The organism is Arthrobacter sp. U41, from assembly GCF_007679325.1.
GTDB lineage: Bacteria > Actinomycetota > Actinomycetes > Actinomycetales > Micrococcaceae > Arthrobacter.
Genome location: NZ_VEGI01000001.1, coordinates 56,713 through 112,320, shown reverse-complemented (window position 1 = coordinate 112,320; position 55,608 = coordinate 56,713). Strand labels below are relative to the sequence as shown.

At 66.1% G+C, this 55,608-nt stretch carries 57 protein-coding genes (2 of these 57 cut by a window edge); 31 read left to right on the top strand and 26 right to left on the bottom strand.

What is annotated here, in order from left to right; genetic code table 11:
* Both FS787_RS00550 and FS787_RS00545 read left to right on the top strand, forming a co-directional pair.
* A protein-coding gene (locus FS787_RS00550; protein ID WP_144670112.1) for an XdhC family protein crosses the window boundary here: on the top strand, positions 1-297 show its final stretch. The gene continues 831 nt to the left of window position 1, outside the view; only the last 297 of its 1,128 coding nucleotides appear in the window; its start codon lies beyond the left edge, outside the window; the stop codon is at positions 295-297.
* A 77-nt stretch (positions 298-374) separates the two neighbouring features.
* On the top strand, positions 375-995 hold the full coding sequence (locus tag FS787_RS00545; protein ID WP_144670110.1) for an L-threonylcarbamoyladenylate synthase: 621 nt from the start codon (positions 375-377) through the stop codon (positions 993-995).
* Positions 996-1,010: 15 nt separating this feature from the next.
* Here FS787_RS00545 and FS787_RS00540 read toward each other — a convergent pair whose 3' ends face one another.
* The gene (locus FS787_RS00540) at positions 1,011-1,310 is read right to left on the bottom strand and encodes a hypothetical protein (protein WP_260982330.1); all 300 of its coding nucleotides are present in this window, start codon (positions 1,308-1,310) and stop codon (positions 1,011-1,013) included.
* Positions 1,311-1,483: 173 nt separating this feature from the next.
* Between FS787_RS00540 and FS787_RS00535 the strand changes: the two genes are divergently transcribed.
* The 3 genes from FS787_RS00535 (at position 1,484) to FS787_RS00525 (ending at position 3,468) form a co-directional block, all read left to right on the top strand.
* Complete coding sequence (locus FS787_RS00535; protein WP_144670108.1) at positions 1,484-2,074, top strand: dihydrofolate reductase family protein; 591 nt, start codon at positions 1,484-1,486, stop codon at positions 2,072-2,074.
* Between the two features lie 93 nt (positions 2,075-2,167).
* On the top strand, positions 2,168-2,686 hold the full coding sequence (locus FS787_RS00530; RefSeq protein WP_144670106.1) for a GNAT family N-acetyltransferase: 519 nt from the start codon (positions 2,168-2,170) through the stop codon (positions 2,684-2,686).
* A 128-nt stretch (positions 2,687-2,814) separates the two neighbouring features.
* Entirely contained in the window at positions 2,815-3,468 is a 654-nt protein-coding gene (locus tag FS787_RS00525) for a hypothetical protein (protein ID WP_144670104.1), read from the top strand.
* 466 nt (positions 3,469-3,934) lie between these two features.
* Here the strand turns inward: FS787_RS00525 and FS787_RS00520 are convergent, their stop codons facing one another.
* Complete coding sequence (locus FS787_RS00520) at positions 3,935-4,516, bottom strand: dihydrofolate reductase family protein (RefSeq protein ID WP_144670102.1); 582 nt, start codon at positions 4,514-4,516, stop codon at positions 3,935-3,937.
* Positions 4,517-5,106: 590 nt separating this feature from the next.
* Between FS787_RS00520 and FS787_RS00515 the strand changes: the two genes are divergently transcribed.
* Together FS787_RS00515 and FS787_RS00510 are read left to right on the top strand one after the other, a co-directional pair.
* Positions 5,107-5,538: a LexA family transcriptional regulator gene (locus tag FS787_RS00515; protein WP_144670100.1), complete on the top strand. Its 432-nt coding sequence runs from the start codon at positions 5,107-5,109 to the stop codon at positions 5,536-5,538.
* Positions 5,539-5,542: 4 nt separating this feature from the next.
* Positions 5,543-6,823 carry a Y-family DNA polymerase gene (locus FS787_RS00510; protein ID WP_144670098.1) on the top strand — a complete coding sequence of 427 codons (1,281 nt, stop codon included), beginning with the start codon at positions 5,543-5,545 and terminating at the stop codon, positions 6,821-6,823.
* 55 nt (positions 6,824-6,878) lie between these two features.
* Here FS787_RS00510 and FS787_RS00505 read toward each other — a convergent pair whose 3' ends face one another.
* Positions 6,879-7,742 carry a BTAD domain-containing putative transcriptional regulator gene (locus FS787_RS00505; RefSeq protein WP_260982328.1) on the bottom strand — a complete coding sequence of 288 codons (864 nt, stop codon included), beginning with the start codon at positions 7,740-7,742 and terminating at the stop codon, positions 6,879-6,881.
* Between the two features lie 784 nt (positions 7,743-8,526).
* Between FS787_RS00505 and FS787_RS17925 the strand changes: the two genes are divergently transcribed.
* Together FS787_RS17925 and FS787_RS00495 are read left to right on the top strand one after the other, a co-directional pair.
* On the top strand, positions 8,527-9,030 hold the full coding sequence (locus tag FS787_RS17925) for an HtaA domain-containing protein (protein ID WP_186329057.1): 504 nt from the start codon (positions 8,527-8,529) through the stop codon (positions 9,028-9,030).
* Between the two features lie 18 nt (positions 9,031-9,048).
* The gene (locus FS787_RS00495) at positions 9,049-10,962 is read left to right on the top strand and encodes an alpha-amylase family protein (RefSeq protein ID WP_144670094.1); all 1,914 of its coding nucleotides are present in this window, start codon (positions 9,049-9,051) and stop codon (positions 10,960-10,962) included.
* On the opposite strand, the gene FS787_RS00490 is transcribed toward FS787_RS00495, so the two are convergent.
* Complete coding sequence (locus FS787_RS00490; RefSeq protein WP_260982327.1) at positions 10,959-11,228, bottom strand: hypothetical protein; 270 nt, start codon at positions 11,226-11,228, stop codon at positions 10,959-10,961. The genes FS787_RS00495 and FS787_RS00490 overlap by 4 nt on opposite strands.
* Positions 11,229-11,477: 249 nt before the next feature.
* Between FS787_RS00490 and FS787_RS00485 the strand changes: the two genes are divergently transcribed.
* Together FS787_RS00485 and FS787_RS00480 are read left to right on the top strand one after the other, a co-directional pair.
* On the top strand, positions 11,478-11,780 hold the full coding sequence (locus FS787_RS00485; protein WP_024367177.1) for a DUF4193 domain-containing protein: 303 nt from the start codon (positions 11,478-11,480) through the stop codon (positions 11,778-11,780).
* 119 nt (positions 11,781-11,899) lie between these two features.
* The gene (locus tag FS787_RS00480) at positions 11,900-14,155 is read left to right on the top strand and encodes a bifunctional diguanylate cyclase/phosphodiesterase (RefSeq protein ID WP_260982326.1); all 2,256 of its coding nucleotides are present in this window, start codon (positions 11,900-11,902) and stop codon (positions 14,153-14,155) included.
* A 40-nt stretch (positions 14,156-14,195) separates the two neighbouring features.
* On the opposite strand, the gene FS787_RS00475 is transcribed toward FS787_RS00480, so the two are convergent.
* Both FS787_RS00475 and FS787_RS00470 read right to left on the bottom strand, forming a co-directional pair.
* Complete coding sequence (locus FS787_RS00475) at positions 14,196-14,540, bottom strand: GNAT family N-acetyltransferase (protein WP_144670090.1); 345 nt, start codon at positions 14,538-14,540, stop codon at positions 14,196-14,198.
* A 55-nt stretch (positions 14,541-14,595) separates the two neighbouring features.
* Entirely contained in the window at positions 14,596-15,603 is a 1,008-nt protein-coding gene (locus tag FS787_RS00470; RefSeq protein ID WP_144670088.1) for a pirin family protein, read from the bottom strand.
* 40 nt (positions 15,604-15,643) lie between these two features.
* On the opposite strand from FS787_RS00470, the gene FS787_RS00465 reads away from it, so the two are divergent.
* On the top strand, positions 15,644-16,315 hold the full coding sequence (locus FS787_RS00465; protein ID WP_144670086.1) for an alpha/beta family hydrolase: 672 nt from the start codon (positions 15,644-15,646) through the stop codon (positions 16,313-16,315).
* A 13-nt stretch (positions 16,316-16,328) separates the two neighbouring features.
* Here FS787_RS00465 and FS787_RS00460 read toward each other — a convergent pair whose 3' ends face one another.
* Complete coding sequence (locus FS787_RS00460; RefSeq protein WP_144670084.1) at positions 16,329-17,612, bottom strand: class I SAM-dependent methyltransferase; 1,284 nt, start codon at positions 17,610-17,612, stop codon at positions 16,329-16,331.
* A gap of 180 nt (positions 17,613-17,792) precedes the next feature.
* Here FS787_RS00460 and FS787_RS00455 point away from each other — a divergent pair, with 180 nt between their 5' ends.
* The gene (locus tag FS787_RS00455; protein WP_144670082.1) at positions 17,793-18,149 is read left to right on the top strand and encodes a hypothetical protein; all 357 of its coding nucleotides are present in this window, start codon (positions 17,793-17,795) and stop codon (positions 18,147-18,149) included.
* Between the two features lie 94 nt (positions 18,150-18,243).
* On the top strand, positions 18,244-19,131 hold the full coding sequence (locus tag FS787_RS00450; RefSeq protein ID WP_144671776.1) for an amidohydrolase family protein: 888 nt from the start codon (positions 18,244-18,246) through the stop codon (positions 19,129-19,131).
* A gap of 12 nt (positions 19,132-19,143) precedes the next feature.
* Here the strand turns inward: FS787_RS00450 and ligD are convergent, their stop codons facing one another.
* On the bottom strand, positions 19,144-20,166 hold the full coding sequence (gene ligD, locus FS787_RS00445) for a non-homologous end-joining DNA ligase (protein ID WP_144670080.1): 1,023 nt from the start codon (positions 20,164-20,166) through the stop codon (positions 19,144-19,146).
* Between the two features lie 75 nt (positions 20,167-20,241).
* On the opposite strand from ligD, the gene FS787_RS00440 reads away from it, so the two are divergent.
* Positions 20,242-21,564 (top strand): nicotinate phosphoribosyltransferase, encoded by a 1,323-nt coding sequence (locus FS787_RS00440; RefSeq protein ID WP_144670078.1) that lies wholly within the window; start codon positions 20,242-20,244, stop codon positions 21,562-21,564.
* Here FS787_RS00440 and FS787_RS00435 read toward each other — a convergent pair.
* Both FS787_RS00435 and hrpB read right to left on the bottom strand, forming a co-directional pair.
* Entirely contained in the window at positions 21,555-21,797 is a 243-nt protein-coding gene (locus FS787_RS00435; protein WP_144670076.1) for a hypothetical protein, read from the bottom strand. The two genes, FS787_RS00440 and FS787_RS00435, sit on opposite strands and share 10 nt — an antisense overlap.
* A 274-nt stretch (positions 21,798-22,071) precedes the next feature.
* Positions 22,072-24,738, bottom strand: a complete 2,667-nt coding sequence (gene hrpB / locus FS787_RS00430; RefSeq protein WP_144670074.1) for an ATP-dependent helicase HrpB — start codon at positions 24,736-24,738, stop codon at positions 22,072-22,074.
* A gap of 147 nt (positions 24,739-24,885) precedes the next feature.
* Here hrpB and FS787_RS00425 point away from each other — a divergent pair, with 147 nt between their 5' ends.
* On the top strand, positions 24,886-26,400 hold the full coding sequence (locus FS787_RS00425) for a CYTH and CHAD domain-containing protein (RefSeq protein WP_144670072.1): 1,515 nt from the start codon (positions 24,886-24,888) through the stop codon (positions 26,398-26,400).
* Positions 26,401-26,421: 21 nt separating this feature from the next.
* On the opposite strand, the gene FS787_RS00420 is transcribed toward FS787_RS00425, so the two are convergent.
* Entirely contained in the window at positions 26,422-26,928 is a 507-nt protein-coding gene (locus FS787_RS00420) for a universal stress protein (protein ID WP_144670070.1), read from the bottom strand.
* A 198-nt stretch (positions 26,929-27,126) separates the two neighbouring features.
* Between FS787_RS00420 and FS787_RS00415 the strand changes: the two genes are divergently transcribed.
* Both FS787_RS00415 and FS787_RS00410 read left to right on the top strand, forming a co-directional pair.
* A complete protein-coding gene (locus FS787_RS00415) occupies positions 27,127-27,513 on the top strand; it encodes a hypothetical protein (protein ID WP_260982325.1) in 387 nt (128 codons plus the stop codon).
* Positions 27,514-27,797: 284 nt separating this feature from the next.
* The gene (locus FS787_RS00410; protein WP_144670068.1) at positions 27,798-28,151 is read left to right on the top strand and encodes a hypothetical protein; all 354 of its coding nucleotides are present in this window, start codon (positions 27,798-27,800) and stop codon (positions 28,149-28,151) included.
* 77 nt (positions 28,152-28,228) lie between these two features.
* Here the strand turns inward: FS787_RS00410 and FS787_RS00405 are convergent, their stop codons facing one another.
* The 3 genes from FS787_RS00405 to FS787_RS00395 all read right to left on the bottom strand — a co-directional run bounded on the left by FS787_RS00405 (position 28,229) and on the right by FS787_RS00395 (position 31,900).
* Entirely contained in the window at positions 28,229-29,779 is a 1,551-nt protein-coding gene (locus FS787_RS00405; protein WP_144670066.1) for an HNH endonuclease signature motif containing protein, read from the bottom strand.
* Positions 29,780-30,055: 276 nt separating this feature from the next.
* Positions 30,056-31,069, bottom strand: coding sequence for an isopenicillin N synthase family oxygenase (locus FS787_RS00400; RefSeq protein WP_144670064.1), 1,014 nt, complete (start codon positions 31,067-31,069; stop codon positions 30,056-30,058).
* 126 nt (positions 31,070-31,195) lie between these two features.
* Positions 31,196-31,900 (bottom strand): DUF2306 domain-containing protein, encoded by a 705-nt coding sequence (locus FS787_RS00395; protein ID WP_144670062.1) that lies wholly within the window; start codon positions 31,898-31,900, stop codon positions 31,196-31,198.
* A gap of 107 nt (positions 31,901-32,007) precedes the next feature.
* Between FS787_RS00395 and FS787_RS00390 the strand changes: the two genes are divergently transcribed.
* On the top strand, positions 32,008-32,739 hold the full coding sequence (locus FS787_RS00390) for a TetR/AcrR family transcriptional regulator (RefSeq protein WP_144670060.1): 732 nt from the start codon (positions 32,008-32,010) through the stop codon (positions 32,737-32,739).
* Positions 32,740-32,840: 101 nt separating this feature from the next.
* Positions 32,841-33,812, top strand: coding sequence for a dienelactone hydrolase family protein (locus FS787_RS00385; protein WP_144670058.1), 972 nt, complete (start codon positions 32,841-32,843; stop codon positions 33,810-33,812).
* Between the two features lie 84 nt (positions 33,813-33,896).
* On the opposite strand, the gene FS787_RS00380 is transcribed toward FS787_RS00385, so the two are convergent.
* Both FS787_RS00380 and FS787_RS00375 read right to left on the bottom strand, forming a co-directional pair.
* A complete protein-coding gene (locus FS787_RS00380; protein ID WP_144670056.1) occupies positions 33,897-34,916 on the bottom strand; it encodes a hypothetical protein in 1,020 nt (339 codons plus the stop codon).
* A 53-nt stretch (positions 34,917-34,969) separates the two neighbouring features.
* Positions 34,970-35,272, bottom strand: a complete 303-nt coding sequence (locus FS787_RS00375; RefSeq protein WP_056432134.1) for a DUF4193 domain-containing protein — start codon at positions 35,270-35,272, stop codon at positions 34,970-34,972.
* 430 nt (positions 35,273-35,702) lie between these two features.
* On the opposite strand from FS787_RS00375, the gene FS787_RS00370 reads away from it, so the two are divergent.
* Entirely contained in the window at positions 35,703-36,041 is a 339-nt protein-coding gene (locus FS787_RS00370; protein ID WP_144670054.1) for a YnfA family protein, read from the top strand.
* 94 nt (positions 36,042-36,135) lie between these two features.
* Complete coding sequence (locus tag FS787_RS00365) at positions 36,136-36,831, top strand: thioredoxin domain-containing protein (protein WP_144670052.1); 696 nt, start codon at positions 36,136-36,138, stop codon at positions 36,829-36,831.
* 7 nt (positions 36,832-36,838) lie between these two features.
* On the opposite strand, the gene cls is transcribed toward FS787_RS00365, so the two are convergent.
* The 4 genes from cls to FS787_RS00345 form a co-directional block, all read right to left on the bottom strand.
* On the bottom strand, positions 36,839-38,311 hold the full coding sequence (cls, locus tag FS787_RS00360) for a cardiolipin synthase (RefSeq protein ID WP_144670050.1): 1,473 nt from the start codon (positions 38,309-38,311) through the stop codon (positions 36,839-36,841).
* 67 nt (positions 38,312-38,378) lie between these two features.
* Positions 38,379-38,765 (bottom strand): SHOCT domain-containing protein, encoded by a 387-nt coding sequence (locus FS787_RS00355; protein WP_144670048.1) that lies wholly within the window; start codon positions 38,763-38,765, stop codon positions 38,379-38,381.
* Between the two features lie 92 nt (positions 38,766-38,857).
* Positions 38,858-39,283, bottom strand: coding sequence for a hypothetical protein (locus FS787_RS00350; RefSeq protein ID WP_144670046.1), 426 nt, complete (start codon positions 39,281-39,283; stop codon positions 38,858-38,860).
* Between the two features lie 140 nt (positions 39,284-39,423).
* The gene (locus FS787_RS00345) at positions 39,424-41,922 is read right to left on the bottom strand and encodes a LuxR C-terminal-related transcriptional regulator (protein WP_222124034.1); all 2,499 of its coding nucleotides are present in this window, start codon (positions 41,920-41,922) and stop codon (positions 39,424-39,426) included.
* Between the two features lie 365 nt (positions 41,923-42,287).
* Between FS787_RS00345 and FS787_RS00340 the strand changes: the two genes are divergently transcribed.
* The 4 genes from FS787_RS00340 (at position 42,288) to FS787_RS00325 (ending at position 45,394) form a co-directional block, all read left to right on the top strand.
* A complete protein-coding gene (locus FS787_RS00340; protein WP_260982324.1) occupies positions 42,288-42,761 on the top strand; it encodes a potassium channel family protein in 474 nt (157 codons plus the stop codon).
* Positions 42,762-43,142: 381 nt separating this feature from the next.
* Positions 43,143-43,571: a DUF6325 family protein gene (locus tag FS787_RS00335; protein ID WP_144670040.1), complete on the top strand. Its 429-nt coding sequence runs from the start codon at positions 43,143-43,145 to the stop codon at positions 43,569-43,571.
* Positions 43,572-43,600: 29 nt separating this feature from the next.
* Positions 43,601-43,819, top strand: coding sequence for an SHOCT domain-containing protein (locus tag FS787_RS00330; protein WP_144670038.1), 219 nt, complete (start codon positions 43,601-43,603; stop codon positions 43,817-43,819).
* A gap of 174 nt (positions 43,820-43,993) precedes the next feature.
* On the top strand, positions 43,994-45,394 hold the full coding sequence (locus FS787_RS00325) for a hypothetical protein (RefSeq protein WP_144670036.1): 1,401 nt from the start codon (positions 43,994-43,996) through the stop codon (positions 45,392-45,394).
* Positions 45,395-45,459: 65 nt separating this feature from the next.
* Here the strand turns inward: FS787_RS00325 and FS787_RS00320 are convergent, their stop codons facing one another.
* Positions 45,460-46,290 (bottom strand): class II glutamine amidotransferase, encoded by an 831-nt coding sequence (locus FS787_RS00320; RefSeq protein ID WP_144670034.1) that lies wholly within the window; start codon positions 46,288-46,290, stop codon positions 45,460-45,462.
* Between the two features lie 108 nt (positions 46,291-46,398).
* Entirely contained in the window at positions 46,399-46,779 is a 381-nt protein-coding gene (locus FS787_RS00315; protein WP_186329056.1) for a PLDc N-terminal domain-containing protein, read from the bottom strand.
* 256 nt (positions 46,780-47,035) lie between these two features.
* Here FS787_RS00315 and FS787_RS00310 point away from each other — a divergent pair, with 256 nt between their 5' ends.
* From FS787_RS00310 to FS787_RS00295, 4 genes are all read left to right on the top strand, one after another.
* Complete coding sequence (locus FS787_RS00310) at positions 47,036-47,458, top strand: hypothetical protein (RefSeq protein WP_260982323.1); 423 nt, start codon at positions 47,036-47,038, stop codon at positions 47,456-47,458.
* A 97-nt stretch (positions 47,459-47,555) separates the two neighbouring features.
* A complete protein-coding gene (locus FS787_RS00305; protein ID WP_144670031.1) occupies positions 47,556-47,942 on the top strand; it encodes an SHOCT domain-containing protein in 387 nt (128 codons plus the stop codon).
* Between the two features lie 29 nt (positions 47,943-47,971).
* Complete coding sequence (locus tag FS787_RS00300; protein WP_144670029.1) at positions 47,972-49,126, top strand: AI-2E family transporter; 1,155 nt, start codon at positions 47,972-47,974, stop codon at positions 49,124-49,126.
* 39 nt (positions 49,127-49,165) lie between these two features.
* Entirely contained in the window at positions 49,166-49,831 is a 666-nt protein-coding gene (locus FS787_RS00295; RefSeq protein ID WP_144670027.1) for a GAP family protein, read from the top strand.
* 60 nt (positions 49,832-49,891) lie between these two features.
* Here FS787_RS00295 and FS787_RS00290 read toward each other — a convergent pair whose 3' ends face one another.
* The 4 genes from FS787_RS00290 to FS787_RS00275 form a co-directional block, all read right to left on the bottom strand.
* A complete protein-coding gene (locus FS787_RS00290; protein WP_144670025.1) occupies positions 49,892-50,278 on the bottom strand; it encodes an SHOCT domain-containing protein in 387 nt (128 codons plus the stop codon).
* 191 nt (positions 50,279-50,469) lie between these two features.
* Positions 50,470-52,065, bottom strand: coding sequence for an MFS transporter (locus tag FS787_RS00285; protein ID WP_144670023.1), 1,596 nt, complete (start codon positions 52,063-52,065; stop codon positions 50,470-50,472).
* Positions 52,066-52,181: 116 nt separating this feature from the next.
* The gene (locus FS787_RS00280) at positions 52,182-53,918 is read right to left on the bottom strand and encodes a SulP family inorganic anion transporter (RefSeq protein WP_144670021.1); all 1,737 of its coding nucleotides are present in this window, start codon (positions 53,916-53,918) and stop codon (positions 52,182-52,184) included.
* A gap of 14 nt (positions 53,919-53,932) precedes the next feature.
* On the bottom strand, positions 53,933-55,063 hold the full coding sequence (locus tag FS787_RS00275; protein ID WP_144670019.1) for a hypothetical protein: 1,131 nt from the start codon (positions 55,061-55,063) through the stop codon (positions 53,933-53,935).
* Between the two features lie 514 nt (positions 55,064-55,577).
* Here FS787_RS00275 and FS787_RS00270 point away from each other — a divergent pair.
* Positions 55,578-55,608 carry the start of an MBL fold metallo-hydrolase gene (locus tag FS787_RS00270; RefSeq protein ID WP_144670017.1) on the top strand. Its footprint extends 866 nt past the window's final position, so the window shows 31 of its 897 coding nt (coding positions 1-31); the start codon lies at positions 55,578-55,580; its stop codon lies off the right edge, out of view.

The following is a 55,608-nucleotide window of genomic DNA, read 5'->3' as shown; positions in this document are numbered from 1 at the left end:
CCGAAGTTCGATATTCCGCTGCTGGAAGTTGCCCTGCGGGGCCGGCCGGTCGCCTTTATCGGCGCCATGGGTTCACGCCGGACCCATGCGGACCGGATCGCCAGGCTGCGCGAGGCGGGCCTGGGTGACGAGGAGCTGGCCCGGCTGCACAGCCCGGTGGGCCTGGACCTCGGCGCCCGGACCCCGGAAGAGACAGCGGTGTCCATCGCGGCGGAGTTCATTGCGAAGCAGTGGAGCGGAAGCGGGGAACCACTCCGGCAGCTCGGCGAGCGCATCCACCACGACGAGCAGCATTGACCGGGACTTGATCCGAAACGACGCCCTGCGCTGGGCGCGTTAGGCGCCTGGGCCGCCGTCGGGCGTAAGCTCGTGCCATGGCGAGATACTTTGATGTTCACCCGGACAACCCCCAGGCGCGTTCCATCAGCCAGGCAGTGGACATCGTCCGTTCCGGCGGACTGATCGCCTATCCCACTGACTCCTGCTACGCGCTCGGCGCACAGCTGGGGAACAAGGATGCCCTGGATCGCATCCGGAGCATCCGCCACCTCGATAGCAAGCACCACTTCACGCTGGTCTGCAAGGACTTCGCGCAGCTGGGCCAGTTCGTGCAGATCGACAATGACGTGTTCCGCAGCATCAAGGCCGTCACACCCGGGAGCTACACCTTCATCCTGCCCGCCACCAAGGAAGTCCCCAAGCGGCTGCTGCACCCGAAGAAGAAGACGGTGGGCGTGCGGATCCCGGACAACAAGGTGGTCCAGGCTTTGCTGGCTGAACTGGGCGAGCCGCTGCTCTCCAGCACACTGTTGCTGCCGGATGAGGAAGAACCGCTGACGCAGGGCTGGGAAATCAAGGAACGGCTGGAGCACGTGGTGGACGCCGTCGTCGATTCCGGCGACTGCGGCGCGGAGCCGACCACTGTCATTGACTATTCCGGCGGCACGGCGGAAGTCGTCCGGCGCGGCATGGGCGACCCCTCGCGCTTCGAATAACCCCGCCCGGGGGACCTACGCGGAAGCGGGCCCGGCCGAATCGGCGTCGCCCGACGCCCGGTTTCGGAGCCAGCGGCGCGACAGATCCACCACGGCGATAAGTCCGGCGAGGGGCGTGAGCACGGCCGCGGCGTAGACGAAGAGCAACCAGCTGAGCGTCGTCAGAAGCGTCTGGTGGTTGCTCAGCAGGGAGAGTCCGCCGAAGAGCCCGATGCCCCAAAACAAAACCACTCCGGCCAATACCGCTGCGGCGGGGAAGTACTCGCTCGAGACAGTGGTCTTCACGGTGCTCTGCAAAATCATCAAGGTTTTCATGGACCCTCCTCATGCCTGGCGGTGGAGAGAATCCGCCGGGGTCATTCCAAGTATGGGGCCCGCCGCAACCGGATTTTCGACGAAAACCCGCGACGTGACCAAGCTAACGAAGGTCACTCCGAAAACCTTTGCTGAGCCTGACCCGCACCGTCTGGCGGTGGCATGATGGGCCCATGAGCCGAGTCACGAGCGATCTGACCATCTCCCTCGACGGATTCGTCGCCGGCCCGAACCAAAGCCTCGCGGAACCCCTGGGCGAGGGCGGTGAGCGGCTGCACAGGTGGATGTTCGAAGAACCCGGGCCCAACGCCGCCGCGCTCGAAGGCATCCTCGAGGCCGGCGCCTACATCATGGGACGGAACATGTTCGCAGGTCCCGGGGTATGGGAGGAGGAATGGCGGGGGTGGTGGGGTGAGGAGCCGCCTTATCACGCACCCGTGTTTGTGCTCACCCATCATCCACGCGAGCCCCTGGCGATGCAGGGCGGCACCACGTTCAACTTCGTGACCGAGGGGATCGAATCGGCGATGGCCCAGGCACAGACGGCCGCCGGCAACAAGGACGTGGCCATTGCCGGAGGCGCGCAGACCGTCCGCCAGTACCTTTGGGCGGGTCTGATCGACGAGCTGCGACTCCACATCGCGCCCATCGTCCTGGGAGCGGGCGAGCGGCTGCTGGACGGCGTCGCGAACCTCCAGCTTGAACCGACGGAAGTAAGCGGTACCGGACTGGTCACCCACGTGCGGTACCGGGTACTCCGCTGAAAGTCTGACTCGCACTCGCCGGGCGGAGCCGGACGGCGTGGAATGCCGGGGTGGCACCATGGGAAACGCGGACCCTGCGCTTACGATCTTTTGATGCCCCGCCTTATCGCTCCGGACGTCCGATACCACTCCTCCTGGTTGGAAGGATCAGCCGAATTTGCCGGAACCCACAGGGACGGCGGGGGCGCCGAGGACTGGCCGCTGGAAGAACTCAAGGATGCCCTGACATTCCACCGGTTCGTGGAGGCGCTTCTCAAGGATGCATTGCCGGAGAGCCCGCGGAAGCCGGGATACGTGCCCTGCACCTACCTGTGGGTCGTGGAGGGTGCCACGTTCCTTGGCTCACTGGCCATCAGACACGAGCTGAACGAATTCCTCCTCAACGAGGGTGGGCACATCGGCTACAGCATCAGGCCTTCCGCGAGGCGCCGCGGCCACGCGGGTGCCGCGCTCGCCGACGCCCTGCCGGTAGCGCGAAACTTGGGAATCCCCCGGGTTCTGCTCACCTGCGATGACAACAACACCGGCTCCCGGGCCACCATCGAAAAGAACGGCGGCATCTACGAGGACACTCGCAACGGCAAACGACGCTACTGGATCGATACCGCCTAACCGGTCACCCCCACCTGAACTGCCGGTACAGGAGTGTACGCCCGTCCGGTTCGCACTCCAGGTTTACCGCGTCAGTGCCGCACTGGGCTTGTTGCAGCGGGAGGCGACTTCCGCCTAGTGTTCGGATCATGGCCGCGCTCGGGGGACCCGCTCGTTATGGAAAACGCACGACGCCGACACTGCTGTCCCTGGGGTGGCTCGCCGTCGTCGCCCTCACCGCCGCGTGCGGGGCTGCTCCGTCCCCGGTTGCCGCGGCCCACGAACAATCAGTGATCAAGCCGCCCGCTGCCACGGGCGCCGGACTGTCGCCGGGCATGACCCACGCGCCGCGCCCGCCGGTGCCGCCCGCCCCCGCCGGGCAGGGTGCAGATGGCTGTTCGTCACCGCGTGCAGAGGACGCCGCGGCCGCCGGCGGGCTGGAGTGTCAGTACTTCACGTCAGGTTCCATGATGCCGGCTGCTGTGCCCCGCGGTCCGGGCATGAGCTCCGGCGACTACGCCGTGAGGTTCGGCAGCGTTGGCGGCCACCCCTTGATGACTGTGCGGATCCCGTGTGCTTCGTACGCGGTCAGGGTCAGCTTTGAGGGCGAAACGATCACGCCGGATCCGGCGACACTGGAGAGTTTTCAGGGCACGTGCGACTTCCCGTGGGGCCAGGAACAGGCACGGATGCACCGGTACCTTCAGGCGCCGCTCCAGTTCGCGCGGAGGGAAAGTGGAATCGTGCTGCATAACCCGGAATGGGGAGTCACCCTCTTCAGCACTCCGTATGAGGCCACCTGATTCCGCCAAACGCGGCAGTGCCGGCGGTTTAGCGGAGCTGAGGCTACCCATGGCGGAGCTATCTCTAGATATGGCCGAGCCGCCGTGACGCCTCGACGCCAGGATCCATGGCGCCTGGAGCGGTCCGCGGTTAAGCTGTCGCCATGTCAGGACATCGGTCTTTGCGCCCACCCTCTTGGGTCTTCCCCGTCGCCACGGTGCTTTCCGGTATCGCCGGTTGGTTCTTGATGTCCAAAGTGCTGCATGGAGAAGGCCCGCTCGACCTTGGTTTCTATTGGGTGACGCTTGGCCTGGGCCTGCTTGCTTATGCAGTCTGCGGGATGTCTGCATTGGTCTCGCTTCGAAGTGCACTGACAGCGCGGAATGACTCGAAGGACTGAACCGCACGGGTGCCAGACCAGCGAGCGGAGGCACGATCTTTTGTCACCGTTCGCAGTGGGCTTCTCCGCTTACGCGCTCAGTTCGCTCAACGGCGCACCTGATAACGGAGGTGAAGCACCCGGTTACCCTGAATCGCCACGTCAGGATCCTCCAACAGGTGCTGTGCGTGGACCGACCCGAAGTAGCGCTTGCCGGACCCGAACACGACCGGTGCGACGTCCATGCGTACCTCGTCCACCAGGCCCGCGGCAAGCACTTGGCCACCGACGTCGCCAGCGGCGACCTCGACGATGCGGTCACCCGCAAGCTCCTGCGCTTTGGCCATGGCTGCCTCGACGCCGTTGACGAAGTGAAACGGCACCTCGGGGTCCCAGCCCTCAGGCTCCGGCCGGTGCGTCACGACGACCACGTGGTCAATCCCGCTCGGAGGCTTCCCGTCCCAGCCGTCCGTCAGGTCGAAAACGTGGCGGCCGACGACGGTTGTCCCGATCTGGTCCCAGTACGGCCGAATGTAGTCATAGGACGCCTGCGACACCTTCAACTCGCCGCTCCCGTCCAACGGCACGTCACCGCTGGACAACCAGTCGAACAGGGGTCCTGGCTGGTCGTTCTCGTCCGCGATGAAGCCGTCCACCGACACGGAGCTGTACATGACCACCTTGCCCATGGGGCTCTCCTTTTGCTCTGCGGTGTCCCCAGATTAGCGGCTCTTCACGGTTCGTGGCGGGCTGGCCTGCAACATCGTGGAGAGTAACGGAAACTTGCGGAGTAGCTTTTGAACGAATAGCTCTCGCCAAAGCTTCCATGTTGTGGGGGCCGGGCTAATCTACATTGCTGCCTTGTCCCTGCGGGCTCTAACTGCCTGCACGAGGCGCCGCGCGAAGTAGACGACGGCGACCACGCTCACCGTCACCAAAATCCACGTGCCATCCATGCTCAGCGCGGGGCCACTAGTACACAGGCTCGTAGCGCCAGACTCGATAGTGTAGTCAACGCACTCGCCCCGTTTATACCCCAGAAGCGTTGTGTTCACCGTGATCAAGAGGAGGATCGCGACGGCCCAGGGCCACCATCGCGGTGAACGGAATCGCGGCGTTTCATCCATGCAGTCATCCTACTGATCGGGCCATCAATTTCCTTCAGTGATCCGGATGCGGACCCTTGCCGTCATCCCCTGCTATTCATCCACGTCTGCCCAATGTCAGCGCCCCGGGCTACACTGAATGTATCGAACATATATTCGAATAAAGGTGTGTTGTGGGCGTAATCATCGGGCCCCGTGTGATAGACGCGGGCACTTCTCTTCTGTCGGTCCTTATCTCGCCGGTACCGGTTGCTGCCGGCTACCCTTCTCCCGCGCAGGACTACTTTGACGGCCGCATCGACCTCAACGAACACCTCATCAAGGACATCACCAGCACCTACGTCGTCAGGGTGTCCGGGGACTCCATGGAGCGTGCCGGGATCAGCGACGGCGACGAGCTGATTGTGAACCGCGCCCTCGAGCCCCGCGACGGCTGCGTCGTCGTCGCGGTCCTCGATGGCGAGCTCACTGTCAAGAGGCTGCGCATCACGACGTCGGGGGTCGTCCTGCAGGCCGACAACCCGCGGTACCCGGACATCAGGGTTCCCGCCCTGTCGGACCTGGTCATCTGGGGCGTCGCGACGCGCTGCCTGCACCATGTCTAGGGCCATGGCGGGCCGGGGCAGTGTGGCCCTTGTTGACGTGAACTGCTTCTACGCCAGCGCCGAACGCGCCTTCGACCCCTCCCTGGAAGGCCGTCCGCTGGTGGTGCTCTCCAACAACGACGGCTGCGCGGTCACCCGCTCCCCCGAAGCGAAAGCACTCGGGATCAGCCTCGGCGAACCGTGGTTCAAGCTCGCACCGCGGGCGAAGGAATGGGGGCTGGTGGCACGGTCCAGCAACTACGAACTCTACGGCGACATTAGCGCCCGGGTGATGGAACTCCTCGGCCGCTACTCGGCCTGGCTGGAGGTCTACAGCATCGACGAGGCCTTCCTCGGCGTCAACGGCACCCCGGAGGAGCTGCAGCGTCTGGGCCACAACATAAAAACCGCGGTGCGCCGCAACGTCGGCGTCCCCGTCTGCGTCGGCATCGCCGGCACCAAAACCCTGGCGAAACTGGCCAACAAGTGGGCCAAGCACAATCCGGCGTTCGACGGCGTCTGCCACTGGGACGCTGTCCCCGCCGCCCAGCGGGAGAAACTCATGGCGGGCCTGTCCGTGATCGAGCTCTGGGGAGTGGCCGCTCGCCTGACCAAACGGCTGAACGCGCAGAATATCCACACCGTACTGGACCTGGCCCGCGCAGACCCCATCAAGATCAGGGACCGCTTCTCGGTGGTGCTGATGCGGACGGTCCTGGAGCTCAATGGGACACCGTGCATCCCCCTGGAAGAAGAACGGATCGGCCGCGACCAGCTCATCTTCAGCCGTTCCTTTGCCACGCCGATCACCACCGGCGCCGGGCTGCGCCAGGTGCTGGGCATCTACGCCCAGCAGGCCAGCGCCCGGCTGGCGAGGCACCGGCTCCAGGCCAAGCTCCTGACGGCGTTCGCCGCCACGTCTTACTACAACCCGCAGGAGAGCTCGAACCCCACCGTGTGCGTGCCCTTGCCGATGCCCACCGCCGACCCGGTCCTCCTGGCGAGGGCGGCGTACGCCCTCCTCCCCCGGATTGACGACGGCGTCAAGTACGTCCGCGCGGGGATCATGGTCACCGATCTGCGCCCCACCGGCAACCAGGCGCCGCTGGCAGTCTTCGAAAATCCGCACGAGGAACGGGGCATCGGCCCGCTGCTGGAGGACGTCAGCCGGAGGTACGGGCGGGGTTCTATCGGCCTCGGCTTCGCCGGCATCCGGGGCGGGCCGGATTGGAGCATGAAACGGGACATGCTGTCCCCGCGGTACACGACGCACTGGGCCGAACTCCCCGTGGTCAAAGCCGCGTAACCATCCTCAGGAAAGCGCCGCAACGCGTCCAGCGGAAGGGCTGCCTCCGGTCCGGTCAGACGGCGACGGCCAGCGCCTGCTGCAGGAACGAGTCGAGGACCCTGCCGGCGTTCTCCTGCATGCGCCGGGATTCCTCGGCGGCATGCTTGGTGCACTTGGGCCCGTGCAGCCGCTCCCCCAGGTACAGCAGCGCCGCAAGGACTTCCGAGAGTTCGGTGTTTCCCTCGGCGCGCTGCCGCAGCAGCCTCAGGTGAGCGGCCTGCAGGGCCGGCCCCGGGGCGCAGCCCAGGTCGCGGTCAAACAGACGGCGGCAGCGCTCGTAAGCTGACAGCCCCTCCACGGGAAGGCCGGCCTGTTCGTATCCCCCAACAAGAATGGTCCACGCACGTTCGTTGAGCGGTTCGGACCGGACGGCGGACTGCGCCAACGAAATGGTCAGGTCCGGTTTGTCCAAAAAGGCCGCGGTCTCGGCCGCGAGGACCTGCGCGGCGACCTTCTCGGCAGCATGCCGCAGCCGGGCCTCTTCAGCCCAGTCAGCCACCAGTTCAAAACCCAGCAGCGGCTCGGCGGCCATTTCCAGGGCCTGCATGGACAACGTATGGGCCTCGGCCGGAGCGGCATGCCGGGCCTCATTGAGCAACTGCTGGAACGTCGAGAGATCCAGTTCCACCAGCTGAGGGTCCAGTACGTAGCCGCTGTTCGCGGTGCGAAGCGGCCCCGTCTTGGTGTTGCCCGGCTGGATTGCCCTGCGGATGCCGCTGACGTAGCTCTCCAGGGTGGCGACGGCGCCGTTGCTGGCGCGGGGTCCCCACAGGATCTCCACGAGGCGCGCTTTGGAAACAGGTGTACCCAGGTTCAGCAAAAGAATTTCCAGAATGTGCCGGGGCTTGCAGCCGCCCAGGTCCGCAGCGGTGAGCACTGCGCCATTTCGTCGGATCTCAAAAGTTCCGAATAGCCGTACCGAAATTTCGGGCGTTGCACCGCGCAAGTTATTCACATCGATCTCCGATTTCCCCATATAGAACTCAATCACTATTCGGAGAGCCGGAAAGAATTGGTGGAACGACGTGCTGAGACTCACTTCCATCCGGCTTTCTAGGAAAACCGTGACATGTCAAAGAAGGCACAACAAGCAATGTAGCTACCCGTTCCTTTACCGTGCGTAAAGTCGAGTACACCCGGGGAACGCTACCAAGTAACTGCCGAAATTAATGTGAGTACTCCGATGGTTAGGCAAGTATCACCGCTGCCGCCGGTCGGTACGGCGCCGAGTAGGCAATCCCGGGACGTGGCCACCGTTGCCGCAGGCCAGACGCAGGACGTGAACGGCCGCCGGATCGGCCGCGCGTGTGCCGCCTGCCGTTGCCGGCACCCAGGACTGCCTGCGGCAGGAGATCGATCCGAAGCACCTGCGCATGTTACTCGGCCCGGCAGATTCATCATTATCCTTGCCATTTCCGGCAAATACCCGGACGAAGGAGTTCATTGTTTTGCTCGTAAAGGCAAATTCACAAAGGCATTTCCGCATCAATTTCCCCCAATATTCCAGCGACGGTGCGGAACCGAAACTCCCCTGCCGCCGCCGCGGGAACAGCAGGTTCGGAACCCCCTCCATGCCACGCCGCCCGGTGGGCAGTTCATCCGGCAGCCGATCCGACGCTAGGCTCAGAGGAGACCAGCCTTTGAGCCACAGGAGAACCCGCGTGAACCCAGCGTCCGCTTCACCCGCCCCGCTGCCGCCGTTGGGCCTGAGCTGGGGCATCAAGCGCAGCTTCGTCGACTACATCGCCAGCCTGCCGGACGGGTCCGTTTCAGCGACCGACGGGGCAACCGTGTCCGAAACTTCGCTGTTCTGCTTCAGCCCCGAGCTGTCCGATTACGACGTCGAACGCGGCACCGGCGTGCTGCGCTTCCGCGGCGATGTCCGGCTCGCCGGGCACCACGGCATGCTGCTGGTGCGGCTGCTGGACCCCTGGGTCACCTTTTCCAGCGGCAGCGGCGTGCTGTCCATCAGCACCGGGGCCGACGGCGGCCAGGACCGCACCGCCGTCGGCTTCCTCAGCCCCTCAACACCCCGCGCCACCGGCGGGTTCCTGGTCTGGGATCACGTCGAAGTGGTGGTTTCTCCGGACGGGTCCGAACTCTTCGACGGCCAGTACGCGGCCGGACAACCGATGGATCCGCTTGTCATCCGGGTTCCGGGCTAGCCGAAAAGGAGAACATTCATGGTGGAATTCGTGGACGATGTCGAAACAGCCCTGCAGCACGTGATTGCCGGGCTGGCCGCGGGATCACTGCCTGAGGACAAGGACGGGGCGGACTTCCGGCGCCGCGTGGAGGCCCACCTCCCGGACCTCGCCCTGCTGTTCCACCGTCTCTACGGGAGCCGCACGGACTGGCTGGACCAGCTGACGGCCCTGGTGCAGCAGACCGCCCGTTCGTGGGCGGAACGGCCGGCGGAACTCAAGGCCCTCGACGCCGCCCGCGAGCAGAACAGCGGATGGTTCCTGTCCAACAAGATGCTCGGCGGGGTCTGCTACGTGGACCGCTATGCGGGGAACCTGGACGGCGTCCGCCGCCGGATTCCATACTTCAAGGAGCTTGGCCTCACATACCTGCACCTAATGCCCCTATTCCTGGCGCCGGAGCCGCACTCCGACGGCGGCTACGCCGTCTCCAGCTACCGCGAAGTCAACCCCGCGCTGGGCACCATGGACGAGCTGCGCGCCCTTACCGCCGAACTCCGGGCCAACGGCATCAGCCTCGTCGTCGACTTCATTTTCAACCACACCTCCGATGAACACGCCTGGGCCCGGAAGGCCGCCGCCGGCGATCCCGGCTACAGCGACTACTACTGGATCTATCCCGACCGGACCATGCCGGACGCCTTTGAGGAACAGGTCCGCGAGATCTTCCCGGACGATCATCCGGGCTCGTTTGTGCCGATGCCGGACGGGCGCTGGGTCTGGGCGACGTTCCACACCTTCCAGTGGGACCTGACCTACGCCAACCCTGAGGTATTCCGGGCCATGGCGGGCGAGATGCTCTTTCTGGCTAACCAGGGCGTGGACATCCTCCGGATGGACGCTGTCGCCTTCATCTGGAAGCAGCTCGGAACGCCCTGCGAAAACCTCCCGGAAGCACACCTGCTGCTGCGCGCGTTCAACGCCGTCTGCCGGTTGGCGGCACCGTCGCTCCTGTTCAAGTCCGAGGCAATTGTGCACCCCGACGAAGTGGCGCAGTACATCGACCCAGCGGAATGCCAGCTCTCCTATAACCCGCTGCAGATGGCGCTCATTTGGGAAGCCATGGCCACACGGGACGTTTCCCTGCTGGCGCAGGCATTGGAACGGCGGCATAACATCCCCGCGGCAACGTCGTGGGTCAACTACGTCCGGAGCCACGACGACATCGGCTGGACGTTTGCCGACGAGGACGCCGCCGAGCTTGGCATTAACGGTTTCGACCACCGGAGGTTCCTGAACTCCTTTTACGTCAACCGCTTCCCGGGCAGCTTCGCCCGGGGCGTGCCGTTCCAGGACAACCCGCGGACGGGCGACTGCCGCATTTCCGGCACGACGGCGTCACTCTGCGGGCTGGAGGACGGTGCCGGTCAGGCCGTGGACCGCATCCTGCTGGCACACTCGGTCGCGTTCAGCACCGGCGGCATTCCGCTGCTTTACCTGGGCGACGAGGTGGGGCAGCTCAACGACTACGGCTACGCCCTTGAGGACGGCCACGGCGCCGACAGCCGCTGGGTCCACCGCCCGCACTATCCCGCCGACCGGTACGCCCAGCGCCATGACGCCTCCACTCCGGAAGGCGCGGTGTTCGCCGGGCTCCGGAACATGATCGCCGTCCGGTCCCGAACGCCGGAGCTGGCCGGGACCAGGCTGCTGGATTTCGACACGCGGAACGTCGGCGTCCTCGGCTACCAGCGGCCCGGCGACGGGACCACGATCCTGGCGCTGGCCAACTTCAGCGACGTAGCCCAAACAGTGGCAGCCGTGACGCTCTCCGGATTCGCCGAAGACGCCCTCGAGCTCCTGACCGGGACCCGCATGGGGCTTGGGCAGGGAATTCTGCTCCAACCGCAGCAGTTCCACTGGCTGAGGGTTACGCCGCGGCCCACACTCTAGGCGTCCCTCCGGGCCTGCGGGACCTGGGAGGACGGCCCGAACAGCCAGCCGGACACATCGCTCCGCAGGACAAAGTGAGGTCCGCCGGTAGCACTCACGCTGCCGGTGGGAACGTAGTAGCCGCGCCCGGCGCCCGGACCACCGGCTGCGCGGTCCAGGGCATCCGTGAGGTCTCTGGGCAGGTGACCCGCCGGGCCGAGGGCCCGGAGGCCGTCGAATTCCTCCGGCGTGAGCCGTCCGAGCACTGCAGCGATATCGGCCATCATGATTCCCTTCTGGCGGGCGGTGCCTAAGGAACCAGCCTAGGTGCGCGCCATGAACGGCACATTAACTCCGGACGACGATCATCGAACACCGCCCGCGCCTGGCCGCGGCCCCGGGATTGTCTACCCGAGCGCATGCACGTGTCATGAGCGTCACTGCACGGAGTCCCCGTACACCCAGCTAATTAACGGGTGGATGCTGTACGGTTCAATCCCGGGAAACCCAGAACAACGGAATCGAGAATCAACCAGGTGGCAACCGATTATGACGAAGTCCGATCAGACGTTGCGGAATCACGCAACGCCTCACTAGAGGCCCTTCGCTCCGCGAACGCGCCGGACGCCCGCAGCGTCACCCGTGAGCTTGACGAGGCCGACACCTCCGAGGGCGTGGAACTGCCGGGCGCCGACCTGTCCGGAGAGGAACTGACGGTCACCGTCATTCCGCAGAAGGACGACGAATTTACGTGCTACTCCTGCTTCCTGGTCCGGCACCGCTCACAGCTCGCACGCGAAAAGGCGGGCCACTCCTACTGCGCTGACTGCATGAGCTAGCAGGCGCTCAGCTTCACATTTCCGCAACAACGCCGCCGGGCATGCCCTGCACGACATGTTGCTATACGCTCCTCAATGACGATGCGGGGCGTGCCGGCACGTAGCCGGAGGCGGAAATCATGCGGGACTGGATCACTATGCCGGAGGGCCCTCCTCCGGCGGCGGCTGACGCCGCTGCTGATGGCCAGCTCCTCATCGACAGCCCCGGTACCGGTCCTGCCGGTACCGGGGCTGTCGCCGTTGGCAGCGAAGGCTGGCGCCCCGGGCGGACGTGGAGCCTGAAAGCCGAATGGTCCAGGGCCTTCGCCCTCATGCTGGTGGCGCTTCTCCTTGGGGCCTTGGCCACGGTTGTCGGAGTCCGGGCCGTAGCGGACCAGATTGAGGAAACAGCCGCCCGCCTGCATCGTGAATCAGCAACCGTCGCGGACCTGCGCTCCGCTCTTGATGCCCATGAACTGGCCGGCCACCGCTTGTTGTCCAGTGCGCAGGCCGACCCCTCGGGGTACCTCCAACAGCAGCAGGACATCGCCCGCCGCTTCGAGGACGCCATCCTCCTGCTGCCCAATGAACGGGACATGCGCGCCTCCGCGCGCCAGGCCCGCGACGAGTGGCAGGACGGCCTTGCGGAGCACGGGCTGTGGGGCAGCCAGGTGGAAGCCCTCACCGGAAACCGCGTGGCCGATTCACCCGGCCTCGCCGCGTCCGGCGCGGGCGTCCGCGCACTCCTGGACCGCATCCAGCTCTCGGCCCTTGAATCGTTGGACTCCGGCCTGGCCTACGGCGCCGAACTCCAGCAGATCGTGATCGCAGCCCGCAGCGCACTGTTCGGGCTGGCGGCGGCAGGCGTCGTCTACTTCCGCGCCAGGATCGTCAAATTCCTGATCCGGCCCGTGGAAGCCCTGCGGCGTGGTGTCCTCAAGCTGCAGTCGGGTGACTACAGCCACCGCATCGACGTCGTCCGGCGGGATGAGCTGGGCGAGCTGGCCGACGCCTTCAACTCCATGGCCGCCGCCGTCCACGACAGCCACCTGGCCCTGACCTACCGCGCCACCCATGATCCGCTGACCGGCCTGGCCAACCGTGCGGCCTTGACCGAGCGTCTCGCCGCGACGTTCAAACCCGGGACGGACCGCCGCTCCCGCCATGAGGGCCTGTTGATCATTGACGTCGACGACTTCAAGGACGTCAACGATTCACTCGGACACGAGGGCGGCGACGCCCTGTTGATCCAACTCGCCGGCCGGCTGCAGGGCTGCGTGCGGTCCCACGACCTCGCCGCCCGGCTCGGCGGCGACGAGTTTGCGATTGTGGTCAGCGACGACGCCGACGGATCCGTCACCGCCGGGATCGCGGAGCGGATCCATGACACACTACGGGCCCCCTTCTCTGTCGGTGAAGTCCGGTTGAAGGTGTCAGTGAGCATGGGAGCCGCCCAGCGCCGCCCGGAAACCGGTGATCCCGCCGAGCTGCTGCGGCAGGCCGATTTCGCGATGTATACGGCCAAACAAAACGGCAAGGGGCGCTACCAGCGCTTCGACGCCGAAGGCTATGACAGGATGACACACCGCGCCGCCCTTCGGGCCGACCTGGCCGCCGCAGTGGCCCAGCGGCAGCTTCGACTCGAATACCAGCCGGTGGCCGATCTGCGCACCGGGGAAATTCTGGGCGTGGAGGCGCTGGTCCGGTGGAATCATCCAACGTTGGGGCTTCTGGAACCCGGCGAATTCATCCCGCTCGCCGAAGAAACCGGCGACATCGAAGCCATCGGCTGCTGGGTGCTGAACACTGCCAGCCGGCAGGCCGCCCGGTGGCGGAACTCGATGGCCCACTGCCACGACCTCTGGGTCTCCATCAATCTCTCCACCCTGCAACTGCCCAGCCCCAGGAACCTCGCGGCGATCGAGGACATCCTGCGGGATCCCGGCGCCCAGGCGGACAAAGTGGTGCTGGAAGTCACCGAGACGGCGTTGGCCAGCAGCGTCGACGGTGGCATCACCGCCCTCAACCGGCTGAAGGGCCTCGGCGTCCGCATCGCCATCGACGACTTCGGGACCGGTTACTCCTCGCTCAGCGCCCTGGCCGAGCTGCCCGCGGACATCCTCAAGATCGACCGTTCATTCCTCTCCGGCAGTTCCGCCGACGCCCCGTCTGCTGCCATGCTGGAAGGCATTCTCGGCCTGGCGCGCCGGCTCAACCTCGACTCGATTGCCGAAGGCATCGAGGACCCGGCGCAGCTGGCCCTGGTCCGCGGCCTGGGCTGCCGCCTGGGGCAGGGATACCTGCTGTCCCGTCCTGTGCCGGCACCGCTCATCGAGGCCCTCCTTGCCGCTCGCGCCCGCCTGCAGCCCCCTGGAGCGGACGCCCCGGACTGCTGAGCCGGCCCGCGGCCCCGAACTCCTCGTTCCGTGCTCCGGGTCAGCGGCGGACGTGCTGCTCCAAGGCTTCCTTGAGCACCGCCAGCAGCGCAGGCGTGGGCTTCTGAATCATGGCCTCGTACCGGGCGTGCTTTCCCAAGTACTTCTTGATGTAGGGGCACACCGGAACGATCTTCAGGCCGGCGGCGACCGTCTCGTCGAGCGCGTGCGCCGCGAGCCGTCCGGCCAGACCCTGGCCGCCGTATCCGTCCTCGATGACCGTGTGGTAGAAAATGCGGTGGGTTGCACCGTCGTCGACGTAAGCGGCTTGGCCGACTGCGGTGCCGCCGTCGAGCACTTCGAAGCGCAGGCGTGCAGGATTGTTGCGGATGGTGATGTCGCTCAACGCGTTCTCGTTTCTGGCGCGCGGGGTGCGCAGCGCACGGTGTCCGGTCCGGGCATCAGTCGCGGGGACGGAGGCGGGCGTTGGGGAGGGCGGGGGCCGGCAGCGGCGCCGGTTCTCCCGGTGGGAACGTGCCGAAGCTCGGGCCGCCATCACCGCCACCGGATTCCGGATGGGCTGACGGAGGGGCCTCGACGCCGATTTCCGCCTGCCATTGAGCCCGGAACCCGACGATTTCCTCATGGTTCCGTCCCACGAAGTTCCACCACATCACGATCTTCTCGCCCAGCGGCTCGCCACCGATCAGCAGCAGTCGAAGGGGCTCGACGCCGGCCTCCAGGGTCAGGGACGGGCGCCCGACGGGCAGGTAAGCGAGGTGGTCCTTGGCCACCGGACGGCCATCCACCAGGGGAGCTCCGGCGTCAACCAGCAGGCCGTGCTCAAAGGACGGGTCCGTATCCAGGGTCAGCGTGGCTCCCGGGTCCAGGCGGATCTCGGCGCCGAGCAGGGGTGTGTGGGTGGTGACCGGCGAGCTGGCGCCGGCGATTGATCCCAGAAAGACCCGGATGGACCAGCCGGGGCCGGAGAGCGGCTCGGGCCGGAAATGCTCGAACGTGGGCTCCATCCCGCGTGCCCGGTCCGGCAGCGCCACCCACAGCTGCGCACCATGCAGCACCTCGGTGGCCGGCGTGGAAAACTCCGAGTGGCTGATGCCGCGTCCTGCGGTCATCAGGTTGACCTCACCGGGCCGCACCGCGGCGTGGAACCCGGCCGAGTCGCGGTGCTCGATTTCTCCCGTGAACAGCCAACTGACTGTCTGCAGCCCGGTGTGCGGGTGGCGCGGCACGCGCATGCCCCCGGACTCGCCCACCCGGTCCGGGCCGTAGTGGTCCAGGAAGCACCAGGCGCCGATGAGGCTCCGCTGGCGCTGCGGCAGGGTGCGTCGTACGTCCATGGCCCGCGGTCCGCCCAGGGGGACCTGACGGGGAACCAGGATTTCCACGCCGACGCCGTCGTCACCCGTCCCGCAAAGTATCTCCTGAGGGGCCACCTCGGTGTTGCTCATGCCACCAGCCTAGCCGTCTTGCAGGCGGCATGATGGAGTCATGACCATCCCCGAGTCCCCCGTAACGATCGCCGTGGGCGAGTCCACCGTATCGGGCGTCTATGCCCGCCCTGAGCAGCCATCTGCCACGTTGGTGGTCGCGCACGGCGCCGGAGCCGGCATGGAACACCCCTTCCTGGCCGGTTTCACCCGCGCCGTCAATCAACTGGGCATCGCCACGCTCCGCTTCAACTTCCCCTACCGGGAAGCGGGACGGAAGTTCCCCGACAGGCCTCCCGTTGCCGTCGCCACCTGGCAGGCGGCCATGGCCGAGGCTGCCGACCGGTCAGCGGGCGAGCCGCTGTGGGCCGCGGGCAAGTCCTTCGGTGGTCGGATGGCCTCCATGGCGGTTGCCGAGGGGATGCCGGCGGCCGGACTGGTCTATTTGGGCTACCCGCTTCATCCCCCGGGCAAGCCGGAGAAGATCCGGGACGAACACCTCTACGGGCTGACGCTTCCCATGCTCTTCCTGCAGGGCACGCGCGACCCGTTCGCCACGCCCGAACTGCTGGAGGCGGTGGTGGCCCGGATCGGCCCGTCGGCAACGCTGGAGTGGCGCGAGGGCGGCGGCCATACCTTCGAGGTTGCCGGAACGAAACGCAGTGCGGACGAAGTCGGGGCCTCGCTGGCGGCGTCTGCCGCAGCTTTCATCACCGCGCACGGCCCGGGCTGAGGCATCCGGCCCCTCACAGCCAGGCGGTCCGGCGCAGCGGCGGCTCGGCGCCGCCGGGCCGCTGGACGAGGATCTGGTTGACGCCGGTGATGCCCGACTCGAAGCCCAGGGCGCTGGCGGCCATGTAGAGCCGCCAGACCCTGGCCCGCCCTTCTCCAACCGCCTGCACGGCGTCGCTCCAGTGGTCCTCCAGGTTCTGCACCCAGGCCCGGAGGGTAAGCGCATAGTGCCGGCGCAGGGCTTCGACGTCGAGCACTTCCAGTCCGCCGGCCTCCAGCGCTCCGACCATCTCCGCGAGGCCCAGCATCTCTCCGTCCGGGAACACGTAGCGCGGGATGAACGAGTCCGGATCCGGCGCTGTGGGACCCGCGTTCCAGGAAATGGCGTGGTTGAGCAGCCGGCCGCCCGGCCGGAGCAGCCCGTGCAGCCTGGCGACGTACGCGGGCATCTGCTCGCGGCCCACATGCTCGGACATGCCGATGGAACTGATCGCATCGAACGGCCCGTCGTCGACGTCGCGGTAGTCCTGGACGCGGATGGCCACCCGGTCCGTCAGGCCGGCCTCTGCCACCCGCTTGCCGGCCATGGTGGCCTGTTCGCCGGACAGCGTCACGCCTACGACGTCGGCTCCGTAGTTCCGGGCGGCCTGCAGGGCAAAGCTCCCCCACCCGCACCCGACATCGAGCACCCGCATGCCCGGTTGCAGTCCGAGCTTCCGGCAGACCAGGTCGATTTTGGCGTCCTGCGCCGCTTCGAGCCCGGTGCTCTCGTCCTCCCACACCGCGCAGGAATAGACCATGGACGGGCCAAGGACAAGAGCGTAAAAATCGTTCCCGACGTCGTAGTGGTGGGAAATGGCGGCCGCATCACGCTTCCGCGTGTGCCGCCGGCCGGCGCGGACCAGCTTTGCTTCCTCCGGCGGGGGTGCCGGGTTGGGTCCTATGGCGCCGAGCAGGGCGGCGTTCTTCAGGATTGCCGCGAGTTCGCGGACGGTGGGACGACGGAACGGTCCGGGCTCGGCGAACTTGCCGGTGGAGCTGAGGGCGGCAAAACTGGCGAAGACGTCGCCCGGGGCGTCGACATCCCCGGCAACGTAGGCGCGGCTGAGGCCCAGCTGACCGGGAGACCACAGCATCCGCCGCAAAGCCCGCCGGGACCGGAACTCGAGGACCGGCGCGCCGGCCGGTCCGGCCTCCGAGCCGTCCCAGGCTTTCAGTCGCAGCGGGATTTCCTCAGTGCCCAGGACGATGGCGAGCACGTCCGCCAGCCGCGGCGCCACCCCAGTCTGTTTCGTCATGGTCATGGCCTTTCTTCCGTGCGATAGTCCGGTCCCAATCTATTTCGACGTCAGCCGGGAAAATAGGGGTCGGAAGGCCCTGCCGGGCCAACCGCTCCAGGACATAGGCGTTCCAGGACGTAGGCGTTCCAGGGCAAACTGCTCTGGCGCTCCCCGGGGTGCACGCCTATCGTCGGTGCCATGACTGAAGCACTTTCGTCCCTTGCGGAGACGTTCAAAAATGTGGGTGTGGCCCGGGCGTACGGCCCGGCCGTCACGGTGGACGGGGAGGAACTGGTCCCTGTCGCGTTGGTGTCCTTTGGGTTTGGCGGCGGCGGAGCCTCCGAGGCCGGAAGCAACATCATCGACGGCGGCCAGGAAAATGCGGCCGGAGGAGGCGGCGGCGGCTTCGTGCTCCCGCTCGGCGTCTACAGCCGCAACGCGGCCGGGCAGGTGGCGTTCCGGCCCAACACCATCGCCTTGCTGGCCTGTCTGGCACCACTTGTCTGCGCCGTCGGATACACCGTGCGGGGGATCCTCCGGGCGCAACGTCGGTAGTTTCCCGCCGCAAGTCTCTAATGGCAGACTGGTCTGGGCCGTGCGGCCGGGATTTGGCGGACGACGACGTCGATGAGGAGACCAGGTGGAAACGATGCGGGACACAGACGTGCCGCAGTGGTGGGGCGGACTCGGGCTCCCGGGCCTGATCGACATCCACACGCATTTCCTCCCGGAACGGATGCTGCAGCGCGTGTGGGCGCACTTCGATGAGGCCGGTCCACTCATCGGCCGCCCTTGGCCCATTACCTACCGCTCGGACGAGGCCAGCCGGCTGGCCCAACTGCGACGGCTGGGACTGCGGCATTTCACGGCCCTGACGTACGCCCACCGCCCGGCCATGGCGGCGGACCTCACCGACTTCGCGCTGGAGTTGGCCGCCACAGAGCCGGACTGTGTCCCCAGCGCCACGTTCTACCCGGAAGAGGGCGTCCTGGAGCAGGTACAGTCGGCCCTGGAACGCGGCGCACGGGTGTTCAAGATCCACGCGCAGGTGGGCGGATTCGATCTGCGCGAGCCGATACTCGACCCCGTGTGGGGTGTCCTGGCCGAGGCCGGCATTCCGGTGGTGGTGCACGTCGGCAGCGGCCCCGTCCCGCGGCCGGGCTTCACCGGGCCCGACAAGCTCGAGGGTGTGATGCGCCGCCATCCCCGGCTGACCGCCGTCGTCGCCCATCTGGGGGCACCTGAGTACGGCGAGTTCCTGGACCTCGCGGAGCGGTATCCGCGCGTCCATTTGGACACCACCATGGTGTTCACGGACTTCTTCGAGGCGGCCGCCCCCTTCCCGCCTGCGCTCCTGGCGCGGCTGGCCGGGATGCCCGAGCGGATCGTGCTTGGCAGCGACTTCCCGAACATCCCGTACCCGTACGCCCACCAGTTGGAGGCGCTGGAACGGCTCCGGGACAAGGAACCCCGCCTGGACGACCACTGGCTGCGGGCGGTCTGCTGGTTCAACGGCCAGCGGCTGCTGGGCGTTTAGTGCGCCTGGGAACTAGTCCTTGGTCCTGGCCCGGCTGGGCTGCACCCGCATGGGCTCACCCGGCATCTTGGGGAAGTCCGGCGGGAAGGGCAGCTCCCCCAGCCCGTCCGCCAGGTCACGTTCCCACCACTCGAGCAGAACGTCGATCGTGCCGGGGTTCGCATGCATGGCCGCCCACGGGTCCCCCGTCGCCTTGAGCCGCTGCGGCACGGTGACGATGGTGAAGTCCTTGGTGTTGACGTGCTCCAGCTCCTCCCAACGGATCGGGCAGGACACCGTGGCACCGGGCAGGGCGCGCGGGCTGTAGGCCCCGGCCATGGTGCGGTCGCGGTTCGCCTGGTTGTAGTCGACGAAAATCCGTGTGCCCCGTTCCTCTTTCCACCAGGCGGTGGTGACCTTCTCCGGCATCCGCCGCTCCAGTTCGCGGGCGGCGGCGACTACCGCGTGCCGCACGTCGAGGAACTCACGGACGGGCTCGATAGGGGCGAACACATGGAGCCCCCGGTTGCCGGAGGTCTTGATGAAGGATTCCAGCCCCGCCTCGGCCAGCACGGACCGCAGTGCCTGCGCGGCCGGGACCGCTTCCTCGAACCCGGTGCCGGGCTGCGGATCGAGGTCGATCCTGAGCTGGTCGGGATTGTCCGGGTTGCCGGCCCGCGATGCCCAGGGATGAAAGACCACGGTGTTCATCTGCACGGCCCAGACCGCGGCAGCAACCTCGTCGATCACCAGTTGCGGATGCGAGCGGCCGCTGGGGTAGACCACCGGGACCGAGCGCACGAAGTCAGGGGCTCCCTTGGGCGGGTTCTTAGAGAAGAACTGCTCGCCGTCGATGTCGCCGCCGAACCGCTGGAGCGTCACGGGACGGCCGCCGTTCGCCGCCAGGAAAGCATCGCCGACGTCGACGATGTACCGGGCGAGATCCAGCTTGGTGAGCCCGAGTTGCGGCCAGAGCACCCTGCCGGGGCTGGAAATCCGCAGTTCGCGCTCTCCGCTGGGGCTGCTGACAGTGACCGTGGCTTCTTCCCTGACCATGGGGACAAAGGTACCCCTGACCAGCAGCAACTGAATAGCCGCTGACGGCGGGCACACGGAGGACTACGGTGAATCATGGACACCACGCCGTTCCGGGACGGCCCCGTTACGTCCCTCTGCACCGACCACTACGAACTGACAATGCTGCAGGCGGCCCTTCATTCCGGGGCGTCCGGGCGAAGGACCGTGTTCGAGGCGTTCGCCCGCGCACTGCCGGAGGGACGCCGGTACGGGATTGTCGCCGGAACGGGCCGGCTGCTGGAGGGCATTGCCCGTTTCCGCTTTGGCCCGCCGGAGCTGGAGTTCCTGGACCGGACCGGCGTCGTCAACGGCGACACCCTGGACCGCCTCGCGGACTTCCGGTTTTCCGGCGACGTCTGGGGCTACCCGGAAGGCGAGGCCTACTTCCCCTACTCCCCCGTCCTGATGGTGGAATCCACGTTCGCCGAGGCCTGCATCCTGGAAACGCTTGTGCTGTCCGTCCTCAACCACGACACCGCCATTGCCTCGGCGGCTTCCCGGATGGTCAGCGCGGCGGGTGGCAGGCCCTGCTTTGAAATGGGTTCCCGCCGGGCGCACGAGGAAGCCGCCGCCGCGGCCGCCCGCGCCGCCGTGATCGCGGGCTTCGCCGCAACCTCGAACCTGGAAGCCGGCCGGCGCTTCGGCCTCCGGACAGTCGGCACGGCGGCACATTCCTTCACCCTCCTGCACGACACCGAACGTGACGCGTTCCGGGCGCAGCTGGAGTCGCTGGGACCCGGAACCACGCTGCTGGTGGACACGTACGACGTCGAGGCGGCCGTCCGTACCGCCGTCGAACTCGCCGGGGACAAACTGGGCGCGGTCCGGCTCGATTCCGGCGACCTGGTGGCACAGGCCACGTGGGTCCGCGAGCTGCTGGACCGGCTGGGCAACGTGCGCACGAAAATTGTGGTCACGTCCGATCTGGACGAATACTCCGTCGCCGCGCTCCGGGCTGCCCCGGCCGACGCGTACGGCATCGGCACGGCGCTGGTCACGGGCTCCGGCGCCCCCACTGCCGGCATGGTCTACAAACTGGTCAGCCGCACCAACGACGCCGGGGAGTTCGTTGCGGTCGCCAAGAGCTCCAAGAACAAGGTCAATGTTGGCGGGCGGAAGTACGCGGTGCGCCGGCTCGACGGCCAGGGCACGGCCACCCACGAAGTTCTAGGGGTCGGCCACCCGCCGGCGGAGGAACCCCGCAGCAGGCCCCTGCTGCGGCAGTTCATCCGGGCTGGAGAGCTTCTGCCCGGATGGACCGGGGCGGAAGCTGTGGCGCGGGCCCGGGAACGACACACCGCGACCATGGCCGAACTGCCCGACGTCGTCAACCGGCTCCAGCGCGGCGAACCGGCCATCCCCACTGTTTATGCGTAGGGTCGCCGCCGCGCCGCCCGCCGAAACCTTGCCGGGAAGACTGCGGGCCGGGCCGACGGGTCATTGCGGCGCTCCAGCTCATCGGTGACCAGCTGCAGCAGTCTTCCGGCAGACTCGGAGAGGTCCCTGCCGGTGTCCGGTGAGGCCAGTTCGACGCACTGCAGCAGCGCCGAGCGGAGCCGCACCAACTGCGCGGAGGGCACCAGAGGCCAGCGGCGGAAGGAATCGAACATCAACTCCGCTCCGTGGCTATGGGCAAGGGAACCGTAACCGAGAGCCGCTGCGGGCCTCATGCGGCGCCTGCCCGGGGGGCCTTGCCTGTTCCGGGCAGATGGCCCCCCGGTGACACGAGTGCAGGTTTCGGGCCGAGATCGACAGCGACGTTGATGTCGAGATTGCTGGTCATAATAAATATCCCCTGTGAAGCATGAACGGCCGACTTCCTGACCGCTATCAGGATACCCAACACGCCGTGAGGCACGTCACAATGGCGTAACAGCCCCGGAATCAGCCCCTGCTCTTGGTCCGGGCGGTCGCCGGAGCCGTCCACGGGTCCTCCGGCCAGGGATGCCGGGGGTACCGGCCGCGCATCTCGGCACGGACCTGCGCATAAGGCCCGGACCAGAACGACGCCAGGTCATCCGTCACGGCCAGCGGCCGCCGGGCGGGCGACAGCAGGTGGAACAGCACCGGCACCCTGCCGCCCACCAGCCGCGGCGTCCGGTCCCAGCCGAAGCATTCCTGCAGCTTGACCGCCACTACCGGGCGGCCGGCGTCGTCACCCACCTCCGGGTAGTCGATCCTCACCCAGGACCCGCTCGGCACTTCCAGCCGTTCCGGCACCAGCTCCCCCAGCCGGCCGGCGTCGGGCCAGGGCAGGAGCCGCCGCAACGGCTCCGCCAGGTCGATGCTGCTCGTGGCGGCGCCGCCCGCCAGCGCCTGAAGTTCCGGCGCCAGCCACTCCCCCAGCCGGCCCAGCAGCGCCTGCTCCGACACGTCCGGCCACGGGTCCCCAAGTTCCCGCCGCACGAGGGCAAGCCGGCGGCGCAGCGCGTCCGCTGCCGTCGACCATCCGAGGCCTCCCAACCCGTCCTTCTCCAGCGCCCTGGCAACCGCGGCCCGGCCTTCCTCGGCTGAGGGCCGCACCGGGGTGGAGGAGAGGACGATCGCGCCCAGCCGGCGTTCCTTCCGGGCTGTGACCCGGCCCTGGCTGAACCGGGCTTCCACGGTCTCGCCCAGGAGATGCCGGGCGGCGGCCGCGGCCGTCTCCGCCGCCAGGGGTGCCGCGGACCGGATGACGGCGCCGGTGCCCGCCGCGTCGCGTCCCTGGGCCCGGGAGACCTCGGCGACGGCGAGCCATTCATGCCCCGACAGCGAACTTCCGGCCGGAAGACCTGCCCGCGTGCCGGAGCTGAGCAGGTACCGTTCCGGCCCGTCGCCGGGGACCCTGCGTGCCACACGGTCCGGGAATGCGAGGGCGACCACGAAACCGACCGCTTCCGCCGTGGTCACCTCCGCAGGCATGGCGGGAGCGGCGGCACCGTTTCCCTCCTGGCGCGCGATCGTCTGCATCCGCCTGACGTCCTCCGCCCAGCGCCGGGACGCCGGGTCCTTGCCGGAGCGCAGGTCGGCCAAGAGGCGCGGGAGATCGGCGCCCGGGGCGCGTTGGTCCCCGGCGACCAGCGCCACTGCTTCCGCCGCCGTGCGGTCACCCACGACGGCGGCCCCGTCCAGCAGGGCCCTGGCCAGCCGGGGGTCGGCGGGAACCCGGGCCAGCGCCTTGCCCAGATCGCTGGCGAGGCCGTCCGCACCGACAGCGCCGAGCTCCCGCAGCACCTCGACGGCGTCGTCCATTGCAGCCTGCGGCGGCATGTCGGGCAGCGACAATCCACGGCCGCCGGGAGACCCCCAGCAGGCAAGGACCAGGGCAGCCCCGGTCAGGTCCGCGACGGCGATCTCCGGCGTCGGGTGGGCCGGGGCGGCGCCGTAGGTCTTCTGGTCGTAGCAGCGCACCACCCGTCCAGGTCCCTGGCGGGCTGACCGCCCGGCGCGCTGTTCGGCGGAGGCCCGGGAGCAGGACACGGTGACGAGGCCGGACATACCCCGGCCGGCGTCCCGCCGGGGCTCCCGCGACAGCCCCGAGTCGATAACCAGCCGGACTCCAGGGACGGTCAGGGAGGACTCGGCAAGGGACGTGGCCACGATGATCCGCGGGCGTCCGCCGGGTTCCCGCCCGGAAACGGCGCGGTCCTGCTCCGCGGGGCCCACCTGCCCGTGAAGCTCCAGGATCTCCGCGCCCGCCCGCCCGCGCAGCCGGCCGGCGACGTAGGACACTTCCCGTGCCCCAGGGACGAACACCAGGGCGTCGAGGTCCGTGCCGGAGGCGAGTGCCCGGGCGTGGGACGAGGCGGCCGTGTCCGCCACGTGGTCCAGGAAGGCGCGCGTCACCCCCCGCTCATCCAGCCGCGGCGCCGCGGCCGGCACCCACTCCACCTCCAGCGGGTACAGCGCGGACGGACAATCGACGACGGGTGCCAGCCCGCCGGCGTCGTGGTTTCCGGCGTCTTCCGGCTCCCCGGCGTCTCCGATCAATGCGGCAAAGCGCGGCGCGTCCAGGGTGGCGGACATGGCGACGAGCGTGAGGTCGCCGCGTAACTGGCGGACCTCGTGGAGCATGCCCAGCAGCAGGTCGGATTCGAGTCCGCGTTCGTGCACTTCATCGAGGATGACGGCGCTGACGGTTTCCAGTCCCGGATCGGCGAGGAGGCGGTTCAACAGGATGCCCGGGGTGACATATTCAATGATCGTGCCGGGGCCGGTCTGGCGTTCCCCGCGGACGGTGTACCCCACGCGGTCCCCCAACCGGCTGCCGTCCAATGCCGCGAGGCGCCGGGCCGCCGAGCGGGCTGCAACCCGGCGCGGCTGGGTGACAATGATGCGCGGACGGTTCTCTTGTCCCGGGCCACTCCCGGCGTCGAAGGCGAGGTTGGCCAGCAGGGGCGGAACCAGAGTCGTCTTGCCCGTTCCCGGAGGTGCCTGCACCACGGCGGTCGCGTTGGGGATCCTGGCCTGGAGCACGTCGGCCAGCTCGCCAAGGGCGCGGCCGAACGCCAGGCCGGCACCGATAACGCCCAGATCGAAGGGCAAGCGAACAAGGGGCTGCGGGGAAGTCACGCTTCCATTGTGCCTACAAAGCCGGCGGCGCCGGTTCCGCCCCGAACCGGTGCACGGCCCCTGGACGTTGCAGCACCGGGTCCGCGGGGCTCAGGTCCGGGACCTTTGACCCATGCCGCTGGATCACCCGGGGGCCTATTCTGTGCCATGACCGACTCCGAGAAGCTCGAAGTGGAGCGAAAGTACGACGTCGGCGAGGGCGACGAGTTGCCGGTTCTGGAGTCGTTGCCGGGGGTGGACCGGGTGGAGGCGCCCGAGGACGAATCACTTGACGCCGTCTACTTCGATACTGCCGGCCTGGCGCTGGCGTCCCGCGGGATCACGCTCCGCCGGCGGACCGGTGGACACGACGACGGGTGGCACCTGAAGCTCCCTGTCGCGGTTGGGGAACGTCAGGAATTCACCGTGCGGCTGGGCAAGAACCCCGAATCGGTTCCGAGGCGGCTGCGACGACTCGTCCAGGTCCACACAAGGGATCAGGACGTGATCCCGGTAGCGAAGCTGAAGACCAGGCGCACCATCCGGCGCCTTGTGGCAGTCGACGGGACCGCCTTGGCTGACTTCAGCGATGACCGGGTGGACTCGCGCACCCTGTTGGAGCCGAAGGAACAGGCCACCTGGCGGGAATGGGAAGTGGAGCTCATCGACGGATCCGAGCGGCTGCTCAAGGACGCCGACGCGCTGTTCGCGGAGACAGGCCATCATCCGTCGGCGCTGCCTTCCAAGCTCGCCCGGGGCTTGGGCAGGCAGTACCCCGCGCGCGAGGAACCAGCCCCGCCGCCGGACCCGACGGGACCGGCGTCAGCAGTGCTCCTTTCCTACCTGAAGCAACAGGTCGAGGCACTCAAGAAGCATGACCCCGGGGTCCGGGAGAACGCGGCGGATGCGGTCCATCAACTCAGGGTGGCAGCGCGCCGGATGCGATCCGTACTCGCCACTTTCCGGAAACTTGCCGACCCGGACGTGACCGGATCGCTGCGCTCAGAACTTCAATGGCTGGCCGGCACCGTGGGCGAAGCCAGGGACAACGAGGTGATGCGGGCGCGGCTGCTGGACCTGATCGGCGCCGAACCGCCGGAGCTGCTGCTGGGACCGGTGGCAAAGAACGTCGAGGAGCATTTTGATACTGCGGCCCGCAGGGCCCGGGCGAAGGGTCTCGCTGCGTTGAAAAGCGCCCGCTACTTCCGCCTCCTCGATTCGCTGGACGCGTTCCTGGCGGACCCTCCGCTGACCGAAAAGGCAGGGAAGGACGCCATCCCGACGGTGGGCCGGCTCGTCTCGAAGCAGCGCAAGCGGCTGAAAAAGGAAGTGCGCGCACTCGACGCCGAGTCCTCCAGCCCGGCCGAAGACGCGGCCCTCCATGAGGTCCGGAAGAGCGCCAAGCGGCTGCGCTATGCGGCGGAAGCGGCCGCCCCGGTGTTCGGCAAACAGGCCGCCGCCCTGGCACGCGCCGCGGAGGAGATCCAAGAGATCCTCGGCGATCACCATGACAGCGCCGTCACCCGGAACCTGCTGCGCGAACTGGCCGCCAGCGCCCCCGGCACCGATGCCTTCACCTACGGCCGGCTCCACGCGCTGGAACAGCAGGCTGGTGAGGACTCCCGCGGGAAATTCTTCCGCACCTGGAGCTCGTCGCCGCCCGGACCCCTCCGCTGGGAATAGGCGCCTGCGGGCACCCGGGCGTTAGCGACCAGGCCGTGGAATGACCAGCACGGGCGTGCGTTGGTGACCCGCCAGGTCCGTTCCGACAGATCCCTCCAGCATCCGCTCCACGGCAGCGAACCGCCCGGGCCGTGGCCCGCCGACGATCAGCAACGAGGCGTCCGTGCTGGCCGCAAGCCGGCCAAGGGCCAGGGCGACGGCTCCGTTGAGCACCCGGAACGACCATTCCTCGCCAGGCGGCCCCAAGAGAACCTGGAGAATCTCGCGAACGTGGTTCGGGGGGAAATCCGTCTCACTGTTGGCGGCCGGATCCAGCGATGCGCTTTCCCTGAGGTCTGCGGGTTCCCACTCCGTGAGGTAACTGGCCGGATCCACGAACGCGCAGATCAGATGGGTGCCGAGCGCAGCCGCCAGGTCCGCGGCTGCGCGGATCAACTGCCCGGACGGTTCCCAAGCCACTCCCAGCACCACCGGGCCGTCCGGCCACTGCTCGGCGGGCGTCGCCTGGTTGTCTTCGGACGAACCCATTACAGGATGCCTGCACCGGGCGCCATCAGTACGTCCATACCGTCAGGATAACCATCGACCGGAAACGTGCACAGCCGGTTCGAAGTCTAGGCACCTGCCACTGCAGTATTGTCCCGGGATTCGCCAATGGTCCTGCTACTTTTGCCGAAACGGCTGCACCGAAGCAGCCCCGCCAGCTCCATGAAAGATGAGCTCCTGATGGCTATAGACCAACTTTCCGCGCTACTGGCCAGCGCGATCCTGGCCGGCCTGGCCGTCTTCCAGTCCGCGCTGATCGCCGGGGCGCCAATGGGAAGAATGGCTTGGGGCGGTGCCCACACGGTCCTTCCGAAGAAATTGAGAATTGCCAGCGCCGTGTCCATCGCCTTGTACGCACTCTTCGCCTATACGGCCTTGGCCAAAGCCGAACTGGCGCCGGCACTCATCAACGGCACTGTCACGAGCGTGTCCAGCTGGGTCCTCACAGCGTACTTCGCACTCGGCATCGTGATGAACAGCATCTCCCGCAGCAAACCGGAACGGCTCATCATGACGCCCACCGCCACGGTTCTTACCGCCCTCTTCCTCGTTCTCTCGCTCAATTGACGGATGTCCACGCGTCTACCCCGGCGGGGGCCCGCTAGTGGTAGCTTTCCCCTATGTTTCACAGGGGAAGTGTTGCCAAGCGACGGGCGGTTCTTACCGCGGGACTGGATTCCTCCGTGCATAAAGCTATGGCCGCCCGTACCGGAGATCCGGTCCGCCGCATCGGCCGCTGGCGCCGGGCATTTCTGCCGGCGGGTGCCCTGCTCGTGGCTGCCGGGGCCTCAAGTTGCGCGTCCTCCTTCCCCGGGAGCGGGGAGCCGGCCTGTTTCCCGCCGGCGTTTACCGTGGCTCCCTCGAGTGCTAAACCGGGCGACACTGTTACCGTCACAGCGCCGGACGCCGACTGCGATCCGCGCTACGGCGGCAATGCCCGCATCCAGGTGACCATGACCGACGTCGCCGGCGTGGAGGTCTTGGCTGCGACCGCCCCGATGAACGACGCCGGCGGCTTCAGCTACGCCTTCAAAGTGCCGGCAGGGACCGCAGCCGGGGAGGCATTCATCACGGCGATGCCCTTCAACATCGACTGGTGCGACGACACGGGCAGGAACAACCGGGTCACCGGTGCAGGAGCGGCGCTCACTCTTGAACGGGTTTCGTGCGTGATACCGATGAAGCCGCTGACCATAACGCGGTAGGCCCCGCTGATGCTCGGGGCGACGTGTAGCTGTCCAAGCACTGGCCCCGACACAGTCCCGGAAGCCGCCTCTGACCTCTACGCGGCCGAGGATAGTCGTCTGCCGGCGCGTTTGAGGGTCTTCACCTGGTGTCGGAGTTTGCGGCGGTGGTGGTTGGTGTCGGTGGCCGGTCCGGCAATTCCCAGCGGTGGCGGCCCGGTCAGTTGGGTGCCGGGTAGAGGGGTGCCGGGTAGTGGGGGTGCGGTGGAGTGGTAGGTGTGGCCGGTGGGGGTTTGGACCTCGATGCTGTGTCTGGGGCCTGGCCGGGGTGAGACGGTCCAGCCGGGGGTTTCTTTGGTGTGGTTGCAGGCTTCGCAGAGTCCGGTGCCGTTGGCCTGGGTGGTGGGTCCGCCGCGGTGCCAGGGGATGATGTGGTCGAAGTGGCGGATCGGGGCGTCGCAGTATGGGGTGCGGCAGGTGTCGTCGCGGGCTTGGATGAGGCGGCGGAGTCCGGGCGGGAAGAGCCGGGCGCGGGAGTCCAGGGCGGTGAGTTCGCCGGTGCCGGGAGCGGTGTAGAGCCGGCGGAGCCAGACGTTGAAGGCTTCATCCTTGTCCCTTGCCGTGTCCGTGTCCGTGTCCGCAGTTCGCGCGCCGCCCACGCCTGTTCGTGTGTAGTTTTCTGGTCCTTGGGGTGCGCCGTGGGCTTGTCCTCCATGTTGGAGGAGGTCCCGGGCCCAGGTGGCGGGGACGATGCCGTAGCCGGGGAGCCGGGCGGGTTCGCTGTCGCCTTGGACGAGGGTGCGGTCGGTCATGACGAGCTGGAGTTCGATGCCGGTGATCCCGCCGGGGGTGCCGGTGGTGCGTTCGACGAGGGCGTCGGCCATGAGTTGGCCGCGGGTGCGGGGGTCCCCGGCGGACCGCAGGGAGTCCGCATGCCGGGTCAGGGCGGCGTACATCGCGATGCCCTGGTCGGCGGGGAGCAGGGCGGTGAGGTAGCACATGGTGTCCGGTGCCGGGCGGATGCTGACGTGCCGGTCGGTGGCGGCGTGGCTGGCCCGCTGGGTGACGGTGCGCGGGTCCCTGCGGTACGCGGCGGCCCGCGCCGCGGCAATGATCTGCCGGTCCCCGGCGCCGTCGAACGTCCCCGTGTCGGCGGCGAGTTCGGCGTCGACGGCGGTGCGGTCCTCCGCGGTCAGGCCCGCGGTTTCCTTCACCAATTGGGTGGCGCGCCATTCGTTGAGCTGCCCGGTCTCCAGCGCAGCCAGGGCGTGGGGCATTTCGGTGACGAGGGCTTTGGCCAGGCCAAGGAGCCGGCCGCCCTTGGCGGGCGATTCACGCCGGGCCAAGGCGACTTGCGCGCCGACCCCGGCCCCGAGCTCGGCCGCGGGCACCCCGGCGTCGGCCTGTTCACGGCGCTGGAGCAGGTCGAACGCGAAGGTCAGCCGCGCCTGACGGGCAGCCAGGGCGGATTTCGCGTCTTCCAGCTCACGGATCTCGCTGATCAGTCCGGCACTGTCCCGGGCGGGCCGGACAGCCGCCAGCGCCCGGGCCACCTCCGCTGCAACCGACACGCCTGCCGGCTCAACTGCATCGGCTGGATGAAGTGATCCAGCCGGCTGAAATGCGTCGGGCCCCTGCTTGCCGTCCATGAATACACGCTATCGGGCACCTGCGACACTTTATCGCGGACGTCACTGGCCAGTTTCCCGCCGCTCGCATCGTGATGAGTCCCGCAGGAGGATCCTCTTTCTGCCGTAAATTGTGCCGTGAATCCCGCCACCCAAAGGAACTAACGGCTGCGGTTGAACAACCTTCCCCCAAGAGTCGTTGACCTGCTCTGGCAACCGCAGTCTAACCGTCACCGGCGCAGCGGCCGCCTACGTGGCTGGTGAAGTGTCCAGCTGCGCAGCGGCACGTGGGCCGGGTCAGGCCTTCTGCAGATCCGAGTGGTGCTCGGCGACGACGTTGGGGTGGGCCCGGAGCCGGTAGCGGAGGGCGTTGTCTCCATAGGTTTCCAGGATTGGGCTGTTCGTCGGATCGACAGACAGGCCGCGCGCCTTCGCCTGGAACTCCGGGCTAACCGCGAGCTGCGGCATCGTCGCATCCAGGGCGGGGTTGAAGAAGAATGGAAGCGAAATCCGGTCCGTACCCCGCAGAGGAGAGATCACACGGTGCAGGGTTGCCTTGAGGTATCCGTTCGTGGCCAGTTCGAGCATCTCGCCGATATTCACGACGAACGTCCCCGGAACCTGCGGGGCATCGATCCATTGCCCCTGGTACTCCACCTGTAGTCCTCCCTTCCCGGGCTCCACAAGCAGCAGTGTCAGGACCCCGCCGTCGCGGTGGGAACCCACACCCTGCTTGGGCTCCGGATTGGACTCCCCCGGGTACCGGACAATCTTGAGCACCGGGAAAGCACGCGAAGCGAAGGCCTCGTCGAAGGTGTCCGCGGGTGCCCCGAGCGACACTGCCAGCTCGCGCAGGAGGGTCAGCGAGATGGCGCTCAGCCGCTCGGTCCACTCAGTGACAATCGCCCGCATTTCGGGCAGTGCGTCCGGCCACAGATTGGGTCCTTCAAGACGCCAGTAGTCGGCGACGCCGGGCCCCGGCTCCACGGCAGCACGCTCGACGCCGATGTCGATCTGCTCGCGCCAGTCCACCGCACCGTCCGTGAGCTCGCCGCCGACCCTCGTGTAGCCACGGAACTGCGGGCTGTGGACGTTCTCGACGGCGAGCTTCTGCTCGTCGGGCAGCTCGAAGAAGCGCCGGGACACGTCCAGCATGGAATCCGTCAGTTCCTGCGGGATCCCGTGTCCAGCCAGGTAGAGGAAGCCCACTTCGTGCATGGCGTCGCGCAGCTCATCACGGAACCCCGCTGCCTCCTCCGGACCTGCGCTCAAACGGGAGAAGTCCAGGACGGGCAATGATTCGAGTGACATCCAATAGTCCTTTTCAGTGAACATAGCAAGTTGCAGACCGTCTTAGCTCCAATGTTACGGAGCAAGCCGCTCCGGAGGGCATTCAGATGTCGAAATAAGACATTCGGAAGGCGTCGCTTGCCTTCATCAGGCTCCCGCGCCGGACCGGACCGGGCGGCCGTCACTTCGCACCAGCCGCACGGACGGCCTGGCGCGCCGCCGTATGACGTATTCCGCGACGGCGAGGTTGATGACCCAGGCCGCCGCCATCAACAGCGCCTTGGTCCCCACGTCGGGTGTGCCCACGAGCAGCAGCCAGGCGGAAATCACCACGGCCTGCGTTCCCGCGGCCACGCCGATGGCATAACCGCGCGTCATCCAGGCGCCGTGCCGCACGAAATCCCGGCGCCGGATCGCATCGATGCCCAGGATGAGACTGACCAGCATGGCCGAACCGAAGAAGATCCGAATCGGCACGTCGGTGGTGCCGTCCGGGAGCGGGTAGAAAGCCGACATCCACACGCCGGAGAGCGCGGCGAGCAAGCCGGCCGGAATGAGGATAGCGCCGGCGACACGGTGCCAGCCGCGTCTGCCCCGCAGGGTCGGGACGAACTGGAACGCCCCCAGAAGGCTGTAGATAATGACGCTCACGATGTGGATGACCACCGGGACGGGCGAGGCAAAGAACCGGGCGTTCTGCGGTGTGACGGCAGCGCCGCCGGTCAGTTCCGTTAGCCTTGCCGCCCCGGCGATCACCGGGATGAGGCTCAGGAGAATCAGCGCCGCCGGTACAGGCCACTGCGGCCCGCGGCGCCTGACGGACGGGAGGGAGGTACTGGGTCTTGGTGTCATTGACTGGTCTCCGGGATTCGCGGTGTACGGCGTACACCTGACGGGCCTAACGCTAGGTGTACGCGGTACACTTGTCAAGAGGTAACTGCTAGGGAAAGGTTGTGCGGATGACTCAGCAGCTGGAGGCCACCCGCCGCACGCCCCTGAACAGGGAGCGGGTACTGCGGGCCGCCGTCGCACTCGCTGACGATGTGGGGTTCGAGTCGCTCAGCATGCGCCGGCTCGCCGAAGAGCTTGGTGTGGTTCCGATGGCGCTCTACAAGCACGTTGCCAACAAAGCGGAACTCCTCGACGGGATGGTCGCGAGCCTCATCGGCGAGATTGATCCCCCGGTCCCCGATGCGGACTGGAAGAGTACCGTCCGGTTGCGGGTGCTGTCCGCGCGACGCGCGCTGCAGCTTCACCCGTGGGCCCGCCAGGCGATTGAGTCGCGCACCACCAAGACAGCCGCCGTGCTGGATTACATGGAGTCATTCGCTGGCATGTTCCTGGCCGGCGGATTCTCGGCCGACCTCACGCACCACGTGATGCATGCCATCGGCGGCCGGATGTGGGGCTTCACCCAGGAACTGTTCGATGACCAGTCCAGGCCGACGGCGGAGTCCACGGCGGAGGCGCCTCCCGAAGCCCAAGCCGCCATGATGCAGCAGATGGCGGAGCGGTATCCCAACATCGTGGCGATCGCCACGGCGACGGCGCACGACGAAAGTTCCGTCGTCGGACACGGCTGCGACGACCAGTTCGAGTTCGAGTTCGCCCTCGATCTGCTCCTCGACGGCTTTGAGCGGCTGCACGAGCAGGGGTGGTCCTCACAGCAGGCAAAGCTGGACCGTCGCTAAACTCTGCTGGCAGGACAGCCAGGCGCCGGACGCGACACGACGCGCTCTTGCCTGACCAGGGACTTCGGAGGAGGATATGCCCACACTCCGGGAGGCCACCTATGACCAAGCTGGGCAAGTTTGAAAAGTACCTGATCGAGGAATTCTTCGACGATTACCGCGCCGGCGCCATGAGCCAGCGCACGTTCACGCGTCGCGTGGCCTTTATTACCGGCAGTATGGCAGCGGCGTCGGCCGCCATGCTGCTGGTGGGTTGCACACCGGAAGAAGTACCGCGCAGCACCGATCCCATGCCCACCCCCAGCCCTTCGGGCACCGGAGCCGTTACCGCTTCCGCGGGTCCAGTGCCGGGCGCCAAGAGCCCTCTCTCTGTTCCTGAGGGCGCTCCGGGCCTCGTCACGGAAACCGTACGGTTCCCCGCCGACGGAACAGACATCAGCGCCTATCTCGCCCGGCCGGAAGCGGGCACACCCGGCCCGGCCGTGCTGATCTGCCACGAGAACCGCGGGCTGACCCCGCACATCCAGGATGTGGCCCGCCGCTTCGCCACGGCCGGCTACGCTGCCCTGGCCCTGGACCTGCTGAGCCGGGAGGGCGGCACAGCGGCCATGGACCGCGACGCCGTCCCCGGAGCGCTGACAGCAGCCGGCTCCCAACGCCATGTCTCCGATTTCGCCGCGGCTTTCGATTACCTGCAGTCACAGGACTTCGTCGACGAGGGCCGGATCGCCATGACCGGATACTGCTTCGGCGGTGGCATCACCTGGCAGGCCGCCACGGAGCTTCCGGGACTGAAGGCTACGGCAGCGTTTTACGGGCCCTCCCCCGATCTGGAAAAGGTTCCGGCGATCAAGCCGGCCGTCTTCGGCGTCTACGCCGAACTCGATCAGCGGATCACCGGCGCCTTGCCGGCGCTGCGGGCTGCCCTGGCGGCAACGGACGTACGCCACCAGCTCACCGTCTATCCCGGCGTCGACCATGCCTTTCACAATGACACCGGGCAGCGCTACGACGAGGCGCAGGCCACCGCCGCCTGGAACGACACGCTCGCCTGGTTTACCCGCTACGTCTGAGCACGGCGGTGCACAGCTTTTACCCAGGGTTTACCGGCCTTGTCTTGTGACGCCCTGTCGTTTTTCCAGCGGACGGCACATTTGCTAGCTGCCGCCTTGGCCGTCCCCGTACCAGTGCAGTACCCGTAACGCCCGCAGGGTATTCCACCGGCTGGGGCGGCCGTCGCCGTCCTCCAACTCGAAGTGGATCCGGCCGGGATGCGTGTTTTCCAGCAGCCAGGTGCCGTCAGGCTGCTGTTTGGACCGGACCAGGGCGATGGCTTCAGCCATCCGCGGGTCAGGCCGATCGCCGGCTGCCCTGAAGTACTCCAGGGCACGGAGCACGTCGTAGTGCCAGCGGGTGGGGTATGAGAACTCCAGCCAGGCCGGGTCAATGACTTCGCCGGTGCTCTTGCGCCGGAATAAACGCCGTTCGAGCAGGTACTCCCCGCCCCGCCGTCGCGCTTCAATGGATTCCGGCGAACCGCCCGTGGCCTGTTCGTGGGCCAGCAGTCCTTCGAGCACGTTGATGGTTGTCGCTACCGACGAAACAACTGCGCCGTGTTCTGCCCAGCAGTTCCACCCGCCGTCGTCGAGCTGCTCGCTGACCAGCCGGGCGACCACGGCGTCGACATCCTGACCGAAGTAAGCTCCAAGCCCAACGGTCATGCCGTTGATGCAGGGCTCCACTTCGCCGCTGAAATAGGGCTGCCCGCCTTCCTCCCACCGGCAATGGTCCCGCACCAGCGTCACGGTCCGGCGCATCTGCTCAATCGCCGGATCGACGCCGAAATCACGCAACTGCAGGAGGCTGTACGTGGTGGCCGTCCACGGCTGGCTCCCGTTATCGGACCCGTCATCCGCGGCAGGTTCTCCCTGTGGGTCCGGAGCCTCAGCACCCGCGGAAGTTCCGACGTCGGGATCGCCGCCTTGCGCCGGGAAGTACGCTCCCCCGGCCCACTGGCCGTCCTCGCCGCGCAACGCCAGCAGCCGGGCGCCCCACCCCTCGGCGGCCACCCGTGCGCGCTCGGCAGCAACGGCGTCGTCGGGGGCGCCGGCCAGATCCTGCAGCGCCTGCCAGCGGATGGAAGGATCAGAATCCAGCAGCCAGTCCAGTACCGTCATGCGCCGATTGTAGTGCCCGCTGTCGTTGCGTCAACGGGCTTTCCGGGCGGAGTTTAGCCTTCGCATTCAACGCAATAGAGGTGGCCGTTCTTTTCGCGCGCAATTTGGGAGCGGTGCCGGACCAGGAAACACGAGTAACAGGTGAATTCATCCTCCGCCTGCGGAATGACCTGGACGGTCAATTCCTCGGCGACGATCTCTCCACCCGGGACCAAGGCTCCGTCCAGCGAATCCGCTTCATCCAGCTCACGCACCACGCTGCGGGCGTCGGGGGCATTCGCGGACTGCAGTGCCTCGAGGGACCTGTCCTGCGATTCCTTGACGTCGGAGCGTACTTCATCGTAATCGGTTGCCACGGGGGTGTTTCTCTCTTCCTCGGATTGCCTGGATAGATACTCAACAGACAGGACCGCTCCAGTATTCCCTCTCGGGCAGGGCAGAACAGGGTGGCGGCCTGCAACGCGCCGTCTCCAGCCGTATTCCGGGGAGGACGGGGCTGGATTTTATTTGTACACTCGTTAGAGTTAAGGCTGGACTAACGAGAATTTCTTGGGGGAAATGATGAACAAGGCGCAACGGCGCGCACATGTGGAGCCGCCCTGTCAGGAGTGCGGTGCCAGGGTGATTCCGATTTGGAAGGACGAACGCTCGGTCACTTCCAATCAGCCCGACTGGCGCGTGAGTGCCCGGCAATGCAGCCGCCAGGGGTGCGGCCTCGACGATTCCCGGAACTGGCCGAACGCGTAAAGCTCTGTTGGCCGGTACCAAGCCTGCAATGATGGGTCCGTGACTATTGCAAAATCGGTCGTACTGTTCGCCCTCGCCGCGTTGGCCGAAATAGGCGGAGCCTGGCTGGTGTGGCAATCGGTCCGTGAGGGCAAGGACTGGTGGTGGGCTGGACTCGGCGTCCTGGCCCTGGGGGCGTACGGCTTCGTGGCGACCCTCCAGCCGGATGCGCAGTTCGGGCGGATCCTCGCCGCCTATGGCGGGGTCTTTGTGGCCGGCTCACTCGCGTGGGGCATGATCTTCGACGGGTTCCGGCCCGACCGCTGGGACATCATGGGCTCCGTGATCTGCCTGCTCGGCGTGGCCGTGATCATGTTCGCTCCCCGCAGCGGCAGCTGAGCTTCACCTTTATCTGCTGCGCACCCATCCGCCTTTCCCTGCCGGCTCCCACCCCGGCCAACCCCCGTCCCCACCCCGACCAGAAAGCAGTTTGATGACGAAGACGACGGCGTCCCCCGCCTCCGCCATGGAAGACCCGGCCAAAAAGGTACGGCTGGTTCTCTGGATCCTGATGGGGGCCATTCTCACGGCCGGCCTCGTCTGGTATGCGGTCTTCAGCATGAACAAACCCGTCCCGGCGGCTCCGCAGGCAGCGGCCGCCGCGCAACTTGTCCGCGAGGACAGCCACCGGCTCACCTCGCCCGCTGTCGAGAAGGCACAGTTGGTCGAGTTCCTGGACTTCGAATGCGAGTCCTGCCGCGCCGCCCATCCGCTGGTCGAGGAACTGAAGCAGGAATACGGCGACCGGATCACTTTCGTAAACCGCTACTTCCCGCTGACCGGGCACCGGAACTCGGGTACCGCGGCCCTGGCTGTGGAAGCTTCCGCTCAGCAGGGCAAATACCAGCAGATGGCAGCGAAGCTCTTCGAAACCCAGGACCAGTGGGGCGGCAAGCAGGATTCCCAGGCTGCGGTATTCCGGGGCTACGCGCAAAAACTGGGACTGGATCTGGCCAAGTACGACGCCGCCGTCGCGGACGAGGCCACACTGGAACGTATCCGCAGGGACGCCGCGGACGGCACCGCACTGGGCGTCACCGGCACGCCCACGTTCTTCCTCAACGGCAAGAAGCTGGTCCTGAACACGGAAGCCGAGTTCCGGCAGCTGCTCACCGACGCCGCCGAATAGCTGCCACCTATTGAAGGGATGCGGTCAGGCGCGCCAGGCTATCGAAGGCTTTCTGGGACGCCGGCCGCCGCATCCAGTCCTCGAGCCTCAGCTCGAAGCTGTTCGCCCGGTACCGGTCTTCGATCACGCCAATCGAGTCAACGAAACCGCGTCCATGAACCAAAACGGATACTTCCATGTTGAGGCTGAAGGAGCGGACATCCATGTTGCTGGACCCAATCACCGCCACCTCCTCATCAATGGTGAAGTGCTTTGAGTGCAGGACCTGGGGCGCCCGGTAGAGGTAGATCCTGACGCCGGCGCGGAGCAGGGCCTCGTAGTAGGAACGCTGCGCGTGGTAGACCAACTTCTGGTCGCCGACTTCGGACACAAAGAGCTCGACGTCGAGACCCCTCGCAGCGGCAGTGACGATGGCCATCAGGATGGATTCGTCCGGCACGAAGTAGGGACTGGTAATACTGACCCGGCGTTCGGCCTTGTGGATGAGCGTTGCGTAGAGCTTCAGGTTGTTGTCATTGGCGAAGCTCGGGCCGCTGGGCAGGACCTGTGCGTCAATCAGCGCAGAGCCTTGGCTCTCGGCAATGGCGCTGGAGCTGGCGGCCAGCGGCAGCAGGACGTCCGCTTCGCTGTACCAGTCGGTCGCAAACACCGCATCCAGCTCCCGAACGACGGGGCCTTCAATGCGCATCATCAGCTCGTGCCACCTGAGTCCGCGTTTCAGGTTTCCCTTCTTGTTGTAACTGGCGTCAATGAGGTTCTGGGATCCAGTGAATCCGACGCGGCCATCGACGACGACGATCTTGCGGTGGTTGCGGAGGTCCGGCCTCTGCCATTCGCCCCGCCACGGCCGCACCGGCAGCATCGGGTGATACTCCGCGCCGATGTCCTGAAGGTATTTCAGGGTTTCCTTCCGGCCCGGAAAGATGAGGCCGGCCAGGTGATCGGACAACACCCGGACGGCGACGCCCCGTTCCGTGGCCCGGGCCAGCGCCTGAAAGAAAGGTGCGGTGGTCGCATCGAGTGACATGATGTAGAACTCCACGTGCACATACGTGGTGGCCGAATCGATGTCCTTGATCATGGCATCGAAGGTGCCGTTATAGTCATCCATGAGCTCGGCCCGGTTGCCTTCCACCATGGGCAGGGCCCCCAGGTTGTTGTTCAGCGCCACCGCCGAGTGCAGCCAGTCCGGCCAGTCACGGCCTTCACTGATGAGTGTGCTGCCCGCGGTTCTGGCCAGGACCAGGTCGTTGACCTGCTGTTGCTTGTCACGGCGGACCTTGGGCAACTTTGAGTACCCGACAAAAAAGAACACAATCGCACCGAGCACCGGTATGAAGATTATGGCGAGCACCCAGGCAATGGCCGAGGACGGGGGACGATTCACCGATACCAGCACAGCTGCTATCGCCACGACCAAGATGTGGGCCCCCAGCAGGAGGGCAGCGACGGCTTCAGGATCCTGGAGGAATTCGCGCACGGCTACCTGCTGACTTTTCTGCCGGGACCGAAGACTGTCCGACGGGTCGGGAGGGCCACGAGCTGCTTCAGACCAGCACCCGGCTCTTGATTCTTTCAAACTCCTCGGCGCTGATGGTTCCTGCGTCCAACAGCGCCTTGGCCTGGGAAATCTCTGTTGTGGGGCTCGGGGTAGCGACCCTGCGGATATAGGAGTCGGCCTCGTCCTGGTCCCGGCGGGCACGTTCCACGGAACGCTCAGCCATGCCATCGCCCCGGGCAGCCAGGTACACCAAAAGGGTGACAAACGGCAGGAAAGCCAGGAAGAAGATCCAGACGGCTTTCCACCAGCCGCTCAGCCCGTGATCGCGAAAAATGTCACCGATGATCGCAAAGAGCCCAAACAGGTAGGCAAAGAAAACACACGCGGTAAAGAACCACCAGAAGATATCCCAAAAATTCTCCCAGAAACTCATTTGTCTGCCCTGCTTTCAACTACTCATGCGGCATCGATAGGGATTTGGCTTGGAAGAAATCGAGGGAAAATGATCCCCCGGACGGTGTGGCTTTAGCAACTGGCCGCGGTCCCGAGGTCGCTCAGTGCCGCCTGGACTTTCACGGCCTCCTCCCGCAGGGAAGCCCGGGCCTCCGCCAGCGTCGCGTCATTGGGAACGTCCTTGACGGCACGGTCAAGACTCTGCTCAGCCTCCTTGACGGCGTCCACCCGGTCCTGGGCCACGTCCTCGCTCGCTTCGAGGAGTTCGTTATGGGTCTTCGCAACCTCTTCCCTTGCGGAACGGACCTGATCCACCGTGGACGTTGGGGTTAGCGCGTCCTTGAAACTCGTCAAGGCAGACGCGTACGCCTTGGCAGCTACGCAGACCTGCGCCTCGTTCTCCTGCGGAGTGTCCGTACTACCGCAACCGGTCAGCAATGCGACTGCTGCTCCGAGCGCGATGGATCCCGCGAGGAGCGGATGTGCTTTCGTTGACATTTGGAGGTTCCTTTCCTGGAAGCATTGTCCCCAGCGCGACCAATGGCAGTCATATCAATTTTGTGCGTCAACCCAGGAGGCGTCCTCACCCGCGGCGGGTGAAATCCCAGGGCCGTGTGACGTTCCCGGCTAAGAACTGATCAGACGATTCCGCGTTCGGCGGCCGTCTTAAGGGCATCCCGCCGCCCTGCTGCACCGAGTTTGCGGTAGATTGACCGCTCATGCGTTTTGACGGTGTTGACCGAAATGAACAGCGCCTCAGCAATTTCTGCCGCCGTCATCACAGAGCGCATGTATGCCAGGACCTCGCGCTCTCGGTCGGTGAGGGTCCAGTAGGAACGCGTCCGCAGGTGCGGAGGACCTTGCGTATGCCGTGCCATCCTGGCAGCGACGAACGACTCATGGGTGGTTCCCCAGACAGCGTGTTGAATCAGCAGTTCCGCGAGTTCTTCCCTTCGCTCGGTGAAGGAGCGCACCACCGATTGCGGCTCCGCCCGGTGGACCGCATGTTCTATCCGCTCATGCACTCGGGCGTCGTCGCCGTGCCTGTGCGCCAGCAGAGCCTCCGTCAGACTCATGCTGGTATCGAGGAAACGGTTGCGATGGCGATCGATAAGTGCTTTGGTGCAGCGTTCGGCGGTGCCCACCTCTCCTCCCCGGCGCAGGAGCTCTGCGAGCAGCGTGTCCACCAAAGGAGCGTGCCCGCCGGCCCCCATAGGGCGAACCAATGTCAAGGCACCATCCAAGTCGCCCTCGGCTTCCGCGACCTTCGCCCTGGCGACTGTGTAAAAGGCGTCCCACGACCCTCCGTAGCGGCCCTGGTCGTGGAAGGTCTCCAGTGCTGCGCCGGACTCGGCAAGATGGGCCTGATCACCAGTGGCGCAATCAACCAGCACCCTGTAGACAGCGATGAGCGGACCAAGCGGAGACGTGCTGCCGAGCCGCTGGGCCTTTGCCAGATGGGCGCGGGCGCCCTTAAGTTCATCCCGCCAGTAGAACACTATTCCGCGTGCCAGCCAGGCCGCCGCCATCTGTTCCTGCGAACCGCCACCCAGCCCGTCTGCCCGCTCCAACGCCCGCGTGGCATGATCCTCGGCGGCCGCAAGGTCACCTCCGGCCGCGAACGCCAAAGCAAGTTCTGCTTCGGCGCAAACTTCCATCTCCCCCAGGTTTTTTGACGCACCGGTGGATGATTGGAGCAGGACGGCGGCCTGGTCCCCCACTCGATGCAATCTGAACTCAGCCTGAGCCAGCAGGAACAGGCCCGAGGAAGTGGCAGGATAGTCCTCCGTTGCCGCGTCCGCCTTCGCCCGGCCGTCCGCGTCGGGGGTGCGCACGTCGAACCGGCGGCCGGTCGGCAAAGGTTCGAAGAGGGCACGGCACCGGTCGAGCTTCCGTCGGCGCGCGTCATCCAGGACTGATGTCCGCGCCAGCGCACGCCGGGTGAGTTCCGAGGCGGCAGCAACGTCACCATCAATGGCGCGGCAGACCGAGCCGATCATCAGCATCTCGGGGTCGTCGTTCCACGGGTGCGGAAGATCCCGGCACACTTGTTCGAGCGCGGGGGCGCCATTGCGGAGCAGGAACTCCAGCCAGTGCTCTCCGAGCGACAGGACAGCCAGCCGGGGGGCATGGGCCTGCAGGGCCCGGGCCACGCATTCACTGACGTCGGTGTCCTGGTAATAGCGCGCGGCAACGCGGTGGAGCCGGTCCGCGAGGAGCGGGTCCCTCCGCTCCAATATCCGGCGGCACTGGGCTGCGAATAGCGGGTGCCAACGGTACATGGATTCACCGCCGCGGTATGCGTGCTCTTCGATGAAGAGTCCGTGGCGGAGGCACGTTTCAAGCAGGATGCCGCCGTCGGGCCGGCCGTGCAGCTCAATGGCGAGTCGACGTCCCAGCCAGTCGCAGGAGGTGGCCCGCAGGACGAAATCCACCAGTGACGGCTCAAACTGACCCAGGACTTCCTCCGCGATGTAGTCGGCAAGAGGGGGTTGGGCGGGCAAGGTTTTCGTGATTCCGCCCGGCGCATGGCTGGCCTCCGCCAGGGCGCTGAGGCTCGCGTGGACGGCCACCGGCCACCCGCCGGTCAGCGTCCAGAGTGATCCGGCGTCGAGTTCCGCACCCTGCCCTAGCGACTCGGCAAACCGGGCCACTTCGTCACGGGTAAAGGCCAGTTCGGCAGCACCGATCTCGCCCAGCCCTTCCCCGTATCTGAGACGCTCCAACTGGATGGAGGGATGTCCACGCCCCGAAAGGATCAGCCGCAATGCCGGCGGGGCTGAGGCGGAGAGCACGCCGACAATACCCGTGGCAAGCGCCGGCCCCGCCAGGTGGACGTCATCAATGACCAGCACTATCGGTTCTGTCAGCTGCTCCAGTGCTCCCAGCAGAAGGTCGTAGGAGGCTGCACGGTCCGTGGCGAGACTCTGGTCCAGGGCCATCACGGCTTCGGTGCCAGGTAAAGGAAAAGGCCCTGCAGCGGCCTGGATCGCCCCGACGACCCCTTGGAACAGCCGTGCCGGTTGAGTGTCGAAGCGGTCCAACGACAACCAGGCACAGGGCAGATCGCACTTCCGGACCCAGTCGCCCAGCAGCGTCGATTTGCCGTAACCGGCCGGTGCGGCGACGAGGGTCAAGCGGTGGGCGTCGGCGGCCGCAGTCAATGCGTCTTCCAGCCGAGGACGTTCCAGCGCCCCCAGCCCGCGAAGAGGAGGCCGGATCTTAAACAGCGGACCAGGAACCCGTTCGGAAGTAATTAGCGGCTCTCCCACGTATTTGATCGTAGGGCAGTGAAATTGCGTGCAACAGGGTCATAAGGTCCTTGCGCCACGCACCGCGCGCAAAGCTGCGTCCTCAGGAAGGCCCGGGTCATGGCCCCGCGCGCACTGGCGGCACGGTAGTACCATCAGTCATGGCCACAAAGCAGGGTAGCCGGAAAAGCCCGGTTTTTGTCCGGCAACTTGACCGGGCCGCCAGGCGGCACGTTTTTATTGTCGCGGCAATGCGCCTAGCGGCATTCCTGGCAATAATTCTCTTTCTGTACATCGCCATTCCAATTGGCGGATTCAACGAAGACAATCCTGCCGCGGCGTGGATCCGTCTCGCGGGAATCCTGCTCGTTTTTGTCAGCGCACTGGTGCTTCAACTACGTATGATTATCGCGGCGGAAGTCCCCCAGGTCCGCGCAGCCGAAGCCGTCGTCGAAACCGTCCTGATGTTCCTGTTTCTCTTTGCATTTCTCTACACCTCAATGTCCACAACGGATCCGCGGGCGTTCACCGAACCGCTGAGCAGGATGGACGCCCTGTACTTCACGACGGTCACGTTCGCCACTGTCGGATTCGGGGACATCACGCCGGTCAGCCAACTCGCGAGGGCGGTCGTGACGGTCCAGATGATCGCCGGCCTGGGTGCCCTCATGCTGGTCGCCAAAGTTGCGTTCTTCGCGGCCGGACGGCGGCTGGGCACCCCCTGATCCGGAGTCCTTCACGCGCGGCCATCTCCCCTCCCACCCGCTGTCTCCACCACGCCCTGCCTTGCCCTTCCCTGTGCTGTCCTGTCCCGCCTCAACATTCCGGCGACGCTCACCCATAGGGGATGATCACGCGGCGCCGGGCAACCGGAAACGTGGACCCGCCGCCCTGAATCTGTCCAGCATCGAGCACCCCGCGCTGCTGGGGACCCGTACGGACCAGGCCTCACGGACAGGCGTGGAGTCCGGGAATTCCCGTCCTCAGCCGGCGGTTTCCCTCCCGCGGTAACAACAGATCACCCTGCTTGGGTGGGGCTGGGCCGGTACTCCTCGCGGAGAATAAGGATTGTCACGTCTGCCCGACTCGGGGAACAGGAGCTCCACATGAAGATCGGTCCGCTGGAAGTGATTGTCTGCGCCTTTCCGAAACCGACCATCGACGCAAACGTGATTAAGGCACTCAGCGAAACGGTCAAATCGGGGGCGGTCGCCCTTGCAGATCTGGTGCTGGTGAGCAGGGATCGCGAGGGAGCCGTGCATGTCCGTGACCTGCACGATGATCTGCCCGCGGCGTGGACGGGAATGCTCCTCGACTCCCGCCCTATGACCCTGCTCAACGACGCCGACGTCGAATTGGCGGCCGGAGCCATTAAGAGCAATGAAACAGCGCTGGTCGCTGTCCTGGAACACCGTTGGGCGCAGCGGCTCACAGAGGAAGTGCGTCGCTCAGGAGGCGTGACGGCCCTCCAAGCCAGAATCCCGCAGGAAGAAGCAGTCGTGGCCATCGAAGCAGATGGCGTCGCAACAAGCTGAAAGACATCCATCGACCAAAAGGATCCCTCATGCCATTTGCCAGGGCCGGCCGGCCAGGGCTGCTCGGCACCGTAGCCCGGACCGCTGCCTTAACGGGCACCCCGTCCCGGGACGCGCCCCCGCCCGTTTCCACGCCACGTGGCGGAAACGAACTGGCCGACCAGCTCTCCCGGCTCGCCGAGCTGCGCAGCTCCGGCCTGCTCACCGACGCCGAATTTGCCGCAGCGAAAGCCCGGCTCCTGATGTGAGCCTGGGAAGCCAGGCTCCCTTACCCGAACCAATAATCTGGAGGTGGTTCCCGTGAAGCGATCAACCAGCGTCCCCTCTGTCCATGGGCTACAGGCGGTGCCGACCCCTCCGGTCCCTCCCGGCCCGGGTAGGCACCTCCGCGCGACGCGAAGCTATCTAGGCGGCGCGCCCTCATGACACTCCCCCATGATGCCCAAAGCGCAGGCAGCCCGGAACAGGAAGAAATACGGCGGCTACGCGCCGAAGTGGCCCGTCTTCAGCTCGAAAAGGACGAGGCCGGAAAGACTACACCGAAACCCCCCGGACACGGATCGGGCCTGGCCCGCCGGATTGTTGCCGTTTTCCTGGTGGTGCTGACTGCCGTGTTGGCCTGCGCCACCGTGCCGGCCTTGTACCTGCGCAGTGAGGTCCTCGACACCGACCGCTACGTCGCCACCGTCGCGCCGTTGGCCTCCGACCCTGCCATTCAAGCGGAGCTCGCCAACAAGGTCACCGCGCAGATCACCGAAGCCATCGACATCGAGGGCATCACACGCGAGGCGATGACCGAGCTCGGCAAGGTCGCACCGCGGGCGGCCGCTGTGATCACGGGGCTGGCGCCCGCCATCGCCGAGCAGACCAGAACGCTGATCCATACCGCCGTCACCAGATTCGTTGCCAGCCCGCAGTTCCAGGATCTTTGGACCCAGGTCAACAGGGTGGCCCATCAGGGAATCGTCAACCTGGCCACAGGCGAAACCGGCGGCACGGTCAGTATCGATGAGAGCGGCACAGTCACCATCTCCACCCAGGAAATCATCGCCCGGGTCAAGACCCTGCTCGTGGAGCAGGGAGTGGACATCGCGAACCGGATTCCGGAAGTCGACGCACAGATTACGCTTTTGCAATCCCCCGAACTCGCCAGGGCCACGGAAGCCATCCAAACGCTGGACCGGACCGCCCCCATCCTGGCCTGGCTGACGGCGCTGAGCGCCATCGGAGCCATTGCTGTGGCGCCGCGGGGCTGGAGGAGGCGGACGACGAGCCGCCTCGGGTTGGGGCTAGCGGTGGCCATGGCACTACTCGCCCTCGGACTTGCCATCGGGCTGAACATCTTCCTCAGCACCGTTCCAGCGGGAACGGTCTCCCCGGCGGCGGCCGAAAGCCTCGTTGAGACCCTCGTGGCGCCGCTCAGAACCGCCGTGCGGTTTGTCTTCGTCGTCGGCCTGCTGATTGCAGTAGCCGCTTTCCTGAGCGGCCATTCGCGTCCCGCCGAGCGTGTCCGGCAAGGACTGGCAGGCGCCGGAGACTACCTGACCGGAAAGGTGGGGGCCGGGCAAGCCCGGCCGTGGCAGCACTGGCTGGCCCGCTACCGCCGGATCCTGGAAGCCGCCATCCTCGGCGTCGCCGTGCTGGTGCTGATCCTCTGGCAGTACCCGACGGCGGCGGTGGCCATCTGGACGGCAGTCCTGGCCGGCCTGGCGATTCTACTTGTCGAACTCCTGTGCCGCCCAGCCGTCGTCGCCGCCCATGCCGACGAACCTGTGACGACCGGAGCCCCCGAGCAATCGAATCCTACGCTCCCGCTGCCGTGAGCGGGGACGCCACTGCCGGTTGGGCGGTGGCGTCCCCGCTGTTCACAGCGTCCGTGGGAAAGCTGCTAGGCCCGTGACGGCGCAAACGGGTACAGGTCCTGATCGCCTCCGTGCACCACCACACACGTGGCATCCGGCACTTCCTGCCACGCCCCGCGGAGATCCCCCAGCGGTTCGGATACCACCAGCCTGGTGTCGTCCGAGAGACCGTGGAGCAGGGGATTGTCCGGGTACTGGTCGCGGAGGGTCGCGATGTCGGTGCTGTGGAAGAGTGACCGGGAGTTGCCCTCGCTGGAGTAGCGGAACGCCCAGGTGGTGTCGCCGTCGGTAGTCGCCACCGTCATCTGGATCGGGTGCTCGACGCCGTGCCGCCGTCCGACGTCTTCGATGAGACCAACAGCCTCAGCAACAGCTGTACGGGGGTCCCGCTCCAGGCCAAAAGTGAGCGCAAGGTAGAAAAACAATTCCGAGTCGGTGGACCCTTCGATCTCGGGGTAGAGGCTGGGCTCGACAGCCATGGCCAGATCTCGCTTCACTTTCGAAAAATCCGCGAGAACCCCGTTGTGCATCCACAGCCACCGGCCGTGGCGGAAAGGGTGGCAGTTCGTCTGCTGGACCGCCGTGCCCGTGGTGGCGCGGATGTGCGCGAAAACCCGGCCGGCCGAAGCCTGGCCCGCGAGTTCGCGCAGGTTACGGTCATGCCAGGCGGGCTCCGTGCTGTGAAACACACCTGGTACCGGGGCGGTCCCGTACCAGCCGACGCCGAAGCCGTCCCCATTGGTGGTTTCAACTCCCATACGCGCGTGCTTGCTCTGCATCACGAGCGAATTGGCGGGTTTATAGAGAAGGTCATCCAATCGCACGGGCGAACCCGAATACGCGAGCCAACGGCACATGCCTGTCTCCTTCTAGTCAGGGTGGAATTTCATCACGATTCCATCACCGGCAAGGACTCTGCGCATCATCTCCCACGGGTGACCCTCCTGGGGCAACCCTGCCCGTTCTCATTGCTGGCGAAGCACCCGTTCCTTGACCGCGGCGAATTCGTCGGCGGTCAGGGCGCCGTCGTCCAGCAAAGTTTTGGCCTGCGCGATTTGTTCCGTCGGGTTGGTTCCCGCCGTTCGGCGGACGTCGTCGTCAGAATCTTCGTTCGCCACATCGTGACGGGCAGCCTGCCGTAAGGACATGGATTGTCCGAAGGCAATCAAATATGCCAGACCGCCGAGGAGCGGCAGGAAAATCAGGACAACTACCCAGGCAGCCTTGCCCCATCCTGGGCGGGTCGAATCAGCGAAAATGTCCTTGACGATCAGAAACAGAACCACCAGATAAGAAACATAAAGCAGAAACGACATCATCAGCCAAAAGTAGTCCCAGAAAGTCATGTCATTTCCTTTCAGCCGCGTGGGCGCGCATGCCCGCATCATCCCACACATGCCAGCGCTCCGGAACGGTCCTTTGACGGCGGAAACGGCCCGGCCCGTGCAACGTCCCCGGCCGCGTGCGCTTGCCCTTTTATCACCCCCGGCGGGTGAGGCGCGTCCCGGGGTTCGAGGCCAACGATGGTGTTATCTGGCGGTCATTGGGCTGCCAGGAGAATGACCTTCCGAGAGGGGGCGCCAAATGTTGGGAACGCGGCCAGTGCTCGCACGGTTGTCCGCACTCGGAGCAGCGCTTATGCTGCTCGCGGGCTGCAGCACCCCGAGCCCGCCCGCTGGCACGTCCAGCGCGGCTCCGTCTGTTTCGCCGGCGTGCGCCGCTGCCGATGCCTTTGCCGACGCGCTGACAGGTTTCAAAGACACCCTCAAATCAGGGGCCACGCTGGAACAGGTCCAGGCCGCCCGGGACCAGGTGGTGAAGACCTATGACGACCTGGTCGATGCAACCGGCGACGCGGCCAAAGATCGTGTAGACGCCGTTGAATCAGCGGAAGCCCGCTTCGCTGCCGCCGTCAACGACGTTCCCGACGATGCCACGCTGACCGAAGCAGCCGCCTCGCTGCGGGACGAGGCAGCAAACGTCCAGGCCGCCCTGAGCGATCTAGTGACGGAAGTCCAGTGCTAGGTTCCGGATTTCTCCGGAAGACCGGCCGGTGAACTGAAATCAAACCCAGGCTGCGTTCACGGACAATGCCGCATCAATCGAAAGCAGGGAAGCCAACATGAGTTTCTGGGAAAACTTTTGGGACATATTCTGGTGGTTCTTCATCGTCTATGCGCTCTTCGCCTTTCTCTATGCGTTGTTTATCGTCATAGCCGACGTCTTCCGAGACCACGAGCTGAGCGGCTGGTGGAAGGCCATCTGGATTATCTTCCTGGCCTTCGTGCCCTTCCTGACACTGCTGGTGTACATGATTGCCCGCGGCAAAGGCATGGCCGAGCGGTCCATGCAACGCGCCAGGCGAGACCAGGAAGCCGCCGATTCCTATATCCGCGAAGTCGCAACAGCGAGCCCCACCGAGGAAATCGCGAAAGCCAAGGCCCTTTTGGACGCCGGAACCATCAGCCCCGACGAGTTTCAACGGATCAAGGCCCGGGTCACAACCTAAGACACTTGACGCGAACGAAGGAGGGCTCCATGGGGCCGGAACCAGCGGATCCGTATCCACGTCCTGTCCTCCCCCGCTCCGCCATCATCCTGCTCACTCTGGCTTGCGCCGCTGTGGTGGCTTTCGGTCTGGCCGCCATGCGGGGAATTGTCCTCCCCGTCTTTTTCGCGTTTATCCTCACGCTCTGCGTCCATCCCCTGCGGCGCTGGATGCAGGGACGCGGAGTCCCCCGGGGAGTCGCTACCGGAACCACCATCGCCGCAGTCTTTGCGCTGCTGGCGGGCTTCGCCGCGATACTCTTTGCCTCGCTCGCCCAGTTCTCCGCCCTCTTGCCGCAGTATGCGCCTGAGCTCGAACAGCTGGGCGCCTCCATTACCGCACTGCTGGAATCAGTGGGGTTCGGCCCCGAACAGACGCAGGCCGTTCTGCAGGGGTTTACTCCCGGCCGTCTGATCAGCTTCATCGGCGGAGTCCTGGGAAACATCACGAGCATTGTGGGCGGCCTCGTGGTCATCCTGACGATGCTGATCCTCATGGGGGTGGATGGCTCGCGTATGCCGGCCGTGCTGACCCACCTGAATTACCACCGGCCGGACATGGTAACCGCGTTCAACGACTTTGGGCGCGGCGTCCGCCGGTACATGGTGGCCACCACCGTCCTGGGGGTAGCCCAGGGACTTTTCAACTGGCTCCTCCTGACGATCCTGCAGGTACCCGGCGCCCTGCTGTGGGGTTTGCTGTCCTTCATTTGCAGCTTCATCCCAAACATCGGCTACTTTATTGCGATCGTCCCGCCGCTGTTCTTCGGGTTCCTCACCGGCGGGTGGCCTACTGTAGTTGCCGTGATTGTGTTCTACGGCGGGATCAACACGGTCATTCAGTCCATCATCCAGCCCAAGTACGTCGGCAATGCGGTGGCCCTCAGTGAGACGATAACGTTCGCCTCAGTGCTGTTCTGGGCCGTCATTCTCGGGCCAGCCGGAGCGGTCCTCGCAGTGCCCCTCACACTCCTTTCCCGCACAATCCTCCTCGACTCCGACCCGGCCATCGCGTGGTGGCGGCCCTTGACGGGTGACAAAAAGGACCTCGAGGTTATCCTCAAGCAGGAAGACGATGCGATTCGCGCGCGCCGGGCGCGGCGGGGATCCGGCAAACCGGACCCCGGCAGCACACCGAAGGCGTGACATGCCGTTGGGTGAGTGTGCAAGCCGGGTGACCGTCAGGTGCTGAGCATCGTCACGAGCCTCATGCTGTTCGGCCTCGCAGGGGCGATCAGCACCGTGCCCGTGAGCATCACCATCATGATCCTGCTCTCCCCCGATCCACGCCGCGGTGCCCTGCCCTTCCTGATCGGCAGTGTCGCCGGGTCGATCGTGGTTGTTGGCCTTTCGGCCGTCGGGCTGCAGCTCCTGCCTGGCCGGCCAACGTTGAGGCAGGACGAACTGCTGGCCCAGATTGGCCTGGTGGTCGGCCTCTTGCTTATTGGCTACGCCATTTACCTCTTCTCCCATAGAAGCCAGACGGACAGCGCGGTCGTCGGGAAACTCAAAACGAGGTTCCAATCCGCCCGCCCGTGGGAGTTCGCTGTCCTGGGCCTGGGCCTGAACCTCCGACCCAAGGCGCTCCTGCTCGCCGTCGCGGCCGGTGCTGTGATCAGCGTTCAGGAACCGCCGCTGTTCCAGGGAGCTTTGCTGGTGGTCGCGTACGCCGTCGTGACCCAGTCAGCCGTCGTCGTGCCGATTGCCATATGGCTGAAGTCCCCGGAGCGGGCTGAAGTACCGCTGACGGCCACCTACACGTGGATGCAGCGGAACGGGCAGACGGTTGCCGCAATCGCAACACTGACCATCGGGATATTCATCATCGGCTACTCGATCATTCAGCTTTGAACGAAGCAGGAGCGCCCAGCGATAAAAATCGCGGGGCGCTCCTTAGCGGTTGCTGCTACGTCAGACCAGCACGCTGCTCTTGATCTTTTGAAACTCGTCGGGGCTGATGGTTCCGGCGTCCAGGAGTGCCTTGGCTTTGGCAATCTCCTCGGTCGGGCTTGCCGCGGCGGCCTCGCGTATATAGGCGTTGGTGGCTTCCCGGTTCTGGCGGGATCGTTCAGCTGCCCGCTCCGTCAAGCCCTTGCCACGGGCAATCAGGTACACCAGCACACTCAGGAACGGCAGGAACGCCAGGAACAGGAGCCAGACGGCTTTCAGCCAGCCGTTCAGCTGCTTGTCCCGGAATATGTCACTGATGATCACGAACAGCGCGAACAGGAAAGCGAAGAATGCATAGACATAAATGAACCACCAGAAAATATTCCAAAAGTTCTCCCAGAAACTCATGTGGCTTCCCTACTTTCAGTTGATGCGGCTTTTGTACGGGTACTCGGCCTTGGTGGGAATGGAGCTAACTGCAGGTCTGGGTCGTGGACTGGCAGACTCACCACTGGCAGGTACAAGCATTCTCCGTCCCGGGTGCCGCGCTTTTCCTCATCCACCGGGGGTGAAATCCAGGCAATGCGGTCAGCAAATGCTCACCCCAGAATTGCGCCTTCCCCTGCACCGGAAGCCTTGGGATCGGGGAGTCTCATCATGCGGAAGGACGTGAACAGACCGATCAGGCCGGCCAGGATCGGAACCACCAGGGCGATCTGGAGGGCAAGGGGCCGGGCTTCGGTGTTGATCCGGATGATTTCGTCACTCACTTCCTCCGTTTGGCCTGCAAGGAGTTCCTCGAGCTGCGTATTGCTCAACACCTGCGCGTCCTGTTCCAGGGTCTGAGCGACCTGCTGCTGCTGGTCCGGCGCAAGAACCGTGCTGGACGTCGCCATGCCGATGAAGATCGTCGAGAGCGATGCCAGCATAATGCCGCCGGCGAACGCGAGCCCCAGGGACAAACCGAACGACCCCGAGGCCGAGTTGACGCTGGCTGCTTCGCTGACCCGCTCGTCGGAGATCGGGGACAGAGTGTAGTTGTTGAGCTGGGATACCAGCAGCCCCAGGCCGCATCCCGAAATGATCAGCGGCACCAGGAGCCACCAGCCGGAGTCCGCGCGCGGCACGATCGGGACCAGCACCACCAGTCCCAGGACCAAGAGCAGGAAACCCCACCGGATAAGGCTGGCAGGGCGGCGCGTGCCGGCCCGCTTGCCGGCAAGCATTGCGACCCCGAACATGGTCAGCGAAAGTGGCGCGATAGACAACCCTGCCTGCATGGCGTTGTATCCGAGCACCATCTGAAGGTAGATGGGCAGCACGATCATGGTGCCGCCGAGCGCGACCTGCTGAAGCATCTGTCCCGTGGCGCCAAAGCGGAAGGCTTTTGACTGGAACAAATCCGGGTCCAGCAGGGCCGCCTTGCCTTGGCGTTTGCGCCTGACGAGCCAGTAGATCAGGCTGCCCAGTCCGACCGCACCGACGGCCAGTAGGGCGCCCACCGCTTCGCCGCCCTCCTGCCAGACCAGAATGCCAAGCACGATCCCGCCCATGCCGACGATGGACAGCAGCGACCCGAAGAGATCCAGCGATCGGGGCCCCAGGTACGGGACATCATGAACCAGCTTGATGCCGGACAGCACCACCGCAATGATGACGGCCTCCAGCATAAAGGCGACGCGCCAGGAGAGGAACGTGGTGATGAACCCGCCGAGCAGGGGCCCCACAGCGGCGGCAATCGCAGCCGACGCGCCCACCAGGGCGTAGACCCGCTTCTGCGCCGCGCCCTCGAAATTTCCGTGGATGAGGGACTGCATGGCCGGCAGCAGGAGCGAGGCACCAAGCCCGCCAATGACGGCCCAAAAGATGATGATCGGGAGCAGGCTCTGAGCCAACGTCATCGATATGGCACCGACGGCATAGCAGACGAGCCCGATTACATATGCGCGCTTGCGCCCGATCAGGTCGCCGATTTTTCCGCCGATCAAGATAAAGGCGGCGGAAACCAGCGCCTCGAGCGCAATCGCTGACTGGAGGCCGCTGACAGTCGAGCCGATGTCCTCCACCACCGCAGAGATCGAGACATTCATAATCGAGGTGTCGACGACCAGCACAAACATCGCCATGGCCAACAGCAGGGCGAGCCTGCCATTGAACGGTTCCGTCTGGGTATCGCCGCCTTGGGGTGGGTTCATCTGCCATCGTCTCCCGGCTAGAAGGGCGTACTACCCTAAAACTAGGCATGGGACGCGGCGGGCAAATCATTCCCGGGGCATGAGGTTGCTGCCGGATCCGGCGTGGCCCGGGGGTATTACCCGTTGAGGTCCCCTTCCCGACGCCGTTCGACGGCGGCCTGTTCAGCCTCCACGGCCCTGAAGATGTTGCCGTGGATCATGCCCTCGCCGATGCGTTCTATCACGCCGTCCCGGGCCAGGGTGGCCCGGACCGCGGGTTTCAGCCGGGCGAGCCGCAGGTTAACACCGGCCTCACGCGCAAGTTTCACAATTTCCGCCATCTTCGCCGTGCCTTGGGAGTCGACGAAGTTGATCCCTGCGCAGTCCAGCACGATGCCGGTAATCCCGTGAGTGGAGTGGATGACGTCGCGCAGACGGTCCTCCAGGGCATCGGCGGTGGCGAAGAAGAGACCGCCGTCAAACCGGATGACCGCCACGCCGGGAATCACCTCGTCACCGGGGTGATCATCCACTTCCCGGAAGACCTGTGTGCCCCGCTCCCGACCGAGGACGGGCATCTGCGGGTGCGTGGCCACACCGATCAGCCAGAGGAGCGAAAGTCCGATTCCAATGATGACTCCCGCCAGCACACCGAAGATCAGGGTGCCGGCAATGGCTGCGACGGCAATCCAGAAATCAAACCTTTGCACCCGCGCCAGCCGCCGCATCTCCGGCACGTTCATCATGCCCATAACAACTGCCTCGATGATGAGCGCCGCAAGCACCGGCTTGGGGAGGATCGAAAAGAGCGGCGCCAGGAACAACAGCGTGAGCAGGACGGTGACTCCGGAGGTGAGGGAGGCCAGGCCGGTCTTCGCTCCGGAGTGGTCGTTGAGCGAACTCGCTGAGAGACTCGTCGAGACGGGCATCCCCTTGAAGACGCCCGCGGCCATGTTGGCAAACGACTGGGCGATGGACTCCTGGTTGATGTCAATCCGGTAGCGGTGCTTGGCGGCGAACGCCCGCGCGTCTCCCGCCGTCTGCGAAAAGCCGATCAGGACCAGCGCCACCGCCGCAATCGCGACGGTTTCCACGTTGTCCCACATCAGCTGACCGTCGGGGAGCTCGGGCGACGGCAGCCCGCTGGGCACGTCACCTACCAGCGCCACCCCCTTGGCGCCAAGGTCGAACACGGCCGCCGCCAGCAGCCCGCCCACCACCAGGACCAGGGCTCCGGGGATCGTGGGCGCGATCGCCTTCAGAACGAAAACCACGATCAGGGCGATGACACCCACCACGACGGTGGTCAGGTGTGCCTCGCCCAGGGTCCCAAGCCATGACCGCAGTTCCTGCATCGGATTGGATCCGGTGACCTCGGTCCCGGTCAGTTTCGGGAGCTCCCCGATGACGACGTCGATCGCCGCACCGAAGAGGAACCCGGTGACCACCGCCCGCGAGAGGAACTGGGCAATCCATCCCATCCTGAGGACGGCCAGGAGCAGAAACAAAATTCCGGAAGCGAGGGTGATGCCCGCAACAAACGAGGCGGCATCCTGCTCGTTGCTGATGCCGGCAGCGAGCACGGCGCTCGCGGCCACGGCCGCCAGTCCTGAGCTGGGACCCATCGAGATCTGCCGGCAGGAACCCAGTGCCCCGTATACGATCGCGCCGGCTGCCGCGGCATACAGGCCGTTCTGCAGCGGGATTCCCGCGATCCCGGCGTAGCCGAGGTTCTTGGGGACGATCAGGGCCGCGACGGTCACCCCGGCGATCAGGTCGCCCCTCAGCCAGGCTCGGTCGTAGGTGCGGAGCTGGCCAAGGATGGGCAACCCTGTCAGGCGCCCGCGCTGCGGCTTCTTCTTGCCTTGTTCCACCTACTGCCTTCCGATCAGGAGTCCGCGGCGGTCCTGTCCGTTCCGGGCGCCGCAGCCTGCGCGGCGGTGTCAGTGCGTGCGAGCGGGGGGCGGGCCGGCGCGCTGACGGCGAGTTGGTCCGCGTCGACGGCGGCCAGGTTGCGGATCAGGACGATCAGCCAGGCGAAGACCAGCGAGGCAGCGATGAGCTCCACGGCGGTGAGGTTGTAGTAGCCGAACGGGAAGTACATCAGCACGGCGAAGGCGATGACCGCCAGGAACACCAGCCCCAACACGTGGAAGGTCGCCGGGAGCGAGGGAACCAGCGAGCGCATGCGGACAACCAGGGTCCCAAACACCACCACCATGCCGGACGCTGACGCGGTGTGGAGCCAGAACTGCTCGTCCACCGGAAACAGCCCCACGCAGGCGAGGAGGATGCCGATGAGGATGATTCCGCCTTCCAGATGCCGCACCCGGCGGCGCGTGGGCGCGGTCTTCGCCGTCGATTCTAGCGTCCTTGTGGAGTACCCGGCCAGGGTTGTGACCACAACGCCGGCGACGATCAGCGTGAGGTTGAACGCCACCCCGGAGACCCCGGAGCTCATGCCGAGGGCACTGAGGTTCTCCTGCCACCACTGCGGGTCTTCTGCGGTGAGCATGCTCGTCAATACACCCGTGACGAGGAATACGGCGAGGAGCGCGGCGAGACGGTAGGCGTTCATGGTGACTGTCGACAGGTACGCGGTATAAGCACTGATCGCTCCGGTGACCCCGACGAGGATTGCCGCTGCCACGGGGTACAGCACTGCGCCCACGAACGCCCGCTGGAAGATTGAGAACAACGCCAGCCAGCCGAGCAGGAAGATGCAGGCATGGGCCAGCGCGAGCGCGGAGATGTCGATGATGTTGCGTGTCCGGGCCCTGCCGGGGGCGGTCGGAGCGTCATGCGCCTGCCGTTGCAGGGACCCGATCACGGCGGCTGCTGCGCCGAGGACGGCCGTCCCAAGCGCAGCGATGTCGCCCACCGACCCCCGCCCGGACAACGCAACGGGTTCACGCCCCACCAGCAGGAACGCAATCATGCCGAGGATAAGAAAGCCCGCGCCGCCGATGACCAGCGCCCGGGATTCTGAGGTGACTGCAGCGTTTCTCTTCAGGGCCAACATCGCTCACTTCGCTTCCCCGGGGGTTGAGGGTCATCGAGTGCCTCCGTGACCGGCGTTTCGTCCTGGCCGGGCGAAGTGCCACCACGTCGGCTGCTCCATTCCGGAGTACCCCCACGCTATGACCACCTCGGCGCAGTGCCGTCACCCGCCAGGGATGAAACCTCCACGCCCAACAACCCTCCACAGTTGGCATCAGGTCTCTCTCCCCGATACGGCACGCAGGGTGTTGAATAGTAATAGGTCCGCACCACTGCCGAACTCAGCAGGGTGTTGGACCGGCTACTTTGCTTGCCGGAGCGTTGGGGGTCCGGTGTGAGACGGGGCCGGCGACGCTTGAGAGCCCTCTGAGACCGGGGTTCTCTCCCCCAGCCGTCGTCGGCCCCTTGCCTGTCTGGTACTACCGCTTTGCTGCGGATCCGGTGGCGGTTTGGAGAGCCGGGCGCGCAGGTGAAATCGTCGGCGCGCGGGCCGCCACGGAATCCGCCGGAGCCGTGCCTGCGATAGTAGAGCCGTGACGGATCTTGATTTTGACGTGCGCTGGT

What these genes read in the sequence shown, in the direction of transcription:
- FS787_RS00545 (WP_144670110.1), top strand. Translation starts at nt 375, where the DNA reads ATGGCGAGATACTTTGATGTTCACCCGGACAACCCCCAGGCGCGTTCC.
- FS787_RS00540 (WP_260982330.1), bottom strand. Translation starts at nt 1,310, where the DNA reads ATGAAAACCTTGATGATTTTGCAGAGCACCGTGAAGACCACTGTCTCG.
- FS787_RS00535 (WP_144670108.1), top strand. Translation starts at nt 1,484, where the DNA reads ATGAGCCGAGTCACGAGCGATCTGACCATCTCCCTCGACGGATTCGTC.
- FS787_RS00530 (WP_144670106.1), top strand. Translation starts at nt 2,168, where the DNA reads ATGCCCCGCCTTATCGCTCCGGACGTCCGATACCACTCCTCCTGGTTG.
- FS787_RS00525 (WP_144670104.1), top strand. Translation starts at nt 2,815, where the DNA reads ATGGCCGCGCTCGGGGGACCCGCTCGTTATGGAAAACGCACGACGCCG.
- FS787_RS00520 (WP_144670102.1), bottom strand. Translation starts at nt 4,516, where the DNA reads ATGGGCAAGGTGGTCATGTACAGCTCCGTGTCGGTGGACGGCTTCATC.
- FS787_RS00510 (WP_144670098.1), top strand. Translation starts at nt 5,543, where the DNA reads ATGGCGGGCCGGGGCAGTGTGGCCCTTGTTGACGTGAACTGCTTCTAC.
- FS787_RS00495 (WP_144670094.1), top strand. Translation starts at nt 9,049, where the DNA reads ATGGTGGAATTCGTGGACGATGTCGAAACAGCCCTGCAGCACGTGATT.
- FS787_RS00490 (WP_260982327.1), bottom strand. Translation starts at nt 11,228, where the DNA reads ATGATGGCCGATATCGCTGCAGTGCTCGGACGGCTCACGCCGGAGGAA.
- FS787_RS00480 (WP_260982326.1), top strand. Translation starts at nt 11,900, where the DNA reads ATGCGGGACTGGATCACTATGCCGGAGGGCCCTCCTCCGGCGGCGGCT.
- FS787_RS00470 (WP_144670088.1), bottom strand. Translation starts at nt 15,603, where the DNA reads ATGAGCAACACCGAGGTGGCCCCTCAGGAGATACTTTGCGGGACGGGT.
- FS787_RS00465 (WP_144670086.1), top strand. Translation starts at nt 15,644, where the DNA reads ATGACCATCCCCGAGTCCCCCGTAACGATCGCCGTGGGCGAGTCCACC.
- FS787_RS00460 (WP_144670084.1), bottom strand. Translation starts at nt 17,612, where the DNA reads ATGACGAAACAGACTGGGGTGGCGCCGCGGCTGGCGGACGTGCTCGCC.
- FS787_RS00455 (WP_144670082.1), top strand. Translation starts at nt 17,793, where the DNA reads ATGACTGAAGCACTTTCGTCCCTTGCGGAGACGTTCAAAAATGTGGGT.
- FS787_RS00450 (WP_144671776.1), top strand. Translation starts at nt 18,244, where the DNA reads ATGCGGGACACAGACGTGCCGCAGTGGTGGGGCGGACTCGGGCTCCCG.
- ligD (WP_144670080.1), bottom strand. Translation starts at nt 20,166, where the DNA reads ATGGTCAGGGAAGAAGCCACGGTCACTGTCAGCAGCCCCAGCGGAGAG.
- FS787_RS00440 (WP_144670078.1), top strand. Translation starts at nt 20,242, where the DNA reads ATGGACACCACGCCGTTCCGGGACGGCCCCGTTACGTCCCTCTGCACC.
- FS787_RS00435 (WP_144670076.1), bottom strand. Translation starts at nt 21,797, where the DNA reads ATGTTCGATTCCTTCCGCCGCTGGCCTCTGGTGCCCTCCGCGCAGTTG.
- FS787_RS00425 (WP_144670072.1), top strand. Translation starts at nt 24,886, where the DNA reads ATGACCGACTCCGAGAAGCTCGAAGTGGAGCGAAAGTACGACGTCGGC.
- FS787_RS00420 (WP_144670070.1), bottom strand. Translation starts at nt 26,928, where the DNA reads ATGGGTTCGTCCGAAGACAACCAGGCGACGCCCGCCGAGCAGTGGCCG.
- FS787_RS00415 (WP_260982325.1), top strand. Translation starts at nt 27,127, where the DNA reads ATGGCTATAGACCAACTTTCCGCGCTACTGGCCAGCGCGATCCTGGCC.
- FS787_RS00405 (WP_144670066.1), bottom strand. Translation starts at nt 29,779, where the DNA reads ATGGACGGCAAGCAGGGGCCCGACGCATTTCAGCCGGCTGGATCACTT.
- FS787_RS00400 (WP_144670064.1), bottom strand. Translation starts at nt 31,069, where the DNA reads ATGTCACTCGAATCATTGCCCGTCCTGGACTTCTCCCGTTTGAGCGCA.
- FS787_RS00395 (WP_144670062.1), bottom strand. Translation starts at nt 31,900, where the DNA reads ATGACACCAAGACCCAGTACCTCCCTCCCGTCCGTCAGGCGCCGCGGG.
- FS787_RS00390 (WP_144670060.1), top strand. Translation starts at nt 32,008, where the DNA reads ATGACTCAGCAGCTGGAGGCCACCCGCCGCACGCCCCTGAACAGGGAG.
- FS787_RS00385 (WP_144670058.1), top strand. Translation starts at nt 32,841, where the DNA reads ATGACCAAGCTGGGCAAGTTTGAAAAGTACCTGATCGAGGAATTCTTC.
- FS787_RS00380 (WP_144670056.1), bottom strand. Translation starts at nt 34,916, where the DNA reads ATGACGGTACTGGACTGGCTGCTGGATTCTGATCCTTCCATCCGCTGG.
- FS787_RS00365 (WP_144670052.1), top strand. Translation starts at nt 36,136, where the DNA reads ATGACGAAGACGACGGCGTCCCCCGCCTCCGCCATGGAAGACCCGGCC.
- FS787_RS00355 (WP_144670048.1), bottom strand. Translation starts at nt 38,765, where the DNA reads ATGAGTTTCTGGGAGAATTTTTGGGATATCTTCTGGTGGTTCTTTACC.
- FS787_RS00350 (WP_144670046.1), bottom strand. Translation starts at nt 39,283, where the DNA reads ATGTCAACGAAAGCACATCCGCTCCTCGCGGGATCCATCGCGCTCGGA.
- FS787_RS00340 (WP_260982324.1), top strand. Translation starts at nt 42,288, where the DNA reads ATGCGCCTAGCGGCATTCCTGGCAATAATTCTCTTTCTGTACATCGCC.
- FS787_RS00335 (WP_144670040.1), top strand. Translation starts at nt 43,143, where the DNA reads ATGAAGATCGGTCCGCTGGAAGTGATTGTCTGCGCCTTTCCGAAACCG.
- FS787_RS00330 (WP_144670038.1), top strand. Translation starts at nt 43,601, where the DNA reads ATGCCATTTGCCAGGGCCGGCCGGCCAGGGCTGCTCGGCACCGTAGCC.
- FS787_RS00325 (WP_144670036.1), top strand. Translation starts at nt 43,994, where the DNA reads ATGACACTCCCCCATGATGCCCAAAGCGCAGGCAGCCCGGAACAGGAA.
- FS787_RS00320 (WP_144670034.1), bottom strand. Translation starts at nt 46,290, where the DNA reads ATGTGCCGTTGGCTCGCGTATTCGGGTTCGCCCGTGCGATTGGATGAC.
- FS787_RS00315 (WP_186329056.1), bottom strand. Translation starts at nt 46,779, where the DNA reads ATGACTTTCTGGGACTACTTTTGGCTGATGATGTCGTTTCTGCTTTAT.
- FS787_RS00305 (WP_144670031.1), top strand. Translation starts at nt 47,556, where the DNA reads ATGAGTTTCTGGGAAAACTTTTGGGACATATTCTGGTGGTTCTTCATC.
- FS787_RS00300 (WP_144670029.1), top strand. Translation starts at nt 47,972, where the DNA reads ATGGGGCCGGAACCAGCGGATCCGTATCCACGTCCTGTCCTCCCCCGC.
- FS787_RS00290 (WP_144670025.1), bottom strand. Translation starts at nt 50,278, where the DNA reads ATGAGTTTCTGGGAGAACTTTTGGAATATTTTCTGGTGGTTCATTTAT.
- FS787_RS00285 (WP_144670023.1), bottom strand. Translation starts at nt 52,065, where the DNA reads ATGAACCCACCCCAAGGCGGCGATACCCAGACGGAACCGTTCAATGGC.